General features: G+C 71.1%; 45 protein-coding genes and 1 pseudogene. 21 read left to right on the top strand and 25 right to left on the bottom strand.

What is annotated here, in order from left to right; genetic code table 11:
* The coding region (locus CA984_RS10950) for a PPOX class F420-dependent oxidoreductase (RefSeq protein ID WP_341351704.1) at nt 1–505 on the top strand (505 nt) is incomplete at its 5' end.
* Here the strand turns inward: CA984_RS10950 and CA984_RS10945 are convergent.
* The 3 genes from CA984_RS10945 to CA984_RS10935 all read right to left on the bottom strand — a co-directional run bounded on the left by CA984_RS10945 (nt 506) and on the right by CA984_RS10935 (nt 4,251).
* Complete coding sequence (locus tag CA984_RS10945) at nt 506–1,726, bottom strand: acetyl-CoA C-acetyltransferase (RefSeq protein WP_086570885.1); 1,221 nt, start codon at nt 1,724–1,726, stop codon at nt 506–508. It lies immediately after the preceding gene.
* A gap of 147 nt (nt 1,727–1,873) precedes the next feature.
* The gene (locus tag CA984_RS10940; RefSeq protein ID WP_086570883.1) at nt 1,874–3,223 is read right to left on the bottom strand and encodes an outer membrane protein assembly factor BamB family protein; all 1,350 of its coding nucleotides are present in this window, start codon (nt 3,221–3,223) and stop codon (nt 1,874–1,876) included.
* A 53-nt stretch (nt 3,224–3,276) separates the two neighbouring features.
* The gene (locus CA984_RS10935; RefSeq protein ID WP_086570881.1) at nt 3,277–4,251 is read right to left on the bottom strand and encodes an SGNH/GDSL hydrolase family protein; all 975 of its coding nucleotides are present in this window, start codon (nt 4,249–4,251) and stop codon (nt 3,277–3,279) included.
* Nucleotides 4,252–4,385: 134 nt separating this feature from the next.
* On the opposite strand from CA984_RS10935, the gene CA984_RS10930 reads away from it, so the two are divergent.
* Nucleotides 4,386–5,756 (top strand): cystathionine beta-synthase, encoded by a 1,371-nt coding sequence (locus CA984_RS10930; RefSeq protein ID WP_086570879.1) that lies wholly within the window; start codon nt 4,386–4,388, stop codon nt 5,754–5,756.
* Nucleotides 5,757–6,010: 254 nt separating this feature from the next.
* On the opposite strand, the gene CA984_RS10925 is transcribed toward CA984_RS10930, so the two are convergent.
* Nucleotides 6,011–7,234: a sensor histidine kinase gene (locus CA984_RS10925; protein ID WP_086570877.1), complete on the bottom strand. Its 1,224-nt coding sequence runs from the start codon at nt 7,232–7,234 to the stop codon at nt 6,011–6,013.
* Between the two features lie 138 nt (nt 7,235–7,372).
* Here CA984_RS10925 and CA984_RS10920 point away from each other — a divergent pair, with 138 nt between their 5' ends.
* Together CA984_RS10920 and CA984_RS10915 are read left to right on the top strand one after the other, a co-directional pair.
* Entirely contained in the window at nt 7,373–7,585 is a 213-nt protein-coding gene (locus tag CA984_RS10920; protein ID WP_086570874.1) for a hypothetical protein, read from the top strand.
* Between the two features lie 153 nt (nt 7,586–7,738).
* On the top strand, nt 7,739–8,878 hold the full coding sequence (locus CA984_RS10915; RefSeq protein ID WP_086570872.1) for a cystathionine gamma-synthase: 1,140 nt from the start codon (nt 7,739–7,741) through the stop codon (nt 8,876–8,878).
* Nucleotides 8,879–9,111: 233 nt separating this feature from the next.
* Here the strand turns inward: CA984_RS10915 and CA984_RS10910 are convergent, their stop codons facing one another.
* Nucleotides 9,112–9,537, bottom strand: coding sequence for a hypothetical protein (locus CA984_RS10910; protein ID WP_086570870.1), 426 nt, complete (start codon nt 9,535–9,537; stop codon nt 9,112–9,114).
* Nucleotides 9,538–10,058: 521 nt separating this feature from the next.
* Between CA984_RS10910 and CA984_RS10905 the strand changes: the two genes are divergently transcribed.
* On the top strand, nt 10,059–10,481 hold the full coding sequence (locus tag CA984_RS10905; RefSeq protein ID WP_086570868.1) for a DUF6292 family protein: 423 nt from the start codon (nt 10,059–10,061) through the stop codon (nt 10,479–10,481).
* A gap of 17 nt (nt 10,482–10,498) precedes the next feature.
* On the opposite strand, the gene CA984_RS10900 is transcribed toward CA984_RS10905, so the two are convergent.
* Together CA984_RS10900 and CA984_RS10895 are read right to left on the bottom strand one after the other, a co-directional pair.
* On the bottom strand, nt 10,499–12,442 hold the full coding sequence (locus CA984_RS10900) for a vWA domain-containing protein (protein ID WP_086570866.1): 1,944 nt from the start codon (nt 12,440–12,442) through the stop codon (nt 10,499–10,501).
* A gap of 9 nt (nt 12,443–12,451) precedes the next feature.
* Entirely contained in the window at nt 12,452–13,849 is a 1,398-nt protein-coding gene (locus CA984_RS10895; protein WP_031163257.1) for a sigma 54-interacting transcriptional regulator, read from the bottom strand.
* 156 nt (nt 13,850–14,005) lie between these two features.
* Between CA984_RS10895 and CA984_RS10890 the strand changes: the two genes are divergently transcribed.
* Together CA984_RS10890 and CA984_RS10885 are read left to right on the top strand one after the other, a co-directional pair.
* On the top strand, nt 14,006–15,202 hold the full coding sequence (locus CA984_RS10890) for an FIST signal transduction protein (protein ID WP_086570896.1): 1,197 nt from the start codon (nt 14,006–14,008) through the stop codon (nt 15,200–15,202).
* Nucleotides 15,203–16,339, top strand: coding sequence for an ROK family protein (locus CA984_RS10885; protein WP_086570864.1), 1,137 nt, complete (start codon nt 15,203–15,205; stop codon nt 16,337–16,339).
* Nucleotides 16,340–16,503: 164 nt separating this feature from the next.
* Here the strand turns inward: CA984_RS10885 and CA984_RS49235 are convergent, their stop codons facing one another.
* Nucleotides 16,504–16,782 (bottom strand): hypothetical protein, encoded by a 279-nt coding sequence (locus CA984_RS49235; RefSeq protein ID WP_423229295.1) that lies wholly within the window; start codon nt 16,780–16,782, stop codon nt 16,504–16,506.
* 185 nt (nt 16,783–16,967) lie between these two features.
* Between CA984_RS49235 and CA984_RS44565 the strand changes: the two are divergent.
* Nucleotides 16,968–17,099: pseudogene (locus CA984_RS44565) on the top strand (transposase family protein); the annotation flags it as partial.
* 72 nt (nt 17,100–17,171) lie between these two features.
* On the opposite strand, the gene CA984_RS10865 reads toward CA984_RS44565, so the two are convergent.
* The 9 genes from CA984_RS10865 to CA984_RS10830 form a co-directional block, all read right to left on the bottom strand.
* Entirely contained in the window at nt 17,172–18,353 is a 1,182-nt protein-coding gene (locus tag CA984_RS10865; protein WP_086570860.1) for an ABC transporter permease, read from the bottom strand.
* Between the two features lie 2 nt (nt 18,354–18,355).
* Complete coding sequence (locus CA984_RS10860; protein WP_086570858.1) at nt 18,356–18,547, bottom strand: hypothetical protein; 192 nt, start codon at nt 18,545–18,547, stop codon at nt 18,356–18,358.
* 2 nt (nt 18,548–18,549) lie between these two features.
* On the bottom strand, nt 18,550–19,425 hold the full coding sequence (locus CA984_RS10855; RefSeq protein WP_108724558.1) for an ABC transporter ATP-binding protein: 876 nt from the start codon (nt 19,423–19,425) through the stop codon (nt 18,550–18,552).
* Nucleotides 19,415–20,221 carry an efflux RND transporter periplasmic adaptor subunit gene (locus CA984_RS47790; protein ID WP_242675868.1) on the bottom strand — a complete coding sequence of 269 codons (807 nt, stop codon included), beginning with the start codon at nt 20,219–20,221 and terminating at the stop codon, nt 19,415–19,417. The genes CA984_RS10855 and CA984_RS47790 overlap by 11 nt, the downstream gene beginning before the upstream one ends.
* Nucleotides 20,199–21,248 carry a peptidoglycan-binding domain-containing protein gene (locus CA984_RS47785; RefSeq protein ID WP_242675867.1) on the bottom strand — a complete coding sequence of 350 codons (1,050 nt, stop codon included), beginning with the start codon at nt 21,246–21,248 and terminating at the stop codon, nt 20,199–20,201. Before CA984_RS47785 ends, CA984_RS47790 begins: the two co-directional genes overlap by 23 nt.
* Before the next feature lie 7 nt (nt 21,249–21,255).
* A complete protein-coding gene (locus tag CA984_RS10845; protein ID WP_086570856.1) occupies nt 21,256–22,173 on the bottom strand; it encodes a hypothetical protein in 918 nt (305 codons plus the stop codon).
* The gene (locus tag CA984_RS10840) at nt 22,170–23,051 is read right to left on the bottom strand and encodes a hypothetical protein (RefSeq protein ID WP_133061617.1); all 882 of its coding nucleotides are present in this window, start codon (nt 23,049–23,051) and stop codon (nt 22,170–22,172) included. Before CA984_RS10840 ends, CA984_RS10845 begins: the two co-directional genes overlap by 4 nt.
* A 110-nt stretch (nt 23,052–23,161) precedes the next feature.
* Nucleotides 23,162–24,085, bottom strand: a complete 924-nt coding sequence (locus tag CA984_RS10835; RefSeq protein ID WP_133061616.1) for a hypothetical protein — start codon at nt 24,083–24,085, stop codon at nt 23,162–23,164.
* A 5-nt stretch (nt 24,086–24,090) separates the two neighbouring features.
* Nucleotides 24,091–24,432, bottom strand: coding sequence for a PadR family transcriptional regulator (locus CA984_RS10830; RefSeq protein ID WP_086570891.1), 342 nt, complete (start codon nt 24,430–24,432; stop codon nt 24,091–24,093).
* Nucleotides 24,433–24,621: 189 nt separating this feature from the next.
* On the opposite strand from CA984_RS10830, the gene ilvA reads away from it, so the two are divergent.
* Nucleotides 24,622–25,830 carry a threonine ammonia-lyase gene (ilvA, locus tag CA984_RS10825; protein ID WP_086570849.1) on the top strand — a complete coding sequence of 403 codons (1,209 nt, stop codon included), beginning with the start codon at nt 24,622–24,624 and terminating at the stop codon, nt 25,828–25,830.
* A gap of 118 nt (nt 25,831–25,948) precedes the next feature.
* Here ilvA and CA984_RS10820 read toward each other — a convergent pair whose 3' ends face one another.
* The 3 genes from CA984_RS10820 to hppD form a co-directional block, all read right to left on the bottom strand.
* The gene (locus tag CA984_RS10820; protein WP_086570847.1) at nt 25,949–27,403 is read right to left on the bottom strand and encodes a M1 family metallopeptidase; all 1,455 of its coding nucleotides are present in this window, start codon (nt 27,401–27,403) and stop codon (nt 25,949–25,951) included.
* A gap of 85 nt (nt 27,404–27,488) precedes the next feature.
* Nucleotides 27,489–27,920 carry an RDD family protein gene (locus CA984_RS10815; protein WP_165781197.1) on the bottom strand — a complete coding sequence of 144 codons (432 nt, stop codon included), beginning with the start codon at nt 27,918–27,920 and terminating at the stop codon, nt 27,489–27,491.
* Between the two features lie 144 nt (nt 27,921–28,064).
* Nucleotides 28,065–29,174, bottom strand: coding sequence for a 4-hydroxyphenylpyruvate dioxygenase (gene hppD, locus CA984_RS10810; protein ID WP_086570843.1), 1,110 nt, complete (start codon nt 29,172–29,174; stop codon nt 28,065–28,067).
* Between the two features lie 102 nt (nt 29,175–29,276).
* Between hppD and CA984_RS10805 the strand changes: the two genes are divergently transcribed.
* Complete coding sequence (locus CA984_RS10805) at nt 29,277–29,756, top strand: Lrp/AsnC family transcriptional regulator (protein WP_031163229.1); 480 nt, start codon at nt 29,277–29,279, stop codon at nt 29,754–29,756.
* A 102-nt stretch (nt 29,757–29,858) separates the two neighbouring features.
* Nucleotides 29,859–32,042, top strand: coding sequence for a transglycosylase domain-containing protein (locus CA984_RS10800; RefSeq protein ID WP_086570841.1), 2,184 nt, complete (start codon nt 29,859–29,861; stop codon nt 32,040–32,042).
* Between the two features lie 10 nt (nt 32,043–32,052).
* Here CA984_RS10800 and CA984_RS10795 read toward each other — a convergent pair whose 3' ends face one another.
* Both CA984_RS10795 and CA984_RS10790 read right to left on the bottom strand, forming a co-directional pair.
* Nucleotides 32,053–34,050: a thioredoxin domain-containing protein gene (locus tag CA984_RS10795; protein WP_242675869.1), complete on the bottom strand. Its 1,998-nt coding sequence runs from the start codon at nt 34,048–34,050 to the stop codon at nt 32,053–32,055.
* A 227-nt stretch (nt 34,051–34,277) separates the two neighbouring features.
* Nucleotides 34,278–36,947, bottom strand: coding sequence for a M4 family metallopeptidase (locus CA984_RS10790; RefSeq protein WP_165781196.1), 2,670 nt, complete (start codon nt 36,945–36,947; stop codon nt 34,278–34,280).
* Between the two features lie 250 nt (nt 36,948–37,197).
* Here CA984_RS10790 and CA984_RS45980 point away from each other — a divergent pair, with 250 nt between their 5' ends.
* On the top strand, nt 37,198–38,343 hold the full coding sequence (locus tag CA984_RS45980) for a hypothetical protein (RefSeq protein WP_086570834.1): 1,146 nt from the start codon (nt 37,198–37,200) through the stop codon (nt 38,341–38,343).
* 180 nt (nt 38,344–38,523) lie between these two features.
* On the opposite strand, the gene CA984_RS44555 is transcribed toward CA984_RS45980, so the two are convergent.
* Entirely contained in the window at nt 38,524–38,703 is a 180-nt protein-coding gene (locus CA984_RS44555; RefSeq protein WP_108724557.1) for a hypothetical protein, read from the bottom strand.
* Between the two features lie 34 nt (nt 38,704–38,737).
* On the bottom strand, nt 38,738–39,622 hold the full coding sequence (gene mca / locus CA984_RS10780) for a mycothiol conjugate amidase Mca (protein WP_086570832.1): 885 nt from the start codon (nt 39,620–39,622) through the stop codon (nt 38,738–38,740).
* A 230-nt stretch (nt 39,623–39,852) separates the two neighbouring features.
* Here mca and CA984_RS10775 point away from each other — a divergent pair, with 230 nt between their 5' ends.
* The 3 genes from CA984_RS10775 to CA984_RS10765 all read left to right on the top strand — a co-directional run bounded on the left by CA984_RS10775 (nt 39,853) and on the right by CA984_RS10765 (nt 42,422).
* Entirely contained in the window at nt 39,853–40,281 is a 429-nt protein-coding gene (locus tag CA984_RS10775; protein WP_031163221.1) for a DUF4307 domain-containing protein, read from the top strand.
* A gap of 90 nt (nt 40,282–40,371) precedes the next feature.
* Entirely contained in the window at nt 40,372–40,887 is a 516-nt protein-coding gene (gene greA, locus CA984_RS10770; protein ID WP_037934435.1) for a transcription elongation factor GreA, read from the top strand.
* A gap of 284 nt (nt 40,888–41,171) precedes the next feature.
* Entirely contained in the window at nt 41,172–42,422 is a 1,251-nt protein-coding gene (locus CA984_RS10765; protein ID WP_242675866.1) for a C40 family peptidase, read from the top strand.
* 84 nt (nt 42,423–42,506) lie between these two features.
* Here CA984_RS10765 and CA984_RS10760 read toward each other — a convergent pair whose 3' ends face one another.
* On the bottom strand, nt 42,507–43,106 hold the full coding sequence (locus CA984_RS10760) for an acyl-CoA-like ligand-binding transcription factor (protein ID WP_086570830.1): 600 nt from the start codon (nt 43,104–43,106) through the stop codon (nt 42,507–42,509).
* Between the two features lie 90 nt (nt 43,107–43,196).
* Here CA984_RS10760 and CA984_RS10755 point away from each other — a divergent pair, with 90 nt between their 5' ends.
* The 6 genes from CA984_RS10755 to CA984_RS10730 all read left to right on the top strand — a co-directional run.
* Nucleotides 43,197–43,724: a hypothetical protein gene (locus CA984_RS10755; RefSeq protein ID WP_086570828.1), complete on the top strand. Its 528-nt coding sequence runs from the start codon at nt 43,197–43,199 to the stop codon at nt 43,722–43,724.
* A 290-nt stretch (nt 43,725–44,014) separates the two neighbouring features.
* On the top strand, nt 44,015–45,838 hold the full coding sequence (locus CA984_RS10750; RefSeq protein ID WP_086570826.1) for a phosphoenolpyruvate carboxykinase (GTP): 1,824 nt from the start codon (nt 44,015–44,017) through the stop codon (nt 45,836–45,838).
* Between the two features lie 86 nt (nt 45,839–45,924).
* Nucleotides 45,925–46,893 carry a TIGR04222 domain-containing membrane protein gene (locus tag CA984_RS10745; RefSeq protein WP_086570824.1) on the top strand — a complete coding sequence of 323 codons (969 nt, stop codon included), beginning with the start codon at nt 45,925–45,927 and terminating at the stop codon, nt 46,891–46,893.
* Between the two features lie 36 nt (nt 46,894–46,929).
* Complete coding sequence (locus CA984_RS10740) at nt 46,930–47,742, top strand: MbnB/TglH/ChrH family RiPP precursor modification enzyme (protein WP_086570822.1); 813 nt, start codon at nt 46,930–46,932, stop codon at nt 47,740–47,742.
* A gap of 19 nt (nt 47,743–47,761) precedes the next feature.
* Nucleotides 47,762–48,244, top strand: a complete 483-nt coding sequence (locus CA984_RS10735; RefSeq protein ID WP_086570820.1) for an SCO6045 C-terminal-like domain-containing protein — start codon at nt 47,762–47,764, stop codon at nt 48,242–48,244.
* A 28-nt stretch (nt 48,245–48,272) separates the two neighbouring features.
* Nucleotides 48,273–49,079: TIGR04222 domain-containing membrane protein (locus CA984_RS10730; protein ID WP_086570818.1), on the top strand; the 807-nt coding region annotated here is incomplete at its 3' end.

Below are 49,079 nucleotides of genomic sequence, written 5' to 3'. Positions count from 1 at the left end.
AGCCCAGACCGTTCCGGACGGCGTGACCACCGAAGGAGAGCGATTCGCCCGCCGGATAAAACACGGCAGTGCCCTCACCGGCCATGATGGTGCCATGGATCTCGACAAGGCACGTAACTTCATCCGCGACAACCATCGCGCGGTCCTGCTGACCCGGCACGCCGACGGGCGGCCGCAGATGTCCCCCGTCACCGTCGGGCTGGACGGCGAGGGGTACGCGATCGTCAGCACCCGGGAGACCGCCGCGAAGGTCCGCAACCTCCGCAGGGATCCCCAGGTGGCGCTCTGCGTGACGACTGACGCCTTCTACGGCGAGTGGATCCAGATCGAGGGCACCGCGGAGGTCGTCTCGTTGCCCGAGGCGATGGAACCGCTGGTGAACTACTACCGTGACATCTCCGGCGAGCACCCCGACTGGGACGACTACCGGGCGGCCATGGAGCGGGACCGGCGGGTGATCCTGAGAATCGAGCTCACCCGTGCCGGCCCCGACGTCCACGGCTGACTAGCTGAGGCGCTCCAGGACCATGGCCATGCCCTGACCGCCGCCCACGCACATGGTCTCCAGGCCGATCGACCGGTCGTGGAACCGGAGGCTGTTGATCAGCGTTGAGGTGATCCGGGCGCCCGTCATGCCGAACGGGTGGCCCACCGCGATGGCGCCGCCGTTGACGTTGAGCCGGTCGAGGTCGATGCCGAGATCCTGGTAGGACGGGATGACCTGGGCGGCGAAGGCCTCGTTGATCTCGACGAGGTCCACGTCGCCGATCGACATGCCGGCCCGCGCCAGGGCCTGCCTGGAGGCCTCGACCGGGCCCAGGCCCATGATCTCGGGGGACAGGCCGGTCACGCCGGTGGAGACGATCCGGGCGATGGGGGTGATGCCCAGCTCGGCGGCCCTGGTGTCGCTCATCACGATCACCGCGGCGGCGCCGTCGTTCAGCGCGCAGCAGTTACCGGCGGTGACCGTCCCGTCCGGCCGGAAGACCGGCTTGAGCTGCGAGACCGCGTCGTAGGTGGTGCCCGCGCGGGGACCGTCGTCCTTGCTGACCACGGTCCCGTCGGGCAGGGTGACCGGGGTGATGTCGGTCTCCCAGAAGCCGTTGGCGATCGCCTTCTCGGCCAGGTTCTGGGACCGGACGCCGAACTCGTCCTGTTCCCGGCGGGAGACGCCCTTCAGCCCGGCGAGGTTCTCCGCGGTCTGGCCCATCGCGATGTAGACGTCGGGCACGGCGCCGTCCTCCCGCGGGTCGTGCCAGACCTCGCCGCCGCCCTCGGCGGCCTTGGCCGAACGGCCTCGGGCCTCGTCGAACAGCGTGTTCTGCGTGTCGGGCAGCGAGTCGGAGTTGCCCTTGGCGAAGCGGGAGACGCACTCCACGCCGGCCGAGACGAACACGTCGCCCTCGCCCGCCCTGATCGCGTGCATCGCCATCCTGGTGGTCTGCAGCGAGGACGAGCAGTAGCGGGTGACGGTGGTGCCGGGCACGGTGTCCAGTCCGAGCAGCGTGGAGACCACGCGGGCCATGTTGAACCCCTGCTCGCCGCCCGGCAGGCCGCAGCCCAGCATCAGGTCGTCGATGGTGGCGGGGTCGAGCTGGGGGACCTTGGCCAGCGCGGCCTTGATCATCTGTGCGGTCAGGTCGTCGGGACGGATGTCCTTGAGGGATCCCTTGAAGGCGCGTCCGATCGGCGAGCGCGCGGTTGCGACGATGACTGCCTCGGGCATGTGGCTCTCCTGGGTTGGTTGGCTGCTCCTCATGCGGAGGTTACCGCGCGGTAGCCCAGATGCCACGACCCGGGGCGGAACGAAACAGAACTTTGTACGGCGCGCACAAGGGGCCCTGCCCGGAGGCGGGCCCCTGTCGTGTCCGGGTCAGCCGTACATGCCCGGCGAGGTGCCGGTGCCGTCCTTGATCCCGTGCAGGCCGCCCCGCTCGTCGCGCCATGTCCGCCAGCCGTCCTGGCTGCCGGTGAACCAGGCGGGCGGGGCGTCGGAGCCGGCGACCTTCCTGCCCTCGGCCAGCTCGAACTCGCACAGCGAGGCGACCGAGTAGAAGCCCGGACTCTGACCCTTGATCGCGAGGGGCTTGGGATCGGTGACGCAGAAGGACCAGCCCCGCTCGCCCTTGATCTCGGCGTTCTGGCCGGTGGTCAGGTCGAAGGCGCTGCCGGGCTTGCCGGGCTTGAGGAAGCCGAGCTTCTCCATCCGGTCGGGGAAGGCCAGCCACCAGCCCGAGCCGGGGACCTGGGTGGCGGGGATCTGGCCGAGGACCCGGCCGCTCTCGGCGTCCAGGCGGGCGAAGCCGCCGTACTGGCCCTGCTGGTCGACCGGGCGGACCACCGGCGCGAAGCCGGGGCTGCCGCTGGGGTAGACGCGCACGACCGAGGGGCGTATCCAGTTGACCGTGCCGTCGGCGAGCTTGAGGGAGAACAGGCCGAAGGCGGAGACCTTCTTCGTCCGCGGGTCGGTGTAGGGGGCGACGTAGCCGATGAGGTTGTCGGCCGTCGCGCCGAACGACCAGCCGCCCGACATGTCGACCCCCGTGCCGAGGGGCTGCTCGACCGGCAGTCGCCAGCCCGCCTTGCCGGTCCTCAGGTCGTAGGCCTCCAGGACCGGGTGCCGGGCCAGGCGCAGGAACACGACGCGGGAGGCGTCGGACCACTCGACCTCGGCGATGCCGGGGAGCTTCCACATCAGCTCGCCGGTGGCGGGGTCGAGCACGACGACCCGCGCCGTGGCCAGGGCGGTCTGTTCGGACATGCACACGAACGCCCCGCACCTCTGCGGGCCGAACGTGGAGTGCACCGGCCGGGTCCACTTCTGCGCCCCGGTCCTCGCGTCGCGGGCGATGAGCGTGGCGTTCCACCGGCCCTGCCTGGTCGGGTCGACCGCCACCGCGACGGCCTGGCCCCCGCCGGTCTCGACGATCGCCGGAGCCGGGACCCCCATCCCCGGCAGGCGGCCCGCCATGGCCGCGGGATGGGCCCACAGCTTCTTGCCCGAGGAGAGGTCGACGGCCACCGTCTCCAGCGCGCCGTCCGGCCTCATGGAGGTCGTCATGGCCACGCCACCGGCGGCGGTGGTGCGGCTGACCGCGTTCACCTCGGTGTTGTGCCAGGTGGGATGGGCCGGTGTGGCCGCTTCACTGCCGGAGCAGCCAGTCAGGGCCAGGGCTCCGGCGAGCACCAGTGCCGGTTTCGCGTGGGGCCAGATCACGGGCATTCCACTCCAATGGGGGCGAGACGTCACGACTTCGCCGCGGAGGGTAACCGTGTTCAGGCATCGTGAGGCGGCGCCCCGGGCCTCCGGCGGAACATCGTCACCCACCGTCCGTGGGGTCCGGTTGCTCGGCCGGCGACGCGAGTCGCGGACACCTCGGTGCCGGGTTCCTCCGCGGCCATAGCCGCCGCGAGGTAGATCGACTCACTGCGCTGGCGCCGTGGTTCGGGCCACAGTCCCAGCGCACTGCCTACAGAAGGTAGCACCGCGTAAGCAACCTGTAGATAACCTTGGACAGATGGATGGAAACGATCCGGTCCGAACATTTCGCCCGGGTTTGCAGTGAATTCCTCTCCCAGCAGGTCGGCGAAGGCCACCGTCCGCCCGCCCGCCTCGACCACGGCCACCGTCTGCGCGGCGGCGAGCTGACGGCTCCAGCGCCGGGTCACCCAGCGCAGCGGCTGCACGATCGGCCGGACCGTGCCGAGGTCGGGGCAGGTGCCCACGACGACCTCGGCCCCGGCCTCGCGCAGCCGCCGCACCGCCTTCTGCAGATGCCGTACGGCCTGCGCGGGCAGCGTCTGCGTGGTGACGTCGTTGGCGCCGATGAAGATGACCGCGATCTCGGGCATGGCTTCGAGCGCCAGGTCCACCTGGTCGGCGAGCTCGACGGAGGCCGCCCCGGACTTGCCGAGCACGGTCAGGTGCACCGGACGCTCGGCGACGACGGACAGTCCCGAGGCGATCAGCACGGCCGGGGTCTCCGCGGGGTCGTTGGTGCCCAGGCCGACCGAGGTGGAGTCGCCGAGCATGACCATCCGGATCGGCTCACCGTCGAAGTCGCCGTAGACCCCGTCCGACGGAGGCCCCTCCATGCCGTGCGGACGGCCGACGATCCGGCGGGCCAGCAGGGCCTCGGCCAGCAGCAGCCCGTAGGTGGCCGCCCCGAGCGCGGTGATCCCGCCTCCGCCCACGGCCGCGGCGGCCGCGATGCGCCGGGCGGTCCGTACCGCCCCCGGTGTCCAGGTCACGTGGCGTTGCTCCCTCGATACGGCGCGGCGGTAGCGTTGCCTTGAAAAGTAGCCGAGTCCCGTCCACCCCCAGGGGACCCGGGCGTTCAACACAACAAGCTGACAAAGCTTTGGTATTTCGAGGTGATCATCCGGTGCGCGTACATGACTCACTCGTGGAGCTGATGGGCAACACTCCACTCGTCCGGCTGCACAAGGTGACGGCGGGGCTGCCGGCTCAAGTGCTGGCCAAGGTGGAGTATTTCAATCCTGGCGGCTCGGTGAAAGACCGGATCGCGGTACGGATGATCGATGCCGCCGAGAAGTCGGGCGCGCTGCGCCCCGGCGGCACGATCGTGGAGCCCACGTCGGGCAACACCGGGATCGGGCTGGCCATCGTGGCCCAGCAGCGGGGCTACAAGTGCCTGTTCGTGGTGCCCGACAAGGTCGCCCAGGACAAGATCGCGGTCCTGCGCGCCTATGGCGCGGAGGTCGTGGTCTGCCCGACCGCGGTCTCTCCCGACCACCCGAGCTCCTACTACTCCGTCTCCGACCGGCTGGCCCGGGAGACGCCGAACGCCTGGAAGCCGGACCAGTACTCCAACCCGAACAACCCCGACAGCCACTACCACTCCACCGGTCCGGAGCTCTGGGAGCAGACCGAGGGCCGGATCACCCACTTCGTGGCGGGTGTCGGCACGGGCGGCACGATCAGCGGCGTCGGCCGCTACCTCAAGGAGGTCTCCGACGGCCGGGTGAAGGTCATCGGAGCGGACCCGGAGGGTTCGGTCTACTCCGGCGGCAGCGGGCGGCCCTATCTGGTGGAGGGCGTCGGCGAGGACATCTGGCCGGCCACCTACGACACCGCGATCTGCGACGAGATCATCGCCGTCTCCGACAAGGACTCCTTCGGCATGACCCGCCGCCTGGCCCGCGAGGAGGCGCTGCTGGTGGGCGGCTCCTGCGGCATGGCGGTGGTCGCGGCGCTGCGCGTGGCCAAGCAGGCCGGCCCGGACGACGTGGTCGTGGTGCTGCTGCCCGACGGCGGCCGGGGCTACCTGTCGAAGATCTTCAACGACGACTGGATGGCCGACTACGGCTTCCTGACCACCTCCAGCGACGAGGGCCTGGTCAAGGACGTGCTGACCCGCAAGGGCTCCGGCATGCCGGAGTTCGTGCACACCCACCCGCACGAGTCGGTGGACACGGCCATCTCCATCATGCGGGAGTACGGCGTGTCGCAGCTTCCGGTGATGAAGGAGGAGCCGCCGGTCATGGCCGCCGAGGTGGTCGGCTCGATCCTGGAGCGCGACCTGCTCGACGCCCTCTACCGCGGCCGGGTGCGGCCGACCGACCCGCTGGCCGACCATATGTCCCAGCCGCTGCCCATGATCGGTGCGGGCGAGCCGGTCTCCATCGCGGTCGAGGCGCTGGAGAAGGCCGACGCCGCGGTCGTCCTCGACGACGGCAAGCCCGTCGGCCTGGTCACCCGCCAGGACCTGCTGGCCTTCCTCGCCAACCACTAGCCGCCTCGCTCACCGGCCCGCCGGTCGAAAGGCCGGGAGATCGAAAGGTCGGTGGGGTGAAAGACCGGAAGATCGAAAGGCTGGTGAGCCGGAGGGTCGGAAGGCCAGAGGACCGGTCGGCCGGAAGGCCGGTGGGCCAGTGGCCGGAAGGTCGGAAGATCGAAAGGCCGGTGAGTCGGAGGGCCGGGAGGTCAGGAGGTCGGTGAGTCGGGGGGCCGGAAGGTCGAAAGGTCGGTGGGCCGCCGGTCGGCAGGTCAGACGGCGAACTCCGCCAGCACCTCCCAGGCACCCTCCGGGGTGGGGCCGGCGACAAGACGGCCGCCGAGCGCCTCGACGCGCTCGGCCATGCCCACCAGGCCGAATCCACCTCCCAGGCGGGAGACCCTGACGTCGGCCGCCGAGCCGTAGTTGCGCACGCGCAGCCGTACCGTGCCCATCGCGCGGCCCGGCGGGTTCCGCGGGGTCTGCCTGCCGTTCGAGGCGCGCCGGTCGGGCCCGTCCTGCCCGCCGGAGTCGGCGAAGAGCCGCAGGTCCGCCTCCACCCAACCGGTGCCCGGGGCGTGCCGGCGGACATTGGTCAGGGATTCCTGCAGGACCCGGTGGAGGGTGGTCATCACCTCCGGAGCCAGGGTCTCGTCGGTGATGCCCTGGCCGATGTCGAAGGCGACCCTGGGGCCGCCGGCGGAGAAGCGCTCCACCATGATCCGCATGTCCGCGAGCCTGCTGCCGGGGGTCCGGGCGGCCTCGTCCTCCGCCCGCAGCACGCTCACCAGGCGGCGCATCGAGGTCAGCGCGTCGGCGCCGGCGCTGGCGATCGCCTCCAGCGAGGGGACCACGGCCTCCGGCTTCTGCTCGGCGACGATCTTGGCTGCCTGCGCCTGGACGACGATCCCGGTGATGTGGTGGGCGACCAGGTCATGCAGCTCCCTGGCGAGCTCCAGGCGTTCGGCCCGCCGTACGGAGCTCACCGCCTCCTTGCGGCGCTCCAGCTGGAAGCGGAGATACGCGCCGACCGCGGCGGCGAAGGACCAGCCGACGAAGACGAGGAAGCCGGTGCCGAGAGCCATGCTGCTCTGGGGGAGGCGCCCCGCCGCGGTCTCCAGCACGATCATCGACGCCGCGGAGAACAGCGCGGCCCGCCTGATCGGCTCGATCCAGCGCAGCCCGCCGATGGTCAGGATCAGCAGCGACCCCGTCTCGGCCAGACCCGGCCCTCCCCGGCCGCCGAGGGTCTCGATGACCAGGGTGAGGACGAACGACATCACCAGCAGGACGGCGAACCCGCCGATCCGCCGGGTGCGGCGCCACAGCACGGCCAGGACGCCGACGACGCCGCACAGGGCATTCAGCCACGCCGCCCATTCGTCGTTCGACGCCGCGATCGCGAGGTCGATCAGAAGCAGCAGGGAGAGCCAGCCGATGAGCGCGAACTCGCTGAGCCGTTGGATCCAGTAGACGACGCGATGTGTTTCTCCCACGGCCCCTGAGCCTAGGCCTCACGGCTGACATGAAATATCAGCCGTTCGGCTGATCGGTGCCTCCGTGAACCGATCCTTCAGTGGAGGCGGGGCGGGGTGCCTGCCGTCGATGCTTGAGGTGTCGAAGAGGAGAAGGAAATGACCGTCATCGGGATCGTGTTGCTGGCCGTCGGACTCGTGGTCGCGGTGTCTCTGACACTCGCGGACCCCGTCCTGCTGTCGCGTATCAACGGGGAGCCCGCCGAGGGCGCCAGCGGCCGCCACATCCAGGCCCCGCCGGTGGGCGCGGGCGGGGAGGTCGTGCGGCTGCGGCCGCGTCTCGTGGAGGACCACGAGCCTCAGGCGGCCTGAGGGGTGACGTGCCGTTTCCTGATCGCCGTCGTGTGACGCGTGCGGTCCCGTGATCGCCGTCGTGACGAGCAGTCGGGTGACCGCCGGCGTACGGCGTGCGGCCCCGTCATGCTGCCGCATGGCGCCGGCGCTTTTGCGAGTAGCGTTGGCCGTATGAGTGAAGGATTCGAGACGCTTGCCATCCACGCAGGTCAGGAGCCTGACCCCCACACCGGGGCCGTCGTTCCTCCGATCTACGCGGTGTCGACGTACAAGCAGGACGGCGTGGGCGGGCTGCGCGCCGGATATGAGTACAGCCGGTCGGCCAACCCGACCAGGACCGCGCTGGAGGAGGCGATGGCCGCCGTCGAGGGCGGCACCCGGGGCCTTGCCTTCGCCTCCGGCCTGGCGGCCGAGGACGCCGTGCTCCGCACGGTCTGCAAGCCCGATGACCACGTCATCATCCCGAACGACGCCTACGGCGGCACCTACCGGCTGTTCTCCAAGGTCCACGCGCGCTGGGGGCTGCACTACGACCCGGCGCCGCTCGGCGACCTGCGCGCCGTCGCGGCCGCCATGACCCAGAAGACCAGGATCGTCTGGGTGGAGACGCCCACCAACCCGCTGCTCGGCATCGCGGACATCGCGGCCCTGGCCCAGCTCGCGCACGACAACGGCGCCCTGCTGGTGGTCGACAACACCTTCGCTTCGCCCTACCTCCAGCAGCCGCTGTCGCTGGGCGCCGACATCGTGGTGCACTCCACCACCAAGTACGTGGGCGGCCACTCGGACGTGGTCGGCGGCGCGCTGGTCACGGCCGACGCCGAGCTGGGCGCGGAGCTCGCCTTCCACCAGAACGCGATGGGTGCGGTGGCGGGGCCGTTCGACGCGTGGCTGACGCTGCGCGGTCTCAAGACGCTCGGGGTGCGGATGGACCGCCACTGCGACAACGCCGAGCGCGTGGTCGACCTCCTGCTCGCCCACCCGCGGGTGACCTCGGTGCTCTACCCGGGAATGCCCGACCACCCCGGCCACGAGGTCGCGGCCAAGCAGATGAGGCGCTTCGGAGGCATGGTCTCCTTCCGGGTGGCCGGAGGGGAGGCCGAGGCGGTCGAGGTGTGCAACCGCGCCAAGCTGTTCACCCTGGGCGAGTCGCTCGGCGGTGTCGAGTCGCTGATCGAGCACCCCGGCCGGATGACGCACGCCTCGGCGGCGGGCTCGCCGCTGGAGGTCCCCGGCGACCTGGTCCGCCTGTCGGTCGGCATCGAGTCGATCGACGACCTGCTCGCCGACCTGAGCCAGGCGCTGGGCTAGCGGCTCCCGCCGCCCGGTACGGGCCGCCCGGCACCGGGGTGATCGGTCACCCCGGCCCGGGGCGGCCCGGAGCGGCCCGGGGCGGCCCGGAGCGGCCCGGGCCCGCCGGCACCGGGGCGGCGGCAGCGTCAGCACGGGTCACGTCAGCACGGGCAGCGTCAGTACGGGCCGCATCAGCACGGGTCACGTCAGTACGGGCCGCATCAGCACGGGCAGCGTCAGTACGGGCCGCATCAGTACGGGTCGCCCCAGACCATCAGCACCAGGATGACCAGCCAGATCAGGGTCATAATGCCGGAGAGCGCGGCGATCCGCCCGGTCTGCACCTTCGCGTCGTCGTCCGGGTTCTCGTTGCTGAGGACCCGGATGGCGGTGATCTGGTCCCGGTCCACGATGACCAGGAGCACCGCGGCGACGATGAACAGGGTCATGGAGATCGACAAATAGGGTTTGCCCAGGTATTCGCGGCCCAGTATCAGGCCGAACAGGAACACGCCGATGGCCGCGATGGCGTAGACGCGCGTGGTCTTGTGCAGGTAGCGCAGGACGTTGACGTCCTTGGCGCGGATGAACCTGGGAGTGGACATGGTGGCTGCGGTGACCGGCCCCAGGGCGAAGATCGCGAAACCGATGTGCAGCCAGAGCAACAGGTCTGTCATGCGCCAGACATTAGCCCCCGGTGATCTCGGCTGGGTATGGCGCGCGCAAGTTCTCCGGATGTCTCCGCGCCCTCTCCGGATGTCGCCGTGTCGGGAGAGGGGTCCCGGTCACTCCGTACCGGGGACGTCCCGCCCGTCGCGTGTGGCGGGAACTGCCTGTCGCGGGTGCGTGAAAGCATGAACAGCTCGTAACACACACCGGCGACCAGCGTCAGTGCCACGAGAATCGCCGCGACCATCGGACTGCCTCACTTTCGTTCACTGACGGCGTCTGCCGTCAGTGAGAGAGACAGAGCGGACAGATAAGTGGTTGTCACGAAAACATCACATTGTGGATGTCATGGCTTTCGGGTCGCGTGCGATGGTAGATCTTCGCATTTCGGCCCTGAGCACCCCGGTGGAGTGAGTAGGATCACTGGCGAGCTCGTTCCCGTGTGATGGGACCGTCGGTGGTGAGATCGCGGTCGTGCCGGGCGAGCATTGAACCGGATCGTGCACGACGGCACAAGGGAGTGCCCGCTGTGGGTGTGAGACATGTCGAGCCGTACACCGAGGAGTGGCTGCGGCAGCCGGCTCTCTACGTGAGCCGCGTCGTCGAGGCGCTGGGCGCCGAGGCCACCGACTGGTGGGAGGGTCCCTGCGACCCGCGCGCCGTCACCATCCTCCTGACCGGCGGCGACGCGCTGGTATGGGACGAGGAGAGCGGCTGGCGCCGCGGCCGCTATGTGTCCGGCGACCGTGAGGCCTGCACGGTGCTCGCCGAGGCCCGCTATCTCGGCGGTGGTCTGCTGCTCCGTCCGGAGCGTGTCCCCTCCGCCATCGCCGACGCCCGGGCGGGCGTCGGCAACAGCACGGCCTGGCGGCCCTGCTACCGCTCCTACCGCCACTACCGCGACGGCTTCGACCTCGCACTCAACGGCTACCACGCCTACGCCGAAGCGTGAGATGAGGCCGCCCGCGGTCAGCGCGCCCGGCGGGTCCGCAGGAAGTCGCTGACGACGTATTCGCCCAGCCGGTCGGCGCTGGAGGAGAACACCCGGCCGCCGTTGCGCCGGGCGACCTCGTTCACGAACTCCTTCAGCCGCTCGTCCTCGGCGAGCATGAACACGTTGAGCGTCGCCCGGCGCCGGGTCATCTTGTCGACCTCGGCGAGCGTCAGCTCCAGCGTCTCCTGCGTGGGCGGCCACTCGAAGGCCGCCGAACCGTTGCGCCGCAGGTGGGCGGTCGGTTCGCCGTCGGTGACCACGAGCACGACCGGTTCGAAGTCGGGGTGCCGGTCCAGGTGGCGGCCGGCGATCAGCAGGGCGTGGTGCAGGTTCGTGCCCTGGACCATGTCCCACTCCAGCCCGGCCAGCTCGTCGGGCTGCAGGACGCGGGCGTAGTTGGAGAAGCCGATGATCTGCACCGAGTCCTGGGGGAACTTCGAGGCGACGAGCGCCTGCAGGGCCATCGCGGTCTGCTTGGCCGCGGCCCAGGTGCCGCGCAGGGCCATCGAGTAGGACAGATCCACCAGCAGGCACACCGCCGCGGCCGTGCGCCGCTCGGTCTCCGCCACCTCGAAGTCGTCGACCGACAGGGTGACCGCGCCGCGCCCGCCGCGCCGTACGCCGTTGACCACCGTGCGCACCACGTCGATGGGCTGCTCGTCGCCGAACCGCCAGGGCCGGGAGGAGCCGGTGAGCTCTCCGGCGGCACCGGCGTCGACCTGGTCGTGGTCGCCGCGGCGGCCCGATTCGAGCGAGGCGAAGACGCGGCGCAGGGCGGTCTCGCCCAGGCGGCGGACGGCCTTGGGGGTGAGCTCCAGCTTGCCCCGCTGGCGGCGGAGGTAGCCCTGCTGCTCCAGCTCCCGCTCGATCTGCCGGAGCGCCTCCAGGTCGTCGACGGCCGCGCGGCCCAGCGCGCGGCGGATCGCCCCCTCGTCGATGTCGTCCAGCCGCGCGCCGGGGTAGTCCTGGCGGAGCGCGGCCTCCAGCTGGGTCAGGTCGGCGAGCTCGTCGAGGGCCGTCACCGCGTCGCCCATCCCCATGGGGTCGTCGCCGGTCAGCCGTTCCGGGGTGTTCCAGGCGAGGTCGGGGCGGCGGGAGTAGAGCGACTCGCCCAGGCGGCGCATCTGCTCGCCCATCCCGGCCTGCTCCAGCGTCTGGTTGATCAGCGCGTTGAGCTCCTCGCGCTGGCGGGGGGTGAGCGAGGCCAGCAGGCGCTGGGTCGCGGCGGCCCGGCGCGCGAGGGTGTCGACCAGCTCCTCCAGGTTCCGCGGCGACTCCGGGAACATGTCTTCATATTTCGACATGAAATTCTCGAAGTCATCCTGCGTGTGCTCGCCCCGGGCGTCCCGGTCGAGCATGTCGTTCAGCTCGGACATCATCTCCCGGACCCGCTCCATCGCGGCGGGGTCGGGGTTGGCCAGCGCCTCCCGCATGCCGCGGAACTGGCTGTCGAGCACCTCCCTGCGCAGCAGGCCGCGCAGCTCCTCGAAGGTCTGCCGGGCGGCGGCCGAGCGCCACTGGTAGGTGCTCAGCTCCTGGATCGCGCTCGCCGTGTCGTCGGAGAGGCCGTCGAGCTCCGACTCGCGCAGCCGGGCGTCGTCCGACGGGTCGGGGAACAGCTCGCTCCGCTCCTGGCCGATCGCCTTGTCCAGCAGGGCCCTGGCCCGCTCCAGCGTGCCGTCGAGCCGGCCGCGCTCACGCAGCTCGCGCCGGCGCCGCCGTACCTCGCGGAGCAGGTCGTCCAGCCCGCGCCGGTCCTGTGCCCCCGGCAGGCCCTGCTTGAGCAGGTCACGCAGGGCGTGGCCGGGGTTGGAGCCGGACAGGACGGCGTCGCCCATCTGGTCGAGCGCCGAACGGACGTCGTACGGCGGGGCGAGCGGGTCGGGCCCGTCCCGGTATTCGCCATAGCGATAGCTCATGCTGACACCTCAGGTGCGGTAGACCGCCGTGCCGTCCACTTCGTCCTTGGACAGGCGGCGCAGGAGGTAGAGCCCCTCCAGGGCGAACTCCAGCGCGGCCGCGGCGTGTCCCGGGGACTCGTCGCCGATGCCGAGCCTCGACATGATCTTGGCTAGGCCGGGCACGGGGCCGATCCTGCGCAGCAGCTCGGCGGCGGGGATCATGGGCCCGGACTCGACCTGGACGCCCTCGGAGAACCGCTCCAGCAGCGCGTTCAGGTCCGCGCCCCCGAGCGTGCCCCGGAACGTCTCGGCCACGGCCCGGCGGAGCAGGTGGGCGAGGACCTCGGTCTCCCGGCCCTCCTCGCTGACCTCGAACTCCACCTTGCCGCGCAGCGTGTGCACGATGCCCGGCAGGTCGGCCACCCGGGTGACCGCGTGCTCCTCGCCGGTCAGGGCCGCACGCCGTACGGCGGAGGCCGCGGCGGTCTCGGCCGCGGCGATGGAGAAGCGGGCCGACACCCCGGAACGGGCGTCGACCGCCGTGGACTCGCGGACCAGCCGGGTGAAGCGGGCGATCACCTCGACCAGGTGGTCGGGGAGGTCGGCGCCCACCTGGTCGAGAGCCGCCTCCTGGCGGATGAGCGTGAGCTCGGCCTCGATCGAGAGCGGGTAGTGGGTGCGGATCTCCGCGCCGAAGCGGTCCTTCAGCGGAGTGATGATCCGGCCGCGGTTGGTGTAGTCCTCGGGGTTGGCGCTGGCGATCAGCAGGATGTCCAGCGGAAGCCGCAGGTTGTAGCCGCGGACCTGGATGTCGCGCTCCTCCAGCACGTTGAGCAGCGACACCTGGATCCGCTCGGCCAGGTCGGGCAGCTCGTTGACGGAGAAGACACCCCGGTTGCTCCGCGGGACCAGGCCGTAGTGGACGGTCTCCGGGTCGCCGAGCGTGCGCCCTTCCGCGATCTTGATCGGGTCGATGTCGCCGATCAGGTCGCCGACGGAGGTGTCGGGAGTGGCGAGCTTCTCGCCGTACCGCTCGTCCCGGTGCTTCCAGGAGATCGGCAGCTCCTCGCCCGTCTCGCCGGCCAGGCGGCGGCAGCGGACGCAGGAGGGCTCGTAGGGGTGGTCGTTGATCTCGCAGCCGTCGACGACCGGCGTCCACTCGTCGAGCAGGCCGGTGACGGTGCGGATGAGCCGGGTCTTGCCCTGGCCGCGCTCGCCCAGCAGGACCAGGTCGTGCCCGGCGAGCAGGGCTCGTTCCAGATGAGGGAGGACGGTGTCGTCGAAGCCCACGATGCCGGGGAACCGCGGCTCTCCGGCCCTGAGGCGGGCCAGGAGGTTCTCGCGGATCTCGGCCTTTACCGTACGGTGGATATGGCCGCTCGCGCGTAGCTCGCGCAGAGTACGTGGCTCTGGGATTTGAGGCACGGGATCGAGCCTACGTCCCCGGAGCCGAAACCGGCACTCTTATCCCGGTTTCGGATCTTGCTCATTGGGTGACGGTCGGTGCGCGTGCTTGTTCCCACAGTGGGGAGAATCGCTCCAGGACAAGGTTTCGGAGAAGAAGGAGAGGCGAGGCGAGTGGTGCTTCTGACAAGTCGTTTCGCCGACGGTCTCGCCGTGGGATCCGATCTGGTCACCAATGCCGAGACCGCGGTCCGCCAGGCCCTGTCAGGCCTGTCCGCACCGCCTGACCTGGTCTGTTTCTTCATATGCGGCGAGGATCCCGACGACGTCTCCCGCGCGGGACTGCGGGTGATGAACATGGCCCCCGACGCCTCGGTGATCGGCTGCAGCGCCACCGGGGTGATCGGCGACGGCCAGGGGATCGAGGTCACCCCTTCGGTGAGCGTCTGGGCCGCCACGCTGGAGGGCGCCCGGCTGACCACCTTCGCGCTGGACACGCTGCGGACCGATGACCGTTTCGTCGTGGTCGGCCTGCCCGAACGCGGCCCCGACGACCACGCGGCGATCCTGTTCGCCGATCCCTACAGCTTCCCGACCGACGGCTTCGTCGAGCGCTCCCAGGAGGTGCTGGGCGACCTCCCGCTGATCGGCGGGATGGCCAACGCGATCCAGGGGCGCGGCGCGGTCCGGCTGTTCGCCGACGGGGAGATCTACCCCGAGGGCGCCGTCGGCGTGCTGCTCAGCGGCCCCGTCAACGTCAGCACCGTGGTCAGCCAGGGGTGCCGCCCCATCGGGCCGACGATGGCCGTCACCGCGGTCGAGGACAACCTGCTCCTCGAACTCGCCGGCCAGCCGGCCCTGGCCCGGCTGGAGGAGATCGTCAGCGCGCTGGACGAGGACGACCGCGACCTGGTCGCGTCGGGGCTGCAGATCGGCGTCGCCATGGACGAATACGCCGAGCGGCACGAGCGCGGTGACTTCCTGATCAGAGGGGTGCTCGGCATCGACCCCGAGCGGGAGGCCGTGGCCATCGGCGACGTCGTCGAGATCGGCCGTACCGTCCGCTTCCAGGTCCGCGACGCCGCCACCGCCGACGAGGACCTCTACGAGCTGCTCGACGCGCACCGCGAGGAGTTCGGCCGGGTGGACGGCGCCCTGCTGTTCTCCTGCAACGGCCGGGGCTCGGCCATGTTCGGCACCGCCGACCACGACGCGGTCGCGCTCCGCGACACGCTCGGTCCCATCAGCGTGGCCGGTTTCTTCGCGGCCGGGGAGGTCGGCCCGGTCGGCGGGCACAACCACGTGCACGGATTCACCGCCTCTGTCCTGGTCTTCTCCTCCCATCCGGCCGCGGATCGGCCTTACGATCACTAGATGTCCGGATCAGTGCTTGCTGTCGACATCGGCGGGACGAAGTTCGCCGTCGCCCTGGTGGACCCCGACGGGAACGTGCGGGCGGCCCGCCGGGCGGCGACACCGCCGGGCGGCGACGCGCGGACCCTGTGGACGGCGCTCGGCGAGCTGATCGACGCCCTGTTGGACGGCGCCGCGGCCGACGGCCTGATCAACGGCGACACCACCGCGGGCGGCGTGGTCGACGGTGTCGGAATCGGCTGCGGCGGCCCGATGACCTGGCCGGAGGGGGCCGTCTCCCCGCTGAACATGCCGGGCTGGCGCGGCTTCCCGCTGCGGGCGAGGCTCGCCGAGCGGTTCCCCGGCGTGCCGGTCCGCCTCCACAACGACGCCGTCTGCCTGGCCGTCGCCGAACACTGGCGGGGTGCCGGGCGGGGCAGCGCCAACATGCTCGGCATGGTCGTGTCCACGGGGGTGGGCGGTGGGCTGATCCTGGGCGGCCGACTGATCGACGGCGGCAGCGGGAACGCCGGGCACATCGGGCACATCGTGGTCGACCCCGGCGGGCCCCCCTGCGGATGCGGCGGCCGGGGCTGCCTGGAGGCGATCGCCCGCGGCCCGGGCCTGGCCGCCTGGGCGGTCGAGCAGGGCTGGCACCCCGGCGCCGCCGGCCCGCCCGCCGCCGCGACCGCCCGGTCCGGCGACGGGCCATCGATCTCCGGTGACGGGCCATCGACCTCCGGTGGTACGGCCGAGACCTCCGGTGGGGGGAGCGGCGCCTTCAGCGGCGAGCCCGGGGCGCCGGGCGCCGGTCCTGCTTATGTGGAGGCGGCGACGGCCAGCGGGCGGCAGCTCGCCCTGGACGCGGAGGCGGGCGACCAGATCGCCCTCGCCGCCATGAGCCGCGCCGGACAGGCACTGGGCCTGGCCATCGCCTCGGCCACCAATCTGTGCGACCTCGACGTCGTCACCATCGGCGGCGGCCTCTCCCAGGCCGGTCCGCTGCTGTTCGATCCGCTGGAGGCGGCTCTGCGGGACCACACCCGGATGGAGTTCGCCCAGCGGGTCCGGGTCGTCCCGGCCTCCCTCGGCCAGGACGCCGGCCTGGTCGGCGCCGCCGCCCTGATCCTCGCCGCCGACCGCTACTGGAGCCACTGACGGCCCGTCCGCCCCTGTACGGCTTCGCACGCTTGGCGCGCCTCGCCGTACGGGGCAGGGCCGCATGGAGCGCCGTCCCGCCGACGGGCCCACCGTGTGGTCGTTCATGCGACTGGAAGAGCCGGCGCCATAGTGCCGGCCATCGGGCGAAAGCCGTCGAACGATCAGCTGACCTTGAGCTGCTCGTCGCCGAAGTCGGCGATCAGTTTGAGGGTGCCTCCGAGCGCGGCGACATATCGATCCAGGACTGAGGTTCCCCCCCGTATGCCAGGGGCGTGGGCGCAGACAGCCCGCATGATTTCTTCGTACCGCGTGAGAATGTCGTCGGTGAACGGTCCGCGCCGGTATCCGGGGGTGAAGACCACGTGCGCGTGGAGGGTGCAGACGACCGTACGGCTCCTGCCAGTATCGGGTTCGACTCCCAGCGTGGTGACATGGATCACCGGTAAAACCTTCCATGTGAAGATCGTCGTGCAGGTGAAGCTGATGCCGGAGGCCGATCAGGCCCCCGCGCTGTCGGCGACCCTGCACGCGGTCAACGACGCCGCGAACTGGGTGTCGGCCGTGGCATTCGCGCACGGCGTGCCGCGTGAGTACGAGCTGCGTAAGCACACTTACGCCGAGTTGACAGGCCCTCTTCATCTGCCGGAACTGCGGGGTCGTTGCCCATGCCGACCGGAATGCCTCCCGCAACATCGCCGCACGCGGCGAGGCTGCGTGGATTGCGGGGCGTGAGTCACGCGTCCCGGCCGCCCCGTAGGTGGTCTGGACGGAGGAGGCCACACCACAGCCAGTGGTGCCCTACCTCCAAGCCCGGCCCTTCAGGGCCAGGTCAAGTTGACCGCAGGGCGTCCACGGGTTCCATGCGGGCGGCTCGCAGGGACGGATAGAGGCCCGCGAGGAGGCCCACCAGGGCGCCGGCGACGGGGGCCGCCAGGGCCAGGCGGGCGTCGAGGACGGGGGTCCACTCCTTGGCGGCGGAGATGGCGACGACGGAGACCAGGCCGAGACCGGCGCCGATCACGCCGCCCGTCATGCCGATCAGGGTGGACTCCAGCAGGAACTGGGCGGCGATGTGGCGGCGCGCGGCGCCCAGGGAGCGGCGCAGGCCGATCTCGGCGACGCGCTCCATCACGGTGACCAGCGTGACGTTGGCGATGCCGACCGCACCGACCACCAGGGACACCAGGCCGAGGATCAGGAACAGGCCGTTGACGTCGTCCTGGACGCCGTCGCGGGCGCGCGTGGGACTGGGTGGGGCGATCACCTGGAGCTCGTCGGGATGGTTGGGGCTCAGCGCGACGGGGGCCTGACCGGCGATCAGGTCGGCGGCGCCGAGGGTGGTGTTGACCAGGACGCGGGTGACGTTCTTCAGGCCGAAGTCGGCGCCGATCGTGGGCGGCACGATCACGGCGGTGGACAGGATCTGCTCGCGGCGCAGGTCGCCCAGGATGCCGATCACCGTGTAGGCGCGGTCCTCGATGAAGACGGCGGGGGCGCTCGTCAGCCGGGTGACGCCGAGCATCCTGGCGGCCTGGTCACCGAGGACCACCACGCGGTCGCGGCGCCCGACGTGGCCGGCGTCGAAGAAGCGGCCCTCGGTCATCCGGCCCCGGACCGCCTGCGGGAGTTCGGGCCCGGTGGCCACCACGGCCAGGGTCTGGTCGGTGACCCTGGCCGGGTCCACCAGGGTGTTGGAGGCGACCTGGAGGTTGGAGCTCTCGTCGGTCTGGGCGAGCGCGGCGGCCGAGGTGACCCCGCGCAGCCGGGTGAGGGCGGCCGGGGCGTCCCAGGTGACCAGCGGGTCGGCCTTGTCGGGGACCTCGACGGTGATCGCGGTGGCGGTCAGCTCGTCGAACCGGCCGACGATCTGGTTCCCGGCGGTGGCGGCGACGCCCAGGGTGATGACCAGGGTGGTGATGCCGAGGACGGTGCCGAGCGTGGTCAGCGCGGAGCGGACGGGGCGGGCGAGCATGCCGGCGAGGGCCTCGGCCCAGAGATCGCGGATGTCCATGGTCACTCCTTCCGGAGGGGACGGAGCGCGCGGGACGCGGTGGTCTTGTCATGGTGGACGGCCGTGCCATGGAGGGGACGGGACGGGACGGTCTCGGCACGGTGGACGGCCGTGCCGTGGAGGGGACGGAGCGTACGGGACGCGGTGGTCTTGTCATGGTGGACGGCCGCGTTGCGGAGGGGACGAGGGCGCATGATCACTCCTCGGTGAGGATGCCGTCGCTGATGCGGACCCGGCGGCCGGCGCGGGAGCTCACCGCGTCCTCGTGGGTGATGACCAGGAGGGTGAGCCCCTGGTCGCGGAGGCCGTCGAAGAGGTCGAGGACCGCTCCGGTGTTCCTGCTGTCGAGGTTGCCGGTGGGCTCGTCGCACAGCAGCAGCGACGGGCCGCCCATCAGCGCGCGGGCGATGGCCACCCGCTGGCGCTCGCCGCCGGACAGGCGGTCGGGCAGGAAGTCGAGGCGGTGGGTCATGCCCACCTTCTCCAGCGCCTCCTCGGCGCGTGCCCGCCGTCCCCGCCGGCCGTACCCGTCGACGGCCGCGCCCGCAGGGGCGTCCGTCGGGGCGGCTGTCGGGGCGCCCCTCGTCTTCCCCCGGCTCGCCGGCTCGTTCCCCGTCACCGCACGGCCCGCCGGCCCGTTCCCGGTCCTCCCGCGATCCGTCCTCCCGGGCCTCGGCCTTCCGAGGCCCGCTTTCTCCCGCCAGGCCCGGCCGCTCCGGCCGTAGACCTCGGCGAGCATGACGTTCTCCGCCACGGTCCGGTGGGCGAGCAGGTGGAAGGACTGGTAGATGAAACCGATCTTGCGTCCCCGCAGCCGGGTCCTGGCGCCGTCCCTCAGCGTGGTCGTCTCGATCCCGTCCAGCAGGTAGGAGCCCGAGGTGGGCCGGTCCAGCAGGCCCAGCGTGTTGAGCAGGGTGGACTTCCCGGACCCCGAGGGGCCCACGATGGCCACGTAGTCCCCCCGCCCGACACGTAGGCAGATCCTGGAGAGCGCGAGCACGGGCGGCTCCGTGGGGAACATCCGGCTGACGTCGTCCAGCCGGATGACATCGGGGGGTACGTCAGGAATCACCGCTGACCACCACCCGGTCGCCCTCTTTCAGCCCGTCGGGCTTCACGGGCGTCACCTCGACGTCGCCGTCGGCGGTGAGGCCGGTCCTGACCTCCACGTCGCGGACCTTGTCGCCGCCGCCGGGCACCTCCACCTGGACCCGTGGCCGGCCGTCGGCCGAGGTGACGACCGCGGCCACCGGCACGGTGAGCACGGCGCCCCCGGTGGCGCCGACGGAGATCCGCACGGTGACCGGCACGCCGACCAGCTCCCGCAGGCCCTTGGTGACCGCCGGGGTGAGCAGCACCGGCACCGAGCCCAGATCCTTGTCGGACGCCCCGGCGCCCTGACCCTTCTCGTCCTCCTCTTCCTCAGCCGGCCTGGCCGCCTCCCCGGTCGCGCTCAGCACGGCCGGGAACTTCGCGCCGTCGGTGGTCTCCATCGTCGCCTTCATGCCCTTGCGCAGGAGTTTGGCCTCCTTGCTGTCCACCGAGCCGGTCACCGCGAAGGCCGAGCTGGTCACCGTGGCGACCTTGTCCTCGATGGTGTCGCCGGGCTTGACCGACGCCTTGTCCAGCCGGGCCGGGAGCGTGGGGAGGAAGGCGAGCTCGCCGGGCGGGATCGCGATGCCGTAGGTCTTCATGTATTCGCCCAGGATCGCCTTGGCGCTCGCCACGTTCCGGCGTCCGTTGGCGATCTTCAGCCGGAGCGGGGAGTCCTGGCGGGCCTGGCGCAGCGCCTGCTCGGCGGCGACCACGGCCTCCTGTGCCAGCCGTACGGCCTTGCGCAGCTCCTCAAGGCGTTTCTCCTTGCCCACGCCCGCCTCGTCCCCGAAAGCCGCCAGAGCGGCGCGCGCGGATTCCAGGTTCTGCCGGGCGTTGGAGACCTTCATCTCCAGCAGCCGCGTGTCGGCCTCGGGCTTGGCCGGGACGGGGGGTCTGCTCGGGCTTGGACGTGGGGGGAACCGGCGAGGACCTGGCCGCGGTGAGGGCCTGCTCGGCGGCGAGCACCTCCTCCTCGGCGGTCCGTACGGCCTGGCGCAGGGTCTCCAGCTGCCGCGTCTCCTCCGGGGTGAGGTCTGTGGTGTCGGCTCCCTCCAGCGCTCCTTCGGCGGTCCGCAGGTCCTTGCGGGCGTTGTCGAGCTTGAGCTTCAGCGGCATGACGTCACGCCCGGCGTCGAGGGTCTTACGGTCGGTGAGCAGGGCCTCCTCGGCGGTCTGCACGGCCTGGCGGAGCTGCTCCCTGGTCTGCTTGGCGGTGAGGTCGGGCTCCTGGGCCGCATATCCCCGCTTGGCGTACCAGCGCTGGACGGCGGCCGTGGTGGCGGAGTCGAAGACGCCGGTGACCGGCGCGCCGAACCCGAGGCGGCGCAGCGCCGTCTGGAGCTGCCTGACGTCGGCGCCGGTGGTGCCCGGGGCCATGGTCCGGTGCATGGGGACCTTGCCGCGCAGGGCGAACACCGGGCGGCCGTTGACCTCCATCAACACTGAGCCCTCGACGATTTTCCCGGGGCGCGGGGCCCGGGTGACCCGCTGGGCCTCGGCGGTGCCGCCGACCACCCCGGCGAGGCTGACGGGCAGCGGCGAGCCGTACGCCAGGGTGCCGCTGACGGCGATCGTGCTGGTCAGCTTCTGCCGTACGACGGGTGAGGTGATCAGCGACGGCTTGGGCGGCTGTCGCAGCGCGGCCTCGTCGGCGGGGGAGCGCAACCGCGTGCCGACCGCCCACCCGGCGCCGGCGATCACGACGACCCCGGCCACGATGCCGCTCAGCACGCGGCGCCTCGACCTCACCATGGCGCGCCCGTCGGGAACCGCGGCTTGTTCACCGGGAGTGCCGGCCATGCCGCCCTCATGACCCCGGCCCGTCGCCGCGGCCGAACTCCCGGTTCACCCTGTCGTAGATCTGCCGCTGCCGGGGTTTGAAGGCGGCGTAGAAGTCCCTGCCGCACTCCAGGTCGTCGAGTGCGATCTTGACCTCCCGGGCCAGGTACGGCCTGGCCTCGCCGGGAGACAGGCTCGGCAGCAGACGGACGGTACCGCCGGTGCCGCCCTGCTCTTCGGCGAGGGTTCTTATGCGCTCGGGAAGGTTGACTCCCCTGTCGGTACGCTGCTTCTCGCCGAGGGCGTACATCTCCTCACGGAGAGCCGTCTCGTTGGCGGAGGCGACCGCGGTGGGTTTGAGCGAGCGGACCTTGACGCCCTTGGTCCTGAGGCAGTCGCCGAACTCCGCGGCCAGATCCAGGAGCCGCGCGTCGCCGTCGAGCTCGCGGGCCTGGACCCGTTCGCGCGCCGCCTCGGCCTGCTCGTACAGGTCGGACTCCGAGCGCACGGTCTTGCCGGTGAACTCTTTGACGGCCGCCGAGTAGCAGGTGTCCCGGGTGGCCCGCCAGGACTCCAGCTGGACCCGGGAGAGCGCCATCATGATCGGGTTGTTCGGGTCCTGCTTGCCGAAGTCAACACCTCCGGCCTGCTTGTCCCCGGGATACACATATCCGGTGTAAATCCCGAAGCCGTACTTCTCCCGGTGTTTCCTCAGCGCCTCGTAGTCGCCCGCCTCCCGCCTGGTCTCCTCGTCGGTCTTCTGGCCCGAGGGCGCCGTGTCCGGGTTGTATTTGAAGCCCTTCTGCTTCATGCAGTCCCCGATCGCCGCCTCCATCTGGCGGTACCTGTCCTGTGAGGGGGCGGCCAGGTCCACGGGGGCCGCCGGTTCGGCGGCGCACCCGGTGAGCAGGACGAGTGACAGGAGCGTCCGAGCCGTGGGTCTCATGAGCCGAACAACCCCTCGTCCACGCCGAACGCGGCGTCGACCTTCTGGCTGATCGCCCACTCCTTGGACTTGTAGACGGGGTAGAAGTCCTTTCCGCACTCCAGGTCCAGCAGGGCGGATTTGATCTCCCTGGTCAGGTACGGCCTGGCCTGTTCGGCGGTCAGGTCGGGGATGACGAGCTGGCCCTTGGCGTCCGGGTTCTGCTCCTTGCCGATTTTCGTGGCCATGGCCTCGTAGGCCTCCTGGCCGCTCCAGGAGATATCGGTCGGCTTGAGCGAGGTGACCTTGACCCCCTTGTTCCTGAGACATTCACCGAATGCGCCGGCGAGCCGGACGAGCTCCGCGTCACCGTTCAGCTCGCGGCCCCTGAGCTGCTTCGACATGGTGTTCATCTGATTGAAGGCGTCTATGCCGGAAGTCACCTTGCGGCCGCTGAACTTCGAGTACGCCTGGATGTAGCAGGTCTCGTCGGCCGCGAGCCATACCTTCCGCTGGGTCTCCGACAGCGCCATCGCGATCGGCTCGTTGGGGTCGGCGCGCATGCCGACATCCTTGCGCTCCGGATAGACGTGTCCGGCGAAGACCCCGAAGCCGTACTTCTCGCGCTCCTTCGCCATCGCGTCGTAGTCGCCGGTGCGCGCTTTGATCTCCTCCGGCGTGCGTCGCACCGGCGCGGGCACGTTGGCCGCGTATTTGAAACCCTTGCCCTTCATGCAGTCGGCGCGCATGGCCTCCATCTGGCGGCGCTTGCTCCGTGGGTCGGCGGTCGTGGACGCCTTTCCCTCGGGGGGCGCGGCGGCCGGCGCCTCCGCGCCGCATCCGGCGAGTACGGCCAGGGCCAGGGCGGCCGCAGGCATGGCGGTGAGAACTCGTGACATCAGGTGACCCCGTTTCGATGTGCGGGCATGCTCGCGAGAGGCGGTGGCGCCGCCCAAGGAGAGAAAGGACTTCCGGGTGGAAGGATTGAAGAGTTAAAAGGGCGGAGAGGTCACAGGAGGACGTGCCGTTTCGCGCGGTACGGCACCGCCGCGGCGGACGCGGTGAGGAGGACCAGCACGGCCAGGTGGGCCACGTCCCGCTCGGAGTGCATGCCGAGGTTCTCGGCGTACACCGCCAGCACCGGTATCAGGTAGACGGCGGCGGCGGCCGCCCAGCGCAGGTCGTGCGCCACGTGACCGGCCCAGACGGCGAGCAGGAGCACCCCGATCTCCAGCGCGACCCTGGCCATGGCGTGTGATCCGCCGGCCGCGGGGAAGTCCAGTCCCGCCGGGTCCGCGCCGGCGAGCAGCGAGGCCGCCGGCAGCCAGAACCACGAGCGGGTGCCGAGCCGCCTGCCGTGGGCGGTCAGTACCAGCAGGCCGAGGACGGCCAGCGCGTAGCCGATCATCGGTGCCACCGGTCCGCCGCCCCCGTAGAGCGACCCGCCGCCCCAGAACCGGTCGGGATCGACGGGCAGCAGGGTCCGGTCCAGCCAGGGCAGCCCCAGCGTGATCGCGCACACCTTCACCGCGACCAGCACCACCACCGGCAGCGCGAGCCGTACCAGGCCACGCATGATCAGCAGGACGGCGAGCGCCGACAGGCCCGCCCAGAGCGGGACGGTGGTCGCGTACGGCACCAGCATGGCGAGCTGGGCGACCGACAGGGCCAGGACTCCGAGATGGACCCCGTCGACCCAGGCGGGCCGCTCCGTGGCATGGATCACCCGTGTCCGCAGCCCGCCGACGACCAGCGCGAACGACTCGCGGGCCGAGGGCACGGTGCGCCCCGGCTCCGCGGTGTCGAGCAGGGTGGCGATGAGCTCGCCGCCGTACCCGGACCGGTAGGCGCGAGGGTAACCCAGCAGCAGCCGCCGGTAGCGCCGCTCCAGAACTCCCGTGCCGGCCCCTGTGTCGGCGCGGTGTTCTGTCACGACGGTCACGAGAACGCCGATCCGGGGCGGAGGATCCGTTTGGTCACGACCGAGGCGGCCTGCTGCATGCGTAGGGCCTCGGCCGATACCAGGGCCCGTCCCTGGTCGGTGAGCTGGAAATACCTCCGCGGCCGCCCGTCGACGACCTCCTCGCGGTCCACGGCGATCAGGCCGGCGGCGGCCAGCCGGTCGAGCGCGCCGTAGAGCGTGCCGACCGGCAGCCTCACCCGGTTCTCCGAGAGCTCCAGGGTCTGCTTGATGATTCCGTGCCCGTGCAGAGGGCCGTCGAGCAGCGAGGCGAGGATGAAGTAGGTCGGCTCACTGACCGTGGGTGATCCTTTAGCCATGCGGGAGACCATACTTCGCCGGACGAAGTATGGTCAACACGGATGCCCCGCGAGGCTTGCCCGATACGCCGTCCACGCGCCCTGCCGGGCCGGGCGTGCGCGCCCCACCGAGCCGGGCCGGGCATGTGCGCGCCCTGCCGGGCCGGGCGTCCGCGTGCCGTACCGCGCCGGGGTGGAAGGATGAGCCGCATGTCAGATGCCGAGGTGACCTACGACGACGTGGTCGCCGCCCGTGAGCTCCTGGCCGACGTGGCCCTGCGGACGCCGCTCCTGCACTCGCACGTGCTGTCGGACGCCATCGGCGGGCCGGTCCACCTCAAGTGCGAGAACCTGCAGCGCTCCGGGTCGTTCAAGGTGCGCGGGGCCTACGTGAGGATCGCCGGGCTGACCGAGGAGGAGCGGGGCCGGGGCGTGGTGGCGGCCAGCGCCGGCAACCACGCGCAGGGGGTGGCGCTCGGCTCGGGCCTGGTCGGGGCCAGGTCGACGGTCTACATGCCGGAGGGGGCGCCGCTGCCCAAGGTGGCCGCGACCCGCTCCTACGGCGCCGAGGTGGTCTTCGCCGGCCACACCGTGGACGTCGCGCTGGCCCAGGCCAAGGAGCACGCCGAGCGGACCGGGGCGGTGTTCATCCACCCCTTCGACCACCCGGACGTCATCGCCGGGCAGGGCACGATCGGGCTGGAGATCCTGGAGCAGCTCCCCGAGGTCGGCACGATCGTGATGTCGCTCGGCGGCGGCGGGCTCACCGCGGGGGTCGCGCTCGCGGTCAAGTCGCTCCGGCCGGGCGTGCGGATCGTCGGCGTGCAGGCCGAGCGGGCCGCCGCCTACCCGGCCTCGCTGGCGGCGGGGCATCCGGTCATGGTCCAGCCCACCTCGACGATGGCTGACGGCATCGCGGTGGGCCGTCCGGGGGAGCTGCCGTTCGAGCTGATCCACTACCTGGTCGACAGCGTCGTGACGGTCACCGAGAGCGACATCTCCCGGGCGCTGGTGCTCTGCCTCGAACGCGCCAAGCAGGTCGTCGAGCCCGCCGGGGTGGCGGGGGTCGCCGCGATCCTGGCCCAGCCGCAGGTCTTCGAGCCGCCGGTGGTGGCTGTGCTCTCCGGCGGCAACATCGACCCGCTGCTGCTGGCCAAGGTCCTCCGGCACGGCCTGGCGGCGGCGGGACGCTACCTGACCCTGCGGGTGCCGCTGCCCGACCGGCCGGGCGCGCTGGCCGTGCTCCTGACCAAACTGGCCGGGCTCGGCGCGAACGTCCTCGACATCGTGCACGAGCGGCTCGGCGTGCACCTGGGCGAGGTCGAGGTCCAGCTCCAGCTGGAGACCAAGGGCCCCGCCCACTCCGACGAGGTGCTCGCGTCGCTGCGCAAGGAGGGCTACCGGCTCATCTTCGGGTGACCCGCGCCGTGCGTCTCCGGGCGATCTGCGCCGCGTGTTTTGGGACGACCCGTGCCGCCCGGCTTCGGGTGACCCGCGCCGTGCGCCTTCGGACGGCGCCGTGCCGCGCGCCGGGGTGTCACCATTCCGTGGGCTTGCGGTCGGCGAACAGCCAGGCCTCGAAGAGCTTGTCGAGCTGCTTGCCGGAGAGCTTCTCGGCGAGCGCCACGAACTCGTCGGTGGTCACGTATCCGTACTTGTGCTCGGCGTTCCAGGTCTTCAGCAGCTTGAAGAACACCGGGTCGCCGATCCGCTGCCTGAGCGCGTGCAGCGTCATGCCGCCGCGGTTGTAGACCGAGCTGTTGAACAGGTCCTCCGGCTTGGCGCGGCCGGGGGCGTACTTCCAGATGGCGGCGTCCGGGCCGGCCGCGTAGTGGCCTCGGAAGATCTTCTCGACGGTGGACTCGCCGTTGTGCTCCGACCACAGCCACTCGGCGTAGGTCGCGAAGCCCTCGTTGAGCCAGAGGTCCCGCCAGCGCTTGATGCTCAGGCTGTTGCCGAACCACTGGTGGGCCAGCTCGTGGGCGATGATGCTCCCGTCCGGGGTGAACCCGCCGTACATGGGCTTGGTCTGGTTCTCCAGCGCGTAGCCCGCGGAGAAGTCGTCGATCACGCCGCCGGTGGAGGAGAACGGGTAGGGGCCGAACACCGTGGTCCAGTAGTCGGTCGCCTTCGCCGACTGCGTGTAGAGGTCGTCGAGGGCGGCGCGGTAGCGCGGGTCCACGGCCGCCAGGTTCGGGATCCCCGTCGCGGTCCTGCCCTGGCGCAGCTCGAACTTGCCGAGGGTCGCGGTGGCCAGGTAGCTCACCATCGGGTGGCTCTCCCGCCAGACGAAGGTCGTCTTGCCACGGGCGGACTTGGGCCGGCCGACGAGCTCGCCGTTGGCCAGCGCGGTCAGCCCCTCGGGGACGGTGATCTCGAAGTCGTAGCGGGCCTTGTCGGCGGGGTGGTCGTTGCTCGGGAACCAGGTCTTGGCGCCGTTGGGCTCACATGCGACGAACGCGCCGTCCTCGGTCGGGATGAACCCGTAGGTGCCCAGGTTGGAGGAGCCTCTGACCGGCTTGGGCTCTCCGGCGTAGGTGACCTCGACGGTGAACCGGGCCTTGTCGGCGATCGTCTTGGCCGGGGCGATGACGAGCTCGTCCTTGAACCGCTCGAATCCCGCGGGGCTGCCGTCCACGGTGATCCGGCTGACCTCGAACCCCCGCAGGTCCAGGTTGAACTTGGCCAGGTCCTGGGTGGCCCTCGCCTCGATCGCGGTCACGCCGGAAAGGTGCTTGGCGGCGGGGTCGTAGTCGATTTTGAGCCGGTAGCGGTCGACGTCGTAGCCGCCGTTGCCGTCGGTGGGGAAGTCGGGGTCGCCGATCCCGGGGGCGCCGATCCTGCCCGGAGCGTGCGCCGGCGCGGAACCGGCGGCCGTGGGCGGCACGTCCCCGGCAAGGGCGCTCTCACCGCTCGACGCCGAGCAGGCGACCGTACCGAGAATGCCGAGAAAAGTGGCGGTTGCCGCGATAGCCAGCCGACCGGACGCCATGCCCCTGAATCCCCTTTCCGAGCCCGGCCGTGCCGGGCCACCTGGATCGCAGACTACGCGAGAAGGGGGTGGTGACCTGGGGTGATCAGGTATCTACGACGAGTGTCCTGGCGGCGATGTCGTGGATGGCCTGTTTTCGGCTGGTGAAAAGGATGAAGGCGAGGTTGATCCAGCCCAGGCAGCAGGTGGCGTACAGCAGCCACGCCACCAGCTCGCGGACCGCGGCCTGCCCCACCCCGACCCTGCCCCAGCCGATGTCGACCACGCGCAGGCCGAACAGCTTCTTGCCCAGCGTCTGCCCGTTCCAGAAGGCGGTCAGCAGCCAGTAGTAGAGGAAGCCCACGAGGGCCGCCAGGAAGGTGTGCTGGATGGGGACCCGTACGAAGATGTCCTTGTCGGCGTCCCACACCGTGCTGAACGACTCGTACGTGAACGGCGAGGAGATGATGCCCACGATGACGATGTCGAGGATGCCCGCGAACAGACGGCGCCAGCGGCCGCCGAGCCTCCCGGCCACCTGCCCGCCACCGCCGCGGCCCTGCCCGGGGGGCGGGGCCGACCAGGGATACGGTCCCGAGTCGTCCGGCGGTGGCGGCGGTGGCGGCGATGTCCCCATGAGCTTTTGATCACCAGGGACTCACCCGCGCAAAGCCAAGAGCTGTTACAGGTTGCCCCTGAGGTCCTGCTCGCGCTCGATCGCCTCGAAGAGCGCCTTGAAGTTGCCCTTGCCGAAGCCCAGCGAGCCGTGCCGCTCGATGAGCTCGAAGAACACCGTCGGGCGGTCCTGCACCGGCTTGGTGAAGATCTGCAGCAGGTAGCCGTCCTCGTCGCGGTCGACCAGGATCCTGCGCTTCTTCAGCTCCTCGATCGGCGCGCGGACCTCGCCGATGCGGGCGCGCAGCTCCGGGTCGTCGTAGTAGGAGTCGGGCGTGTCGAGGAACTGCACCCCGGCCGCGCGCATGTGGTCGACCGTGCTCAGGATGTCGTTGGTGGCCAGCGCGATGTGCTGCACGCCGGGGCCGCCGTAGAACTCCAGGTACTCGTCGATCTGGGACTTCTTCTTGGAGATCGCCGGCTCGTTGAGCGGGAACTTCACCTTGCGGGTGCCGTCCGCGACCACCTTGGACATCAGCGCCGAGTATTCGGTGGCGATGTCGTCGCCGACAAACTCCGCCATGTTGGTGAAGCCCATGACCCGCCCGTAGAACTCCACCCACTCGTCCATCTTGCCGAGTTCCACGTTGCCGACGCAGTGGTCGACGGCCTGGAACAGGCGGCCGTTGCGCACGTCGGGGGCCGGCACGAGGGGCTTGGCCGCGACGTAGCCGGGCAGGTAGGGGCCGCTGTAGTTGGACCGGTCGACCAGCGTGTGCCGGGTCTCGCCGTAGGTGGCGATGGCCGCGAGCACGACCTTGCCGTGCTCGTCCTCCATCGTGTACGGCTCGGCGAGGCCCTTGGCGCCCCGGGCCAGTGCGCCTGCGTAGGCCGCCTCCACGTCCGGGACCTCGATGGCCAGGTCGATCACGCCGTCGCCGTGCTCGGCCACATGGCGGGAGACGCCGGTGCCCGGCCGCACCGCGCCGCGGAACTCGAACCGGGCGCTGCCGGAGGTGAGGACATAGGCGGCCTCGTCGCGGCTGCCGTTCTCCGGGCCGCGGTAGGCCACCAGCCGCATGCCGAAGGCGCTGGAGTAGTAGTGGGCGGCCTGCTTGGCGTTGCCCACGGCGAAGACCACGGCGTCCATGCCATTCACGGGAAAGATGTCACTCATGCGGACACTTTCTGTTTTTGTGGGCTGGTTGTGCAAGAGTCACTTGGATTAGTGGACAATTTGTCTACCTGTCCGCATATTCCGCAGGAGTGCCTGTACATCATGACGATTGATCAACTCGACGCCCGGCTCATCGCCCTGCTGGCGGCCGAGCCCAAACTCGGCGTGCTGGAGTGCTCCCGGAGGCTCGGTGTGGCCAGGGGGACCGTGCAGGCCCGCCTCGACCGGCTGGCCGCCAGAGGGGTGATCACCGGCTACGGCCCCGACATCGACCCCGCCGCGCTCGGATACGACGTGACCGCGTTCGTCACCCTGCAGATCCGCCAGGTCAGCGGGCACGATCCGGTCGCCGACCAGCTCGCCGGAATCCCCCAGGTCCTGGAGGTGCACACGATCACCGGAGGCGACGACATGCACTGCCGGGTCGTGGCGCGCAGCAATGCCGATCTGCAGAGGGTCATTGACCTGATCGTTGACGTTCACGGTGTGGTGAGGACCTCATCGGTGATCGCGCTGGACACCCCCGTGCCATACCGGGTCCTTCCTTTGGTGGCCGATGTACCGCGCCAGGGGAAGAGCTAGCCGTACTATCCCAAGCGGGGTTCAGACACCGTTATCCATCGTTTACCCTTACGGTCCGCACTGCTCACGGGGGGTGAATGCGGAGTGGATGGGGGTTCGGGCGTGCTGAAGGGCGGAGAGAAGGGCAGACCCAGGAGGAGACTCCTGCGGATCACGCTCATCGTCTTCGGCGTCGCCGCGGTCTCGATGATCGGCTTCTTCGGAGTGGCGTGGCTCATGACGCCGATCCCCGACAGCACCCAGCCCAGGGCCACCGCGCAGGGTTCGGTGATCTACTACCGGGACGGCAAGACCGTGCTGGCCAAACAGGGAGTGAACCGCAGGAGCGTGGTCCTGGCGCAGATCCCGGAGAGCGTCAGGAACGCGGTCATCGCGGCCGAGAACCGCTCCTTCTACGAGGACAAGGGCGTCTCCCTCAAGGGCACCTTCCGCGCCATGTGGTCCACGGTCACCGGCCAGCAGCTCCAGGGCGGGTCCACGATCACCCAGCAGATGGTCCGCAACTACTACAGCGGCCTCAGCCAGGAACGCTCCGTCGTCCGCAAGCTCAAGGAGGTCATGATCTCCTTGAAGGTGGACCAGTCGAAGTCCAAGGACTGGGTGCTGGAGCAGTACCTCAACACGATCTACTTCGGCCGGGGCGCCGACGGGATCCAGGCGGCGGCCGACGCCTACTTCCGCAAGGACGTCGGCAAGCTGACCGTCGCCGAGGGCGCCTACCTCGCCGCGGTGATCCAGCAGCCGTCCCGGTTCGCCGACCCCCGGGGCGCCGACCTGGAGGCGGCCAGGGCCCGCTGGCAGTCGGTGCTCGACGGCATGGTGCAGACCGGGGCCCTGACCTCCGAGCAGGCCGCCGCGACCACGTTCCCCACCCTCAAGAAGCCCAGGGCGATCTTCGCGCCCAAGGGCCAGGAGGGCTACATGCTCGACCAGGTGGCGGCCGAGCTCAAGCGCATGGGCTACACCGACGAGGCCATCAACCAGGGCGGCCTGAAGATCGTATCCACCTTCGACAAGGGGCTGATGGCCGCCGCGCAGCGGGCCGTCACCTCGGTCCTGCCCGAGGGCACGTCGAAGAAGGTCCGCACCGGCCTGGCCGCCGTCGCCCCCCGCACCGGGGAGGTCGTGGCCTTCTACGGCGGCCCCAGCTACGAGGCCAACAAGTTCGACAACTCCTTCTCGGCCAAGGTGCAGGCCGGCTCCACCTTCAAGGCCTACACGCTGGCCGCCGCGCTGAACAACGGCTTCGGCCTCGACACCCGGGTGGACGGCAACTCGCCCCTGCACATCGCCTCGGACGACAAGGGGATCCCCAACTCGGGGGGCTACTCCTACGGTGAGATCAACCTGGTCAAGGCGACCCAGAGCTCGGTGAACACCGCGTTCGTCGACCTCGGGCAGAAGGTCGGCCTCGGCAAGGTGGTCAACGTCGCCGAGGGGGCCGGCATCCCCGCCGACCAGCTCGCCCCGCACCGGTCCGCCGCCACGCTGCCGCTGGGCGTGGCATCCGTGAGCGCCGTGCAGAACGCCTCCGGCTTCGCCGCGTTCGCCGCCGGAGGCGTCCACCGCGACGCCCACGTGATCCGATCGGTCACCGACGCCAAGGGCAGGACCACGAAGGTCAAGGTCAAGGGCGAGCGGGCCTTCACCGAGCAGGCCGCCATCGACGCCACCTACGCGATGACCCAGGTCGTGGAGGCGGGCACCGGTTCGGCCGCCCGCCTCTACGACCGGCCGGTGGCCGGCAAGACCGGCACCACCGACAAGTCGGCGGCCGTGTGGTTCGCCGGGTTCACCCCGCAGATGGCGGTCGCGGTGAACATGTTCCGCGACGACAACAAGCCGGTGGTCGTCAACGGCAGCGCCCAGTACGGCGGGACCTACCCGGCGCAGATCTGGCGCGCCTTCATGACCGAGGCGATGTCCGGCAAGCCGGTCAAGGAGTTCGCCGAGCCGTCCAACTACGGCTACTCCACCTACTACGACAACGGCTACCGCTCCGACGACGACTACGGCTCCGACGACGACTACGGCGACTACGACGACGGCGGCGGCGACCGTCAGGACCTCCCGCCCACCCCGCTCCCCGACGGGACGACCGGCGAGGTCCCCGACCAGCAGACCCCGTCCCCGGACGGCACGGGAGACGGGACCGGTGACGGCACGGGCGACGGTATGGACGACGGGACCGGCAGCGGTGACGGGATGGGCGATGGCACGGGCAACGGTCCCCGCGACCAGACCCGGCCTCCGGAGGAGTTCTCCCAGAGGCCGCCGGGCCGCTAGTCGGTGCCCCTCAGGACGCCAGCTCGGCCCGTAGCCCGGCCGGAGTGGTGACGGGCATCCTGCAGGTGAACCCCCGGCACACGTAGGCCGCCGGGGCCCCGTCCAGCAGGCCCCGGCCCTCAAGGAGCGGGACCTCGGCCGACCCGGGCTCGCCGAGCGCGACGACCAGGCCGGGGGCGGGGGAGAGCAGCGCGGTCCTGTGCAGCGCCGAGGTGGCCGGGTCGTCGAGCGGGCCCACGATCGCCGCCTCGACCGGCCCGGACACGGCGGCCTGGGCCACCGCGAGCCCCCACCCCGCGAACCGCGCGTGCTTGTCGGCCAGGACGGTCACCGTGCCGAGAGCCGCCTCGGCCGCCTCCCGGTGCCTGGCCGAGCCGGTCAGGGCCGCGTACGACAGCAGCGCCCCGGCGGCGGCGAACTGGCCCGACGGGGTCGCGTTGTCGGTGGGGTCCTGCGGGCGCTGGAACAGCCGCTCGGCGTCGTCGGCGGTGTCGAAGAATCCGCCGGAGCCGTCGGCGAACCGGTCGAGGACGGTCTCCAGCAGCGCCCCGGCCCGGTGGAACCAGCGGACCTCCCCGGTCACGCCGTACAGGGTGAGCAGACCTTCGGCCAGGTCCGCGTAGTCCTCCAGGACTCCGGCGTTGGCGCCCACCCGGCCGTCGCGCGAGGTGCGCATCAGCCGGTCGCCGTCCATGTGTGACTCGTCGAGGAGTACGGCCGCCGCCCGCGCCGCCTCCACCAGGTCGGGCCGGTCGAACAGGGCCCCGGTCTCGGCCAGGGCGGCGATGGCCAGGCCGTTCCAGGCGGCCACCACCTTGTCGTCCCTGCCGGGCCGCACCCGGCGGGCCCGCGCGGCCAGCAGCTCGGCGCGTACGCGGGCGGACCGTTCGGCGTCGCCGGGGTCGGGGTCGGACAGGAGCTGGAGCACCGAGGTGCCGTGTTCGAACGTGCCGGTCACCTCGTACAGGGCGACCGCCCAGGCGCCGTCCTCCTCGCCCAGGACCTCGTGGATCTCCTCCGGGGTCCAGGCGTAGAACTTGCCCTCCACGCCCTCGCTGTCGGCGTCCAGGGCCGAGGCGAAGCCGCCCTCGGGGGTGCGCATCTCGGCCAGCAGCCAGTCGGCCGTCTCCAGGGCCACCCGCCTGCCCAGGGCCGACCCGGTCAGGCGCCACCAGTGGGCGTAGACCCGCAGCAGCAGCGCGTTGTCGTAGAGCATCTTCTCGAAGTGCGGCACCACCCAGTCGGCATCCACGCTGTAACGGGCGAAGCCGCCGCCGAGCTGGTCGTATATCCCGCCCCGGGCCATGGCCTCCAGCGTGCGCCCGGCCATCTCCGCCGCCGTCGGCGTGCCCGCCCCGGCGCGGGGCTCGCCGGCGGCGCCGTACCGCAGCAGGAACTCCAGTGCCATCGACGGCGGGAACTTGGGGGCCCCGCCGAACCCGCCGCGCACCCGGTCGAAGGACCGGCTCAGGGTCTGCACGGCGCGGGCCAGCGTGTCCGACGTGGGCAGCGGGCCCGAGGGCAGCTCCGTCCGCCCGTTCAGCGCCTCCACGATCTTCGAGCCCTGCTCCAGCACCGCCTCGCGGTCGCCGTTCCAGGCATTCGACACCCCGGTCAGCAGCCGCTGGAACTGGGGCCGGGGGAAGTATGTCCCGGTGTAGAAGGGATGTCCCTGGGGGGTGGCGAAGACCGTCATCGGCCACCCGCCCTGGCCGGTCATGGCCTGGGTGGCCGCCATGTAGACCGCGTCGACGTCCGGCCGTTCCTCACGGTCCACCTTGACGTTGACGAAGCGCTCGTTCATCAGTGCGGCGGTGCCCTCGTCCTCGAACGACTCGTGCGCCATCACGTGGCACCAGTGGCACGCCGAGTAACCGACGGAGATCAGCAACGGCACGTCCCGCCGGGCGGCCTCGGCGAAGGCGGCCTCCCCCCACTCGAACCACTCGACGGGGTTGTCCGCGTGCTGGAGCAGATAGGGGCTCGTGGCGTCCTTCAAGCGGTTCATCATGACCCTCCCCCTGCGTACGCGGTGCGTACGTTCGCCTCGCGCGAGCGACGCGCGCTCCGCGCGTCGCACGGTCCTACCCACAGTAGTCCGGCGGAGGGAGGGGTTTTGAGCGTGCGCCGGCGGCAGGGTCGCTCGCCGACGCACATCCTGAAGGTCATCGGGCGGCCCGCCGCCCGTCCCGCCGGGTGGTGTCCACCCGGCGGGGCGAACGGGACGCCGCGACCTCAGCAGCCCCCTCTCGGCCGTGCCCGGGTGGCCAGGTCGACGTGGGCGGCGGTGCCGTCCACCCAGACCACGCGGGTGCCCTCGACCGCCGCGAACTGGGCCTGCTCGCCCCGGTTGCACGTGACCCGCACCGGCGTGCCGCCCGTCGCCGGCATCTGGGTGATCTTGGGCATGTTCTCGTTGGCGGGCACCGACAGGTCGGGGTAGACGCTGTAGGTGATGGTGGTGTCCGTGGCGTCCATGTCCATGAGCTCCAGCGCGGAGGCGTCGTCGGGGACCACCGCCGCCGGGGCGCCGCCGTCCGCCCTCGCGCGCATGATGCCCGCCCTGCCGTCCTGCTGGGCGTCCTGCACCCAGACCAGGTGGGAGCCGGTCAGCACGGGGGCGGCGGTGAGCCCGATCACGTCGGGCGGGCTCTGCGGGGCGGGCAGGTCGGTCTCCTGCCCCGAGGCGAGGTCGCGGGTGGCGATCAGCATCCGGCGGGGGCCCTCCCGCAGGTACAGCTTGACGTAGGCGATCCGGCCGTTCCGGATCGACGGCGCCCTGCCGAACACCCCCTCCTGGGGCGTCAGGTTGACCGGTGCGGCGGCGCCTCTTCTGACCCACAGGTCGTAGCCGCCCGTCGCGGGGTCCCAGAGCGAGTAGGCGACCGTGTCGCCCTCCACCGCCACGTTGAGGACGTCCTCGTCGCCCTCGTGCACCAGCGTGGGCGGCCGTGAGCGGTCCAGCGGCCGGCTCCACACCTGGATCTTCCACCCGCTCCCCGTGTCGGCGTAGGTCACCCAGGCGCCGGTCCTGCCGTCCGTGGCCGGCTCGAAGTTGTACTGCCCGTCCGGGGCGGAGAGCAGCTCGGCCTTGCCGCCGCGCACCCGGCCGGTGTAGACGGCCGGGGGCGCCGACAGGTCGGCCGAGGAGTTGGTGATCACGTAACGGTCGCCGGCCGCGTCGGGCTGGGCGTAGATGTCGGTGATGCCGCGCAGCAGGACGTCGTGGTCGGTGGGGATGCGACGCTCCCAGCCCGCCTTGATGCCGTGGGCGTCGAAGGCGCGCGCGATCGTCAGCAGGTCCCCGGCGCCCAGCCGCATCCGCGCGGCGGCCGCCAGCACCGCGCGCCGGCCGTCGGTGAAGTCGTCGAGCGGGGTCATGTACTCCGACAGCGCCTTGTACGCGATCTTGTCGGTCCTGGGTCCCAGCTTCTCGCGGATGTCCCACAGCGCGCCGCTGAAGATCGTCGAGTTCAGGTGGACGCCCGCGCTGTCGATGCGGCCGGTGGCGCCCACGTAGTCGGCGGGCCCGGTGCGGCCGTCGTTGAGGTCGCGGAGCGCGCACTCGCGTGGCGGGAGGGTGCGGCAGTACGCCTCGCCCAGCAGGCCCGCGTCGGGGTCGGCGAGGTCGATCCCCTCGACCTCCGCCTGTACGGCGTTGCCGAAGTAGTCGGCCAGGCCCTCGTTCATCGCGCCCGACTGGCCGAAGTACACCAGGCCGGCGGTGTGCTCGACCACGCCGTGGGTCATCTCGTGGCCGACCACGTCGAGCGCCGAGGCCAGCGAGTAGGCGTCGTCCCCGCCTCCGCCGTACACCATCTTCGTGCCGTCCCAGAAGGCGTTGACGAAGGGCCGCCCGGAGTCGGTGACGTTGACGACCGAGCTCATCGAGCCGCCCTCGTCGTCGAGGCCGTTCCGGCCGAGCCGCCGGTAGTACTCGTAGACCTGGCCGGCGCCCCAGTGCGCGTCCACCGCGCCGATCTCGGAGGCCTTGCCGGTGAAGGCGGGGGTGTCGGAGTCGACGACGGGGGTGCCGGCCGGGAGGTCGCCCAGGAACTCGAAGACGTCGCGCCCCTGGCCGTCGTAGGTGAGGATCTCGCCCGTGGTGCCGTTCCACATCGCCCGCGCGCGGTCACGCAGCTCGTACTTCCCGTCGGCCCTCTGGTGGGCGTTCAGCGGCACGCTCCTGCCCCGGACCGTCGTGCCCGAGGTGACGACCGGGCCCTCGGCCACCGTGCGGATCCGGTTGGAGGCGAACAGCGGCGCGCCGGTCCGGGCGTCGACGTAGACGTCGGCGAGCAGCGGCAGCCGTTTCCGCGCGTCCGTGCCGCGGACGGTGACCTGCCAGGCCAGCAGGCCCTTGCCCACCGGGACGACGGTGAGCCCGCCGGGCTCCGCGGTGAGGCCGGCCCCGTCGCCGCCGCTCTCGGCGGCCACCCGGGACCGCGCGACGTTCAGCGCGAGCTGTTGGGGGAACCTCGGCGTGGTCGAGACGCTCAGGCCGGTGAGGAATCGGCCGCCCGCCCCGGTGACCTTGTGGGCGTCGCCCTCCTTGCTCATCCGCACCAGATAGTGGGCGCCGAACACGCGGACGCCTTGGTGACGCTGCTCGAATCGCACGGTCTCGTCGGCGCCGTCGCGGACGACGCCGAGTGGAGCCAGATCGGTGTCCACATTCTTTATCCCGTACCGTCCGCCGCGCAGATGGCCCCGGGCGACGGTGACGGGGTCACCGCTCCTGGGCGCCTCGGCGAGGCCGCTCACGAGAGCCGGGGCAGCCGTCCCGGTACGGGTCTCCACCTGGGCCGGAGGCGGATCGGCGGCCTGGGCGGGACCGCCTGTCACGAGGGAGAGCGCCGTGGTCAGGGTCGCCGCCACGGCGAGAAGGGCGGGGGGTCGTAACAAGGAATCCTCCTGTCGTCTCGGACGATCGCCGAGACTCATCCAAAAAGGCGATCGTTACGATTCAACAGGAGAATGATAAAAAATCATGACTGTTGGTCAGATTCATTGTGTGATAACTAAAGGCACGATAAAGAGGGAATTCTCTATTTCTCGTTTGCGTGTCGCGTTCCTTGTGATCCGCACCGGACAGGGGCGGCGACCGCGAGGCGGGAGATGTGCTCATGCGGCTTCGGGCGTAGGCTCACTGGGCGTGGATCTCGACTTCGTCTGTGTGCACGCCGGACGGGCAGCCTCCGAGCTGACCCGCCGTGATGTGGCCCTCGCCCTGCTCGCGGTGCCGTCGGGGATGGCGCTGGTGGCCCTCCCCGACCTGCGCCGGGCGCTGATGGCAGCGGGCAACCCGCTGTCCCTGCCCTTCTGGGAGTCCGCCAAGGCGACGCTGCGGGAGATCGAGTCCGGTGGCGCGACCGTGGGAGACGTGCAGAGGTGGCTGGAGTCCACCGGGACCGAGCCGCTCCTGCTCACCCGGAGCTTCTTCGTCTGGCCCGAGGAGGACGAACGGGGGCCGGTCGCCGAGGAGATGTTCAGCGGCCTGGTCTCCTACCTGGAGGGGCGGGTCATGGCCGGAGAGGTCGACCCGGACGCGCTCGCGCGGGGGGACGAGGGGGCCAGGGAGGTCTACGAGGACCTGCAGGAGCGCTGGCTCAACAGCCCGCTGCCCGACGGGCGGGTGCCCGGGGTCGCGGTCAGCGACGAGCAGGACGAGGAGCTGTTCGCGGCCTGGGACGAGGAGGAGGCCTTCGCGCTCAGCGAGCTGCGGCGCATCCTGGCCGAGCTGCCCGAGCCCGAGCGGCCCGCCGGGGACCTGCGGGCCGCGTGCGCCCGGCTGCGTGAGGTGCTGGCCGACCCGGGCTACCCGGGCAACGTGCTGCGGGCGTGCGCCGGTTACGACGGGGAGCCGCTGCCCGCCGACGACGAGGAGCTCTGGCTGACCGTCACGGCGGGGATCGCCGGGCCGATCTCGGACCTGCCCGAGGACGACGACACGCCCGAGGACTTCTCCGACATGGAGGGCGAGCTCAGCCACGAGGACTCGGTGCTGGCCGCGCTGTGCGCGATCCACCACGCCGACTGGCTGGCCGTGGTGGCCGCGCTTGCGAGGCGGGGTCCGGGGGTGCTGGCCTCGCCCGAGCGGATCGCCCGGCTGATCGCAGAGTCCGAGGACATCGACGTCCAGATGGACGAGCCGGAGGATCTGGAGGCGGCCGAGACGCTGTTCAGCTCGGTCACGCCGCTCTGGGCCTGCCTGGGCATCGTGGACAAGACCGAGGTGCTCACCCCGCTGGGCCGCTGGGGCCTGCCCAAGGCGCTGGAACGGGCCTGGTCGGCGGGCTGAGGAGTCTACGGAGGGGCCCGGGCGGGGGCGGCCGGGCTTGGACGGGGACGCGTCGAGGGTGGTCCTACCGGGTCCCGGGTGTCCGGCTGGACGCCGGACTGGGCCGGGGCACACCGGGAGCCCGCCGGACGGGCCGGCCGGGCGGCGGGGTCACCGGGGAGCCGGCAGGGGGCGGTCCGGTCAGGCGGTCGGGTTCCGCTTCTCCCTCAGCTCGGCCTCGGACGGGACCTCGATCCTGGAGATCTGCTTCTTCATCGACTTGACGAGCAGGAACAGCGCGAGCCCCAGCGCCGCGACGACGAGGAATCCCACGAGACCCGGGCTGACGTCATTTTTGGCGAAGGTGTCGAGTGCAATCACACTTCAAGTCTGCCACCGCCCCCCCGCGGTCGTGTCAGTGGCAGGCGGGCGACACCTCTTCGGCGTGGATGCCGGTGAACAGGTCGTTCTCGGGAAGCTCGGTGTCCACGAGGGAACGGGCCAGGTGGTAGTCCTCGGTCGGCCAGATCTCACGCTGCAGGTCACGCGGGCAGACGAACCAGAAACCGTCGGGGTCGACCTGGGTGGCGTGGGCGAGCAGCGCCTCGTCGCGGACCTCGAAGTAGTCGCCGCAGGGGATGCGGGTGGTGACCGGCCACTTCTGCGGGCGGTCCTCCCAACGGGAGATCCAGTCGGCGTAGGGGGAGCCCATGTCGCGGGCGTTCATCGCCTCGTGCAGCGCCTCGAACCGCTCCTTGGTGAAGCCCATCTGGTAGTAGAGCTTGAGCGGCTGCCAGGGCTCCCCGGCCTCGGGGTAGCGGTCGGGGTCGCCCGCGGCCTCGAAGGCCTCCACCGAGACGCGGTTGGTCATGATGTGGTCCGGGTGCGGGTAGCCGCCGTCGTCGTCGTAGGTGAGGATGACGTGCGGCCTGAACTCGCGCACGGCGGCGACCAGCGGCGCCGAGGCGACCTCGATCGGCTGCAGGGCGAAGCAGCCCTCAGGCAGCGGCTCGCTCTCGTCGTCCGGCAGGCCCGAGTCGACGAACCCCATGAAACGCTGCCGCACGCCGAGGATCTCCCGCGCGCGCTCCATCTCCAGGCGCCGCACCTCGCCGATGTTCTCAAGGATCTCGGGACGGTCCATCTTGGGGTTCAGGATCGAGCCACGTTCTCCACCCGTGAGGGTGCAGACCAGCACCTCCACGCCTTCCGCGACGTAGCGCGCCATCGTGGCGGCGCCCTTGCTCGACTCGTCGTCAGGGTGCGCGTGAACGGCCATCAGCCTCAGCGGTGCACTCACGGGCTCGATGTCTCCTCTTGATAGGTCGCGCTCAGATCTTCGCTCGTCTGGGGCCCGGCCGGCTCCGCCGTGCCCGTCCACCCTGCTCGTTCCGATGCCGCGCCGCTCCCTAGGTTGGCCTGGGTCACTCTAGAGAGAGGTTAGTTTCTCTTATGGCGGTCGCGAGGGCGAGGCCCCCGCGAGGGACAATTGTCTCGGATAACGCCGAGGTAGTGCAGGGAGATTCCGTCATGGCCACCAGCGAGGCCGAGGAGGGCCGGCAGACCGGTCCGATCCTCGGTACCCCGAGCGACTTCCCGGACCGTCCGGAGCGCAGGGGTCGCTTCGTCGTACACGTCGTGATCGCGATCCTGTGCGCGGTGTGCGCGGGCGGCTGGGGTTACGTGATGTGGGCGTCCAAGGGCAACACCGAGGTCATCGACCAGGTCATCGCTTTTGACGCCAGCCGCGGCGATTCTATTCAGATCACCTTCGAAGTGGTCAAGCCATCCGATCGCGCCGCCCTCTGCCGGCTGCGGGCCATGGATGTGGCTCACGTTGAAGTCGGGAGCCGTGAGGTCAGTATTCCGGCTGGTGAGGGATATGTCCGGCTTACTGAGCGGCTAGAGACCAGTGCCCAGGCCACTTCCGGCGCCGTCCACTACTGCTATCTCGTATAGTGAGATATTTGGGGAAGCGTTCGGGCGGTTAACTTGTTAGCCTTTCGAAATTCGAACGACAGCTACCCAAGTACGAAGCCCCCATAGAGGATGCAAGGAGAACCCGTGGCCGACTCCCACAACGAGAGCGTCACCTGGCTCACTCAGGAGGCGTACGACCGCCTGAAGGCGGAGTTCGAATACCTCTCGGGGCCCGGGCGCGTCGATATCGCGAAGAAGATCGAAGCCGCCCGCGAAGAGGGCGACCTGAAGGAGAACGGCGGCTACCACGCCGCCAAGGACGAGCAGGGCAAGATGGAGGCGCGCATCTTCCATCTCCGCCAGATCATCGACAGTGCCAGGGTGGGGGAGGCGCCGCGCACCGAGGGCGTGGTCGGTCCCGGCATGACCGTCACCGTCCGCTTCGAGGGCGACGACGAAGAGGTCGCCTTCCTGCTGGCCTCCCGTGAGGAGAGCGGCGCCCCGATCGACGTCTACTCGCCCAAGTCGCCGCTGGGTTCGGCGATCAACGGCAAGAAGATCGGGGAGAAGGCCACTTACACGATGCCGAACGGCCGCTCCAACACGGTCGAGATCCTTGAGGCCGTGCCCTACATCGGCAACTGACCTCGTCCGAACCAGCCGACACCAGTTGATCCGCCGGGATGCCGTCCCGGCGGATCGCCGCGTTCCTGAGGGCGTGCGGAGACACGCAGGGCATGCGGAGACATGTGGGGACGTGTACCGGAGGGCCGTGCCGCTCGGCACGCCCGATGATGGGTGTCCGAGGCATGTTGTCCGGCTTGCGACCGTGTCATAGATAACAGAGTGTTTTGGCGGGTTCGCGTGCATCGTGGCGCGGTGTACGGCACTCTCTTAGGGCTGGATCCCAACGGGGAAGGGGACACATCGTGTTGGATCGTCGGACACGCGTCTCCGGCCTGATCCACGAGGCCCGGCAGGACCTCGCCTACCGCCCCCGCATCCGCTACGGTCCCCGCCGCGCCCGCCTGCCCAGGCAGGCCGTCCCCGTCGTCGTGCTCGTCCTCGTCGCCGCGCTGACCACGGGAGTGGTGGTCGTCACCCAGCTGCCGGAGCAGACCGGGGAGACGGTCGCCCTGCGCCAGCCCGTCACCAGGCAGCCCCTCCGGGAGCAGGCGCCCGCGGTCCAGCCCACGCAGACGCCTCCGCCCGCCGTGGCCCCGCTGACCTCCATCCGCCGGCCGAACCTCTTCGTCGTCGCCGCCAAGCCGCTGCGCCCGGCCGTGGTGGCGAAGATCGCGCAGGTCGCCGGGGTGCGGGCGGTGGAGCGCGCCGACGCGGCGGAGGTGGGCATGGACGGCAAGCGGGTGCAGACCCTGGGGGTCAACCCCTCGACGTTCCGCGCCTACACCCCCAAGCCGACCGCGCGGTCCGACAGGCTCTGGCGCAACGTCTCCGCCGGTGAGGTCGCCGTCTCCTTCGTCCTCGGCAACGACGGCGGCCTGTCGCTGGGCAGGTCGGTCACCACGGCCGGGCGGTCCCTGCGCGTGGGCGCCTACGCGACAATGGGCATGGGGGGCATCGACGCCGTGGTCTCCCGGCAGACCGCGCGTGCGCTGGGCATTCCGGAGAACAACGCGCTGGTGATCAGCGCTCCGAAGGCCGACTCGGCCAAGCTGCGCCGCGCCCTGCTGCGGATCCTCCCCCGGGGCAGCCAGGTCGCCACGATCAATCCGGTGCTGGCGGTTCCCCGGCGGACGACCTGGTCGGCGGGCGCCTTCATGACCGCGCCCCAGATCAAGACCGCCCTCACCGCGGCGATCGGCAAGCTAGGCCGTCCCTACGTGTGGGGAGCGGAGGGGCCGGACACCTTCGACTGCTCCGGCCTGGTCCAGTGGGCCTACGCCCAGGCGGGCATCAGGGTGCCCCGCGTGACGCACCAGCAGTTCGTCTCGGGCCCGCAGATCCCGCTCGCCCAGGCCCAGCCGGGGGACCTGCTGTTCTGGCGGCACGACCCGACCAACCCCGGCTACGTCTCGCACGTGGCGATCTACTGGGGCAACGGCAAGATGCTGCACGCCCCCAGGACCGGAGACGTGGTGAAGATCGTCCCGGTCAGCACCCGCAACTTCGCCGGCGCCGTGCGGATCAGCCCGGGGGTCGCGGCCCGGGTCCGCTGACGCGCCGCGACCGGAGGCGCGCCGCTCAGGGGCGCAGGCCCGACAGCGCCTTCGTCCATGTCCAGCCCGCTGAAGTCGCGCCGATCAGGGGTGCAGGCCCGACTCCAGCAGGCCCAGGGCCTCGTCGGCGACGTCGGCGAGCCGTCTGGCGCCGTCGGACCGGGCCCAGCCGAACAGGGCAGGGAGCAGCGCGCCCACCACGGCTCCGGCGGTCGTACGGCTCAGCGCGTCGGGGGCGTCGAGTCCCCGGCGCCGGGCGATGCCCTCGGCGAGCGTGTCGATCGTGCTGATCATGTGGTCCGCGGCCCTGGCGCGCAGGGCGGCATGGCTGAGCCGCAGCCGGGTACGGGCGAGGATCTGCCGCTCCTCGTCCGGAGGGAGGTGCTCGAACGCTCCGCGCACGGTGGCGCGCAGCGCCGGGACCGGCTCCAGGTCCGCCGGCTGAGCGGCCAGCATCGCCATCAGGACGGGGTCGTAGTCGTCCTGGAGGACGACGTCCTCCTTCACGGGGAAGTAGCGGAAGAAGGTGCTGGGTGAGATCTCCGCCGCCTCCGCGATCTGCTCGACCGTCGTGGCCTCGTACCCCTGCTCGGTGAACAACCGCATGGCGTGCTCCTGGATCGTCCGCCGGGTCCTGGCCTTCTTGCGTTCGCGCAGGCCCTCAGCGCGCGGAGGTGAGCTCATGCGTCGATTCTCGCGTCTCGGCGACTGGCCTGAACCGCGTCCCGGCATGGGTCCTGGCTTCTCCGATTGAGGCGATGTAATCTCGATTACATGGAAAATGACGAAGCAGTGAAGAAGCTCCGGGGCTGGTTCTCCGGCCGGCTGCCCGAGGAGTGGTTCGAGGGACAGCCGGAGATCGTGCTGGACCGCGAGGAGATCGCGGTCGTCGGCAGGCTTCAGGCGCCCGCGCTCGGCGACGACGTCTCCGAGGTGGAGCGGGCCGCCGCGGTGGAGGGCGGCGTGCAGCGTTTCCGTGAGGAGACCAGGGAGCGCCGCATCGAGATCGCGCTGGAGGCGGAGCACCGCTTCCGCCGGAAGGTCTCCTGGGGGGTCGCCGTCGGTGACGAGACGGTGATGTTCACCACACTGTCGGTGCCGGTCATGACCCGGCTGCGCCAGTCGGAGCGGCGGGTCCTCGACACTCTCGTGGCCGCCGGGGTCGCCCGCAGCCGGAGTGACGCGCTGGCCTGGTGTGTGCGCCTGGTGGGCAAGAACACCGACACCTGGCTGACCGATCTGCGGGACGCGCTCCAGCACGTCGACCGGGTACGGGCCTCGGGGCCCGACCTGAACTCCTGAGGCTGGTCAGGGAAAACAGTCCGAAATTGGTCTGAACCTGTTCAGTGATTGGTTTAGACCTCTGTGATTGGCCTATACCACTGCCGGTACGGCTTTCTTTAGTTTCTCTTCTTTTGGGTACGTCACTCAGAACGTCGGGGCCTCTGCCAGCTCGTATGCCGAACGGGGCAGGCGCATCGAGGATGCCACGACGTCCGGCCGCACACATTCACTGGTCTACGCCAATTGGATTAAATGCGGTTTCTCTGTCAATGATGTTTTGGCCCTGAGAAGCGTAAGGAGCCGCAGCAGTGTCCGTTATCGCAGACGTAACCGCCCCCAGCCCGACCAGCCACCCGGAGCTGGCCGCATGGGTCAAGGAGATCGCCGAGCTGACTCAGCCCGACCGGATCGAATGGTGCGACGGCTCGGAGGCCGAGTGGACACGCCTGACGAACCTGCTGGTGAAGCAGGGAACATTCAAGCGCCTGGCCAAACGGCAGAACAGCTTCTACGCCGCCTCGGACCCGAGTGACGTCGCCCGCGTCGAGGACCGCACGTACATCTGCTCCGAGCGCGAAGAGGACGCCGGTCCGACCAACAACTGGATCGCCCCCGCCGAGATGCGCCGGACCTTCGGCGAGATCTTCAGGGGCAGCATGCGCGGCCGCACCATGTACGTCGTGCCCTTCTGCATGGGCCCGCTGGGCGGCGACATCTCCCAGCTCGGCGTCGAGATCACCGACTCGCCGTACGTGGTCGTCTCCATGCGCGTCATGACGCGCATGGGCGAGCGGGCGCTGCGGCTCATCGAGGAGCGCGGCGGCTACGTCAAGGCCGTCCACTCGGTAGGCTCCCCGCTGGAGCAGGGCCAGGCCGACGTGCCGTGGCCGTGCAACCCCACCAAATACATCAGCCACTTCCCCGAGACGCGGGAGATCTGGTCCTACGGCTCGGGCTACGGCGGCAACGCGCTGCTCGGCAAGAAGTGCTACGCGCTGCGCATCGCCAGCACGATGGCCCGCGACGAGGGCTGGCTGGCCGAGCACATGCTCATCCTCAAGCTCACCCCGCCGTCCGGGGAGACCCGCTACGTCGCGGCGGCGTTCCCGAGCGCCTGCGGCAAGACCAACCTGGCCATGCTCCAGCCGACCATCCCGGGATGGAAGGTCGAGACGGTCGGCGACGACATCGCCTGGATGCGTTTCGGAGCCGACGGCCGTCTGTACGCCATCAACCCCGAGGCCGGCTTCTTCGGCGTGGCGCCCGGCACCGGCGAGTCCACCAACGCCAACGCGATCAAGACGCTCTGGGGCAACAGCATCTTCACCAACGTCGCGCTCACCGACGACGGCGACGTGTGGTGGGAGGGGCTCACCGACCAGCCCCCGGCACACCTGACCGACTGGAAGGGCCGCTCCTGGACCCCGGACAGCCAGGAGCCCGCCGCGCACCCCAACGCCCGCTTCGCGGTGCCCGCCGCGCAGTGCCCGACGATCGCCCCCGAGTGGCAGGACCCCAGGGGCGTGCCGATCTCGGCGATCCTGTTCGGCGGACGCCGCGCCACCGCGGTCCCCCTGGTGACCGAGTCGCTGAGCTGGCAGCACGGTGTCTTCACCGGGGCCAACATCGCCTCGGAGAAGACCGCCGCCGCCGAGGGCAAGGTCGGCGAGCTGCGCCGCGACCCGTTCGCGATGCTGCCGTTCTGCGGATACAACATGGGCGACTACTTCGCCCACTGGATCAAGGTCGGCCAGCGTGAGGACGTCCGGCTGCCGCGCATCTACTACGTGAACTGGTTCCGCAAGAACGACGACGGCGCATTCATCTGGCCCGGCTTCGGGGAGAACAGCCGCGTGCTCAAGTGGGTCGTCGACCGTCTCAACGGCGAGGCCGAGGCGGTGCGGACGCCGATCGGCCTGCTCCCCGCCGAGCTCGACACCGACGGCCTCGACATCTCCGACGAGGACCTGCGGACCCTGCTGAGCGTGGACAGGGAGGTGTGGAAGGAGGAGGCGTCACTGATCCCGGCCTTCTTCGAGACCTTCGGCGACCACTTCCCCAAGGAGCTCTGGGAGGAGTACGAGGCGCTGGTCGACCGTCTGAACCAGGACTCCGGCACTCGCCCGAACTGAGGCACTGACAGCTGCAACTTCCGTGCGGCCCCGTGCGTCTACATGACAACGGGGCACACGCCCCGCCTTCCCCCCCGGAGGCGGACATGGAATCCGTACTGTTCGTCACAGCCCTCGTCCTCGCGCTCGTGGTCAACCTCACGGCCGCGGCGCTACGCGGCGAGCACCGCCGGGTCCGCTCGGCCGCGGCCGGCCATCACGGCGCGCAGCCGACCCCCTACGAGCTCGCCTACCTGTCCGGCGGGCCGCTGCGGGTGGTCAACACCGCCCTCGGCGTGCTGGCCAGGGGCGGGGCCATCCGGGTGTCCCGGGGCGGCCAGGTCAGCCTCGTGCTCGGAGCCCCGCCTTCCCCCGAGCCGATCGAGCAGGCCGTCCTCGACGCCCTGCGCGCCCGGGGCAACTCCTGCTCCGTGGGGGAGCTGCGCCGTACGACGGCCGACGGCCAGGCCATGAGCGGCCTGCGCTACCGCCTGCTGGGCATGGGCCTGCTGGTGCCCGACGGCGCGCTCACCGGGGCCACGCGGCTGCTGAGCCGGCTGCTGCTGCTGACGCTGCTCTCCGTCGTCTTCGTGATCGGCGCCTTCCTGGCCGTCCCCGTCCGGGGGTTCTACGGCGCGGCCGCGGTGTTGATCGGCTTCCTCACCGTGGCCGTCGGCCTGGTCACCTACTTCAGGCAGAGGCGCGCGCTGCGCGGGCTTCTCAGCAAGGCGGGCCACGACGTGCTCGCCTCCGCCCGCAGGGTCCATGTGCGCGGTGCCCGCCCGATGGCCCCGGACCTGGCCTTCGCCGTCGCCGTCCCGGTGGCCCTGTACGGCCTCGGCGAGCTGGGCGACCCGGGCCTGGAGGAGGAGCTGAAGCGGAGCAGTACGCAGAACGCCGGTTGCGCCGGCGGCTCCTGCGGAGGAGGCTCCTCCGGTTCGGACGCCTCCTATGGCGGTGGCGGAGACTTCGGCTCCGGCGGCTGGGGCGGAGGAGACTCGGGCGGAGGAGACTCGGGCGGCGGGTCGAGCTGCGGCGGTGGCGGCTGCGGAGGGGGATGCGGTGGCGGCGGCTGAGCGGTCCGCCGCGGTGAGCGGGGAGGTGGCGTGACGATGGCCGGATCCGGGTCGCTGGGCGTGGGCATCGGCTGGCGCCCGGAGATCGACCTGACGGTCGAGCGCCTGCCCGGCGTGGACTTCGTCGAGGTAGTCGCCGAGAACGTGCGCCCCGAGCGGCTCCCCGAGTCGCTGCGGGTGCTCCGCGCCCGCGGGGTGCCGGTGATCCCGCACGGGGTCGGGCTGGGCGTGGGCGGCGCGGAGCCGCCGGACCCGGCCCGGCTGGCGCACCTGGCGGCCTGCGCGCAGGCCCTGGACGCGCCGCTGGTCAGCGAGCACCTGGCCTTCGTGCGCGCCGGCGGCATGGAGGCCGGTCACCTGCTCCCGGTCCCGCGCACCCGGGCCGCGCTCTCGGTGGTCGCCGCGAACGTACGGCGGGCGCAGGCGGCGCTGCCCGTCCCGCTGGCCCTGGAGAACGTGGCGGCCCTGTTCGGCTGGCCGGAGGACGAGATGACCGAGGCGCAGTTCCTCGGCGAGCTGGTGGAGATGACCGGGGTCGGGCTCCTGGTCGACGTGGCCAACCTCTACACCAACCAGGTCAACCTGGGCCTGTCGGCCACCGGCGCGCTGGACGGCCTGCCGCTGTCCGAGCTCGCCTACGTGCACGTCGCCGGAGGGCACTCCCATCACGGGGTCTGGCACGACACCCACACCGCCCACGTCCCCGGCGAGGTGCTGGACATCCTGTCCGAGCTCTGCGCCCGGGTCGACCCGCCCGGTGTGCTGCTCGAATGGGACGACGACTATCCCAGCGACGCCGCGCTCGAAGCGGAGCTCGGCCGCGTCCGCGGCGCGATGGCCCGTGTCTGAATCCGTGGGGCGACGGCCCGTGTCCGACGACCACGCCCGGGAGACGCCGCCCGGCGCGCGGGACGCGGCTGCGGGCGGGAGCGTCCTGGACGGCGCGGGGGACGTGCCGGCCGGTGCGCGGGAGGCGTTGGCGGGCGCGCAGGCCGTACTGCTGGCCGCTCTGGTCGCGGGCGGTGAGGCGCCCCCGGGGTTCGACGAGGGGCGGCTGCGGATCCAGGCCGCCAGCCTGATCTCCAAGCGGCGCGGGACGGTGGCCCGGGTCCGGCCCGACCTGGTCGCACTGCTCGGCGGTGACTTCGCGCGGGAGTTCGAGGCCTACGCGCGGGGCCGTCCCAAGCCGCCCGGCGGCTCCCGCGCCGACGCCCGGGACTTCGCTGACCGGCTCAGGGCGGCGGGACGGCTGCCGCCGGAGCCGGAGACGGCCGCCGGGGCCTCCCGATGGCTCCGGCCCTTCCGGAGGGTCGTGAAACTTCTCTCGGGCGCCGTTCGTCCGACTGGGTGAGGGCACCTTCTCGGGGGCGGAGGTCGTCATGCTGACCACTCTGATCGTCGTCATGACGGTCGCACTGGTGACGGTGGCCGGTCTGGTCGCGCTGAGGCTGGCCATGCACTCCCCCAAGATCTACCGAGGGCCCGCCCTGGACCCCTACGAGCTGGCTCAGCTGGCGGGCGGCCGGTTCCGGGTGGCGAACACCGTCCTGGCCTCCCTGGCCGCCAGAGGGGCTCTCAGGGCCTCGCGCGACGGGCGGCTGACCCCGGCGGGTCCCGGGCCGGAGCGGTCGCCGGAGCCGCTGGAGGCGGGGATTCCGGAACGCTCCCCGCATCCGCTGGAGGCCGAGATCGGGGAACAGCCGCCGGAGCCGCTGGAGGCGGGGGTCCCGGAGCGGCCGCCGGAGTCGTTGGGGGCCGGAGGAGTTCCGGAACGCTCCCCGCATCCGCTGGAGGCCGAGGTCCTCGCCCTGCTCGGGGCCGGGAGCGACGGCCCGCCGGTCTGGGAGGTCAAGGCGGCGGTTGTCCGCGGCCCCGCGGTCGCCGCGCTGACCGGCCGCCTGGAGGAGCTGGGACTGGCCGTCACCGGCGACGGCGCGCGGGCCGAGCCCACGCGCCTGGGACAGGCCGCGCTGGCCCACTATCGCCTGCGCCACCGCGAGGAGGGGGCTCTGCCGCCGCGCACGCGGGATCACACCTCCAGGGAGGAGTACGAGCTCGCCGGGGTCGCCCTGTACGGCCTGGGCCGGATGAAGGACCGGCGGCTGGCCTCCCTGCTGTCGCTGAGCGGCACGCTGCCGCCTTCCGCCCCGTCCGGACGCGAGCCTCCCGCCCCTCCGCCCCCGGAC

Source organism: Streptosporangium minutum (genome assembly GCF_002149035.1).
Taxonomy (GTDB): domain Bacteria; phylum Actinomycetota; class Actinomycetes; order Streptosporangiales; family Streptosporangiaceae; genus Streptosporangium; species Streptosporangium minutum.
This window is presented reverse-complemented; position numbering and strand designations above follow the sequence as displayed.

Bases quoted from the DNA above. Each gene is read 5' to 3' on its own strand.
- CA984_RS10900 (WP_086570866.1), bottom strand. From the start codon at position 12,442: ATGAGCTATCGCTATGGCGAATACCGGGACGGGCCCGACCCGCTCGCC.
- CA984_RS10940 (WP_086570883.1), bottom strand. From the start codon at position 3,223: ATGCCCGTGATCTGGCCCCACGCGAAACCGGCACTGGTGCTCGCCGGA.
- CA984_RS10920 (WP_086570874.1), top strand. From the start codon at position 7,373: ATGACCGTCATCGGGATCGTGTTGCTGGCCGTCGGACTCGTGGTCGCG.
- CA984_RS10805 (WP_031163229.1), top strand. From the start codon at position 29,277: ATGACGATTGATCAACTCGACGCCCGGCTCATCGCCCTGCTGGCGGCC.
- CA984_RS10865 (WP_086570860.1), bottom strand. From the start codon at position 18,353: ATGGACATCCGCGATCTCTGGGCCGAGGCCCTCGCCGGCATGCTCGCC.
- CA984_RS10775 (WP_031163221.1), top strand. From the start codon at position 39,853: ATGGCCACCAGCGAGGCCGAGGAGGGCCGGCAGACCGGTCCGATCCTC.
- CA984_RS10745 (WP_086570824.1), top strand. From the start codon at position 45,925: ATGGAATCCGTACTGTTCGTCACAGCCCTCGTCCTCGCGCTCGTGGTC.
- CA984_RS10860 (WP_086570858.1), bottom strand. From the start codon at position 18,547: ATGCGCCCTCGTCCCCTCCGCAACGCGGCCGTCCACCATGACAAGACC.
- ilvA (WP_086570849.1), top strand. From the start codon at position 24,622: ATGTCAGATGCCGAGGTGACCTACGACGACGTGGTCGCCGCCCGTGAG.
- CA984_RS10820 (WP_086570847.1), bottom strand. From the start codon at position 27,403: ATGGCGTCCGGTCGGCTGGCTATCGCGGCAACCGCCACTTTTCTCGGC.
- CA984_RS10830 (WP_086570891.1), bottom strand. From the start codon at position 24,432: ATGGCTAAAGGATCACCCACGGTCAGTGAGCCGACCTACTTCATCCTC.
- greA (WP_037934435.1), top strand. From the start codon at position 40,372: ATGCAAGGAGAACCCGTGGCCGACTCCCACAACGAGAGCGTCACCTGG.
- hppD (WP_086570843.1), bottom strand. From the start codon at position 29,174: ATGAGTGACATCTTTCCCGTGAATGGCATGGACGCCGTGGTCTTCGCC.
- CA984_RS47785 (WP_242675867.1), bottom strand. From the start codon at position 21,248: ATGGCCGGCACTCCCGGTGAACAAGCCGCGGTTCCCGACGGGCGCGCC.
- CA984_RS10885 (WP_086570864.1), top strand. From the start codon at position 15,203: ATGTCCGGATCAGTGCTTGCTGTCGACATCGGCGGGACGAAGTTCGCC.
- CA984_RS10740 (WP_086570822.1), top strand. From the start codon at position 46,930: ATGGCCGGATCCGGGTCGCTGGGCGTGGGCATCGGCTGGCGCCCGGAG.
- CA984_RS10795 (WP_242675869.1), bottom strand. From the start codon at position 34,050: ATGAACCGCTTGAAGGACGCCACGAGCCCCTATCTGCTCCAGCACGCG.
- CA984_RS10910 (WP_086570870.1), bottom strand. From the start codon at position 9,537: ATGACAGACCTGTTGCTCTGGCTGCACATCGGTTTCGCGATCTTCGCC.
- CA984_RS10915 (WP_086570872.1), top strand. From the start codon at position 7,739: ATGAGTGAAGGATTCGAGACGCTTGCCATCCACGCAGGTCAGGAGCCT.
- CA984_RS10840 (WP_133061617.1), bottom strand. From the start codon at position 23,051: ATGTCACGAGTTCTCACCGCCATGCCTGCGGCCGCCCTGGCCCTGGCC.
- CA984_RS10945 (WP_086570885.1), bottom strand. From the start codon at position 1,726: ATGCCCGAGGCAGTCATCGTCGCAACCGCGCGCTCGCCGATCGGACGC.
- CA984_RS10760 (WP_086570830.1), bottom strand. From the start codon at position 43,106: ATGAGCTCACCTCCGCGCGCTGAGGGCCTGCGCGAACGCAAGAAGGCC.
- CA984_RS10845 (WP_086570856.1), bottom strand. From the start codon at position 22,173: ATGAGACCCACGGCTCGGACGCTCCTGTCACTCGTCCTGCTCACCGGG.
- CA984_RS10755 (WP_086570828.1), top strand. From the start codon at position 43,197: ATGGAAAATGACGAAGCAGTGAAGAAGCTCCGGGGCTGGTTCTCCGGC.